This window comes from Kitasatospora sp. NEAU-CNBT7 (assembly GCF_057220535.1).
Genome location: NZ_JBXQQB010000023.1, coordinates 57672 through 115342 on the forward strand (window position 1 = coordinate 57672; position 57671 = coordinate 115342).

At 75.1% G+C, this 57671-nt stretch carries 42 protein-coding genes and 2 pseudogenes (1 of these 44 only partly in view); 18 read left to right on the plus strand and 26 right to left on the minus strand.

The genetic code is table 11. The features are described from left to right. From AC2TEW_RS26265 to AC2TEW_RS26295, 7 genes are all read right to left on the minus strand, one after another. Positions 1-11205, minus strand: the 5' portion of a protein-coding gene (locus AC2TEW_RS26265) for a non-ribosomal peptide synthetase (RefSeq protein WP_484625831.1). The gene continues 4044 nt to the left of window position 1, outside the view; 11205 of the gene's 15249 nt are visible here — the first part of the coding sequence; it begins with the start codon at positions 11203-11205; its stop codon lies beyond the left edge, outside the window. Beyond that, the gene (locus AC2TEW_RS26270) at positions 11202-13235 is read right to left on the minus strand and encodes an alpha-ketoacid dehydrogenase subunit alpha/beta (protein ID WP_484625832.1); all 2034 of its coding nucleotides are present in this window, start codon (positions 13233-13235) and stop codon (positions 11202-11204) included. Before AC2TEW_RS26270 ends, AC2TEW_RS26265 begins: the two co-directional genes overlap by 4 nt. Before the next feature lie 214 nt (positions 13236-13449). Further along, positions 13450-14067, minus strand: coding sequence for a ScbR family autoregulator-binding transcription factor (locus AC2TEW_RS26275; protein WP_484625833.1), 618 nt, complete (start codon positions 14065-14067; stop codon positions 13450-13452). Between the two features lie 36 nt (positions 14068-14103). After that, positions 14104-14919, minus strand: a complete 816-nt coding sequence (locus AC2TEW_RS26280) for an AfsR/SARP family transcriptional regulator (RefSeq protein WP_484625834.1) — start codon at positions 14917-14919, stop codon at positions 14104-14106. A 279-nt stretch (positions 14920-15198) separates the two neighbouring features. Then, on the minus strand, positions 15199-15399 hold the full coding sequence (locus AC2TEW_RS26285) for a hypothetical protein (RefSeq protein ID WP_484625835.1): 201 nt from the start codon (positions 15397-15399) through the stop codon (positions 15199-15201). A 6-nt stretch (positions 15400-15405) separates the two neighbouring features. Then, a complete protein-coding gene (locus AC2TEW_RS26290) occupies positions 15406-16617 on the minus strand; it encodes a cytochrome P450 (RefSeq protein ID WP_484625836.1) in 1212 nt (403 codons plus the stop codon). 61 nt (positions 16618-16678) lie between these two features. Next, positions 16679-17743, minus strand: a complete 1065-nt coding sequence (locus tag AC2TEW_RS26295; RefSeq protein ID WP_484625837.1) for an ornithine cyclodeaminase family protein — start codon at positions 17741-17743, stop codon at positions 16679-16681. 237 nt (positions 17744-17980) lie between these two features. On the opposite strand from AC2TEW_RS26295, the gene AC2TEW_RS26300 reads away from it, so the two are divergent. Genes AC2TEW_RS26300 through AC2TEW_RS26310 form a run of 3 tightly spaced genes read left to right on the plus strand, consistent with a single transcriptional unit; the run spans position 17981 to position 21140 of the window. After that, positions 17981-19633, plus strand: a complete 1653-nt coding sequence (locus tag AC2TEW_RS26300; protein WP_484625838.1) for a (2,3-dihydroxybenzoyl)adenylate synthase — start codon at positions 17981-17983, stop codon at positions 19631-19633. Between the two features lie 12 nt (positions 19634-19645). Beyond that, complete coding sequence (locus tag AC2TEW_RS26305) at positions 19646-20902, plus strand: DegT/DnrJ/EryC1/StrS family aminotransferase (RefSeq protein ID WP_484625839.1); 1257 nt, start codon at positions 19646-19648, stop codon at positions 20900-20902. Positions 20903-20954: 52 nt separating this feature from the next. After that, entirely contained in the window at positions 20955-21140 is a 186-nt protein-coding gene (locus AC2TEW_RS26310; protein WP_484625840.1) for a tautomerase family protein, read from the plus strand. A gap of 54 nt (positions 21141-21194) precedes the next feature. Here the strand turns inward: AC2TEW_RS26310 and AC2TEW_RS26315 are convergent, their stop codons facing one another. From AC2TEW_RS26315 to AC2TEW_RS26330, 4 genes and pseudogenes are all read right to left on the minus strand, one after another. Then, positions 21195-21947: a TetR/AcrR family transcriptional regulator gene (locus AC2TEW_RS26315; protein ID WP_484625841.1), complete on the minus strand. Its 753-nt coding sequence runs from the start codon at positions 21945-21947 to the stop codon at positions 21195-21197. A 95-nt stretch (positions 21948-22042) separates the two neighbouring features. After that, entirely contained in the window at positions 22043-23590 is a 1548-nt protein-coding gene (locus tag AC2TEW_RS26320; RefSeq protein ID WP_484625887.1) for an MFS transporter, read from the minus strand. A gap of 160 nt (positions 23591-23750) precedes the next feature. Then, positions 23751-24413 carry a ScbR family autoregulator-binding transcription factor gene (locus AC2TEW_RS26325; protein ID WP_484625842.1) on the minus strand — a complete coding sequence of 221 codons (663 nt, stop codon included), beginning with the start codon at positions 24411-24413 and terminating at the stop codon, positions 23751-23753. A gap of 665 nt (positions 24414-25078) precedes the next feature. After that, positions 25079-26236: pseudogene (locus tag AC2TEW_RS26330) on the minus strand (IS3 family transposase). A 375-nt stretch (positions 26237-26611) separates the two neighbouring features. Between AC2TEW_RS26330 and AC2TEW_RS26335 the strand changes: the two are divergent. Together AC2TEW_RS26335 and AC2TEW_RS26340 are read left to right on the plus strand one after the other, a co-directional pair. Beyond that, positions 26612-27868, plus strand: coding sequence for a hypothetical protein (locus tag AC2TEW_RS26335; RefSeq protein WP_484625843.1), 1257 nt, complete (start codon positions 26612-26614; stop codon positions 27866-27868). Between the two features lie 194 nt (positions 27869-28062). Then, a complete protein-coding gene (locus AC2TEW_RS26340; protein ID WP_484625844.1) occupies positions 28063-28917 on the plus strand; it encodes a hypothetical protein in 855 nt (284 codons plus the stop codon). 160 nt (positions 28918-29077) lie between these two features. Here AC2TEW_RS26340 and AC2TEW_RS26345 read toward each other — a convergent pair. Together AC2TEW_RS26345 and AC2TEW_RS26350 are read right to left on the minus strand one after the other, a co-directional pair. Next, positions 29078-30145 (minus strand): annotated as a pseudogene (locus tag AC2TEW_RS26345) (IS630 family transposase). A 91-nt stretch (positions 30146-30236) separates the two neighbouring features. Continuing rightward, a complete protein-coding gene (locus tag AC2TEW_RS26350) occupies positions 30237-30908 on the minus strand; it encodes a ScbR family autoregulator-binding transcription factor (RefSeq protein ID WP_484625845.1) in 672 nt (223 codons plus the stop codon). 156 nt (positions 30909-31064) lie between these two features. Between AC2TEW_RS26350 and AC2TEW_RS26355 the strand changes: the two genes are divergently transcribed. The 3 genes from AC2TEW_RS26355 (at position 31065) to AC2TEW_RS26365 (ending at position 34537) form a co-directional block, all read left to right on the plus strand. Beyond that, positions 31065-32075 carry a ScbA/BarX family gamma-butyrolactone biosynthesis protein gene (locus AC2TEW_RS26355; RefSeq protein WP_484625846.1) on the plus strand — a complete coding sequence of 337 codons (1011 nt, stop codon included), beginning with the start codon at positions 31065-31067 and terminating at the stop codon, positions 32073-32075. After that, complete coding sequence (locus AC2TEW_RS26360; RefSeq protein WP_484625847.1) at positions 32072-33082, plus strand: NAD-dependent epimerase/dehydratase family protein; 1011 nt, start codon at positions 32072-32074, stop codon at positions 33080-33082. Before AC2TEW_RS26355 ends, AC2TEW_RS26360 begins: the two co-directional genes overlap by 4 nt. A 150-nt stretch (positions 33083-33232) precedes the next feature. Further along, positions 33233-34537, plus strand: coding sequence for a transcriptional regulator (locus AC2TEW_RS26365; RefSeq protein ID WP_484625848.1), 1305 nt, complete (start codon positions 33233-33235; stop codon positions 34535-34537). A gap of 247 nt (positions 34538-34784) precedes the next feature. On the opposite strand, the gene AC2TEW_RS26370 is transcribed toward AC2TEW_RS26365, so the two are convergent. Continuing rightward, positions 34785-35558 carry an SDR family NAD(P)-dependent oxidoreductase gene (locus tag AC2TEW_RS26370; RefSeq protein WP_484625849.1) on the minus strand — a complete coding sequence of 258 codons (774 nt, stop codon included), beginning with the start codon at positions 35556-35558 and terminating at the stop codon, positions 34785-34787. Between the two features lie 168 nt (positions 35559-35726). Here AC2TEW_RS26370 and AC2TEW_RS26375 point away from each other — a divergent pair, with 168 nt between their 5' ends. Further along, positions 35727-36533, plus strand: coding sequence for a carbon-nitrogen family hydrolase (locus AC2TEW_RS26375; RefSeq protein WP_484625850.1), 807 nt, complete (start codon positions 35727-35729; stop codon positions 36531-36533). A 162-nt stretch (positions 36534-36695) separates the two neighbouring features. On the opposite strand, the gene AC2TEW_RS26380 is transcribed toward AC2TEW_RS26375, so the two are convergent. The 3 genes from AC2TEW_RS26380 to AC2TEW_RS26390 all read right to left on the minus strand — a co-directional run bounded on the left by AC2TEW_RS26380 (position 36696) and on the right by AC2TEW_RS26390 (position 40453). Further along, positions 36696-38297, minus strand: coding sequence for an ABC-F family ATP-binding cassette domain-containing protein (locus AC2TEW_RS26380; protein WP_484625851.1), 1602 nt, complete (start codon positions 38295-38297; stop codon positions 36696-36698). Positions 38298-38719: 422 nt separating this feature from the next. After that, the gene (locus AC2TEW_RS26385) at positions 38720-39568 is read right to left on the minus strand and encodes a class I SAM-dependent methyltransferase (protein ID WP_484625852.1); all 849 of its coding nucleotides are present in this window, start codon (positions 39566-39568) and stop codon (positions 38720-38722) included. 99 nt (positions 39569-39667) lie between these two features. Further along, positions 39668-40453, minus strand: a complete 786-nt coding sequence (locus AC2TEW_RS26390; protein ID WP_484625853.1) for a spermidine synthase — start codon at positions 40451-40453, stop codon at positions 39668-39670. Between the two features lie 287 nt (positions 40454-40740). On the opposite strand from AC2TEW_RS26390, the gene AC2TEW_RS26395 reads away from it, so the two are divergent. After that, positions 40741-41700 (plus strand): alpha/beta hydrolase, encoded by a 960-nt coding sequence (locus AC2TEW_RS26395; RefSeq protein ID WP_484625854.1) that lies wholly within the window; start codon positions 40741-40743, stop codon positions 41698-41700. Positions 41701-41745: 45 nt separating this feature from the next. Here AC2TEW_RS26395 and AC2TEW_RS26400 read toward each other — a convergent pair whose 3' ends face one another. The 8 genes from AC2TEW_RS26400 to AC2TEW_RS26435 form a co-directional block, all read right to left on the minus strand. Then, on the minus strand, positions 41746-42291 hold the full coding sequence (locus AC2TEW_RS26400) for a flavoprotein (RefSeq protein ID WP_484625855.1): 546 nt from the start codon (positions 42289-42291) through the stop codon (positions 41746-41748). Then, the gene (locus tag AC2TEW_RS26405) at positions 42288-42830 is read right to left on the minus strand and encodes a GNAT family N-acetyltransferase (protein WP_484625856.1); all 543 of its coding nucleotides are present in this window, start codon (positions 42828-42830) and stop codon (positions 42288-42290) included. Before AC2TEW_RS26405 ends, AC2TEW_RS26400 begins: the two co-directional genes overlap by 4 nt. 60 nt (positions 42831-42890) lie before the next feature. Further along, complete coding sequence (locus tag AC2TEW_RS26410) at positions 42891-44021, minus strand: AI-2E family transporter (protein ID WP_484625857.1); 1131 nt, start codon at positions 44019-44021, stop codon at positions 42891-42893. 129 nt (positions 44022-44150) lie between these two features. Further along, positions 44151-46496, minus strand: a complete 2346-nt coding sequence (locus AC2TEW_RS26415) for a SpoIIE family protein phosphatase (RefSeq protein ID WP_484625858.1) — start codon at positions 46494-46496, stop codon at positions 44151-44153. Between the two features lie 378 nt (positions 46497-46874). Continuing rightward, positions 46875-47978: a winged helix DNA-binding domain-containing protein gene (locus AC2TEW_RS26420; RefSeq protein ID WP_484625859.1), complete on the minus strand. Its 1104-nt coding sequence runs from the start codon at positions 47976-47978 to the stop codon at positions 46875-46877. After that, positions 47975-48679, minus strand: coding sequence for a glycerophosphodiester phosphodiesterase (locus AC2TEW_RS26425; RefSeq protein ID WP_484625860.1), 705 nt, complete (start codon positions 48677-48679; stop codon positions 47975-47977). Before AC2TEW_RS26425 ends, AC2TEW_RS26420 begins: the two co-directional genes overlap by 4 nt. A gap of 66 nt (positions 48680-48745) precedes the next feature. Then, a complete protein-coding gene (locus AC2TEW_RS26430) occupies positions 48746-49162 on the minus strand; it encodes a TOBE domain-containing protein (RefSeq protein ID WP_484625861.1) in 417 nt (138 codons plus the stop codon). Between the two features lie 112 nt (positions 49163-49274). Continuing rightward, the gene (locus tag AC2TEW_RS26435) at positions 49275-50471 is read right to left on the minus strand and encodes an ROK family transcriptional regulator (protein ID WP_484625862.1); all 1197 of its coding nucleotides are present in this window, start codon (positions 50469-50471) and stop codon (positions 49275-49277) included. Positions 50472-50586: 115 nt separating this feature from the next. Here AC2TEW_RS26435 and AC2TEW_RS26440 point away from each other — a divergent pair, with 115 nt between their 5' ends. The 3 genes from AC2TEW_RS26440 (at position 50587) to AC2TEW_RS26450 (ending at position 53641) form a co-directional block, all read left to right on the plus strand. Continuing rightward, positions 50587-51777: an MFS transporter gene (locus AC2TEW_RS26440; protein ID WP_484625863.1), complete on the plus strand. Its 1191-nt coding sequence runs from the start codon at positions 50587-50589 to the stop codon at positions 51775-51777. A gap of 61 nt (positions 51778-51838) precedes the next feature. Beyond that, positions 51839-52867, plus strand: coding sequence for a deoxyribonuclease IV (locus AC2TEW_RS26445; RefSeq protein ID WP_484625864.1), 1029 nt, complete (start codon positions 51839-51841; stop codon positions 52865-52867). Positions 52868-52876: 9 nt separating this feature from the next. Then, complete coding sequence (locus AC2TEW_RS26450) at positions 52877-53641, plus strand: TVP38/TMEM64 family protein (RefSeq protein WP_484625865.1); 765 nt, start codon at positions 52877-52879, stop codon at positions 53639-53641. Here AC2TEW_RS26450 and AC2TEW_RS26455 read toward each other — a convergent pair. Further along, on the minus strand, positions 53631-53990 hold the full coding sequence (locus AC2TEW_RS26455) for a YrdB family protein (RefSeq protein ID WP_484625866.1): 360 nt from the start codon (positions 53988-53990) through the stop codon (positions 53631-53633). The two genes, AC2TEW_RS26450 and AC2TEW_RS26455, sit on opposite strands and share 11 nt — an antisense overlap. 151 nt (positions 53991-54141) lie before the next feature. Here AC2TEW_RS26455 and AC2TEW_RS26460 point away from each other — a divergent pair, with 151 nt between their 5' ends. The 5 genes from AC2TEW_RS26460 (at position 54142) to AC2TEW_RS26480 (ending at position 57587) form a co-directional block, all read left to right on the plus strand. Continuing rightward, positions 54142-54687, plus strand: a complete 546-nt coding sequence (locus AC2TEW_RS26460; protein ID WP_484625867.1) for a MarR family winged helix-turn-helix transcriptional regulator — start codon at positions 54142-54144, stop codon at positions 54685-54687. Positions 54688-54830: 143 nt separating this feature from the next. Continuing rightward, the gene (locus tag AC2TEW_RS26465) at positions 54831-55370 is read left to right on the plus strand and encodes a hypothetical protein (protein WP_484625868.1); all 540 of its coding nucleotides are present in this window, start codon (positions 54831-54833) and stop codon (positions 55368-55370) included. A gap of 8 nt (positions 55371-55378) precedes the next feature. Then, the gene (locus AC2TEW_RS26470; RefSeq protein ID WP_484625869.1) at positions 55379-56248 is read left to right on the plus strand and encodes an NAD(P)H-binding protein; all 870 of its coding nucleotides are present in this window, start codon (positions 55379-55381) and stop codon (positions 56246-56248) included. A gap of 158 nt (positions 56249-56406) precedes the next feature. Further along, the gene (locus AC2TEW_RS26475) at positions 56407-56922 is read left to right on the plus strand and encodes a DinB family protein (protein WP_484625870.1); all 516 of its coding nucleotides are present in this window, start codon (positions 56407-56409) and stop codon (positions 56920-56922) included. Between the two features lie 269 nt (positions 56923-57191). Further along, positions 57192-57587: a cell division protein SepF gene (locus AC2TEW_RS26480; RefSeq protein ID WP_051811581.1), complete on the plus strand. Its 396-nt coding sequence runs from the start codon at positions 57192-57194 to the stop codon at positions 57585-57587. The last annotated feature ends 84 nt before the right edge of the window (positions 57588-57671 follow it).

Sequence of the window (57671 nt, forward strand, 5' to 3'; positions counted from 1 at the left end):
GAAGGCGTAGTCGGACTGCCCCTGGTTGCCGACCAGGCTGGCCAGCGAGGAGGCGAGGACGAAGAAGTCCAGCGGGTGGGCGGCGAACACGGCGTCCAGCGCGACGGCGCCCAGCGCCTTCGCCCGGCACACCTCCGCGATGGCCTCGGGGGTCTTGCCGCGCAGGAAGCCGTCGCGCAGCACCCCGGCGGTGTGGAAGATGCCGCGCAGCCGGGTCCCCGACCGCTCCAACCCGGCAGCGAGGGAGGCGAGTTGTCCGACGTCGGTCACGTCGCAGCGGTACTGCTCGACGGTCCCCGTGCCGCTCCCGCGCAGGTCGGCGAGCAGCTGCTCGTCCGGGGCCGAGCGGCCGACCAGGACCAGGTGGGCGGCCGGCGCGGCGGCCCGGACCGCGGCGGCGAGCTGCCGGCCCAGTCCGCCGGCGCCGCCGGTCACCAGGTAGGTGCCGTGCGGATCGAGCAGGTCGCCCGGGAGGCCGGAGGGCAGCGGCCCGCCGGTCCGCGGCAGCGGCATCAGGACCGCGCGCCGGCGGCGGGAGTCGGCGCCGAGCCGGATCCACTCCTCGCCCGCCGCGGGCTCGGTGGCGGCCTCGGCGAGCAGCTCCGCGGTCGCCGCCGCACCGGCGTCGAGGGTGGCCAGCCGCAGGCGCAGCCGTCCGGTCTCCCCCGCCGCGGTGCGCAGCAGGCTGTGCAGTGCGCGGACGGCGGGCGCCGGTTCGCCGTCCTGCTCCGCCTCGGTGACCAGCAGCACCAGGCTGCCGTCCAGGGCCCGGCTGCGGACCAGGCCGCGCAGCAGGCCGAAGATCCCGTCGACGACTCCGGAACCGAAGCCGGTCCAGGCCGGGCCGAGCCGGCCGGGGGTCAGCGGTTCGGTGCCGAAGCCGAGGCCGGGCAGGCCCCCGGTGAGGTCCACCAGGAGGGTGTCCGGGGTGCCGGTGCGGGCGGCGGTCTCCGCCAGCGCGGCGGTGTCGCCGGCCCGGGTGAGGGTGAGGTGGGCGGCCCGGTGCGCGGCCAGGGCGGGGGCGAACGCACCGTCGCCGACGGTCCACAGCGTGCCGGTCGGGCGGGTGGCGCCGGGCCGGGGGGCGTCCGCCCAGCCGAGCCGGTAGGCGGCCACCGGCGGCGCCGGCTGCCCGGAGCGCCCGGCCTCGGCGGGCCGCTCGGCGGCGGCAGGCTGCTCGGCGGCGGCGGACTGCCCGGCGGGGGCTGCGGTCTGCGGCACCGCCGCCCGATCGGGCGTCACGGCGGTGTCGCGGAGCTCGGTCCTGACCCGGAACCCCTCGACCTCGGCGAGCACCCGGCCCGAGGCGGGGTCGACCAGGCGGAGGTCGAAGACGTGGAGGCCGGAAGCCTCGTCGGCGCGGACCCGGCGGCTGTGCAGGTAGGCGGCGCCGGTCACCGGGCCGTGCACGGTCAGCCGGTCGATCGCCATCGGCCGGTAGCGGCGCCGGGCGCCGGGGTCCTCGGCCAGCAGCAGGAACGCCGCGCCCTGGCAGGCGCCGTCGAGCAGCGCCGGGTGCAGCACCTGCCGGCCGTCGCCGTCCTCGCCGGGCGGCAGCCGCAACTCGGCGGTGGTCTCCTCGCCGCTGCGCACGGCCCGGCGGACGGTGCGGTACAGCGGCCCGTACGCGAAGCCGTGGTCGGCGAAGACCCGATAGAAGGCCTCGGCGTCGGTACCGCCGCCGAGGTGCCGGTCGAGGTCGGCGATCCGGTACTGCAGGGACGGCTGCACCGGGTCGGTGGTGCGCGGCTCGGTCCAGCCTTCGGCGGCGGCCGCCGCGGGGCCGTGGTCGCCGCCCGCCTCGATCCGGAACCGCCGGCAGCCGTCGGCGTCGGGCTCGGCCAGCTCGGCGCGGACCGTCATCGGCAGACCCGCGGCGGGCGAGGGCCACACCAGGTCGCGGATCACCTGCCGGTACGGCGACCGGCCGGCGGTGAGCAGGGCCTCGTGGACCAGTTCGGGGTGGAAGGCCCCCGGCAGCAGCGGCACGCCGTCGACCACGTGGTCGGCCACCCAGCGGGAGGCCCGGCCGAGTTCGGCGGTCACGGTCCGGGCGCCGGGGATCCGTACGGTGTCGGCGAGCGGCAGGTCCACCGGGGTGCCGTCGGGCCGGTCCTGGCCGGCGGGGTCGGGCAGGGCGCAGCGGCGGCGGGCGAACGGGGTGGTCGGCAGGGCCACCCGGCGGCCCGGGGCGGCGTCGGGCAGCCGGCCCTCGGTCACCCAGGCGGTGGCCGCGGGGTCGGCGCTGACGGTGGTGTCGGCGGTCACCAGGTCCGGGTGGTGGTGTCCCTCGGCGAGGGCGGTGAGCGCGGCGCGCAGCGCCCGCGGGTCGGACCCGGTGACGGCGGCCCGGTGGGTCCAGGTCTCGCGGCCGGTCCGCAGCGTACGGGCGAGGTCGGCGGGGGTGGCCTCGCCGCCGAGCAGGGTCTCGGCGCCGGGGCCCGCGGCGAGCGCGTCGGCGAGCCGGGCGGCCAGGGTGCGCAGCCGCTCCGGGTCGGGGGCGGAGAGCGGCAGGACGACGGGGCCGTGCGGCCCGTCGGCCCGGTCGGCCGGCCGGTACTCCTCCAGCAGGACGTGGGCGTTGGAGCCGCCGGCGCCGAACGAGCTGACCGCGGCGCGGCGCGGCAGCGGCCGCCCGTCGGCGTCGTGGAGCCGCGGCCACGGCTCGGCGCGCTGCTGGACGATCAGCGGGGTGCCGTCCAGGTCGAGCTTCGGGTTGGCCCGTTCGGCGTGCAGGGTGGGGACCAGCCGGCCGTGGCGCAGCTGGAGGATGGCCTTGGTGAGGCCGGCCACTCCGGCCGCGGCCTCGCCGTGGCCGATGTTGGACTTGACCGAGCCGATCCGCAGTCCGGCGTCGGCGGTGGCGGGCCGGTCGCCGCCGAACGCCATTGCCAGGGCGCGCAGTTCGATGGGGTCGCCGAGTTCGGTGCCGGTGCCGTGGGCCTCCACGTAGCCGATCCCGGCGGGGTCGAGGCCGGCCCGTTCCAGGGTGGCGCCGATCAGCGCGGCCTGCGCGAGCGGGTTGGGCACGGTGTACCCGCCGGTCCCGCCGCCGTGGTTGAGGCCGGTGCCGCGGATCACGGCGTAGACGGTGTCGCCGTCGGCCTCGGCGAGGTCGAGGCGCTTGAGGACGACGGCGCCGACGCCCTCGCCCGGCACGAACCCGTCGCCGCCGGCGCCGAACGCCCGGGTCCGGTCGCCGCGGGAGGGCATGCCGAGCGCGCAGAGGCCGGCGAAGCGGTCCGGGTGCAGGTAGAGGTTGACGCCGCCGGCCAGGGCGAGGTCGGCCTCGCCGTCCTGGACGGCCCGGCAGGCGAGGTGGAGCGCGGTCAGCGAGGACGAGCACATGGTGTCGACCGTCATGCTGGGGCCGCTCAGGTCGAGGGCGTGCGAGACCCGGTTGGCGACCGAGGCGGCCGCGGTGACGGCGTACTCCGGGTTGTCGGCGCCGGCCAGCCGGGCCTGGTGCTGGGCGATCAGGTGGCTGTTGGCGGTGACGCCGGCGAAGACGCCGACCCGGGGGCCGCCGCCGGCGCCCGCCAAGGTGCGGCGGCTGTACCCGGCGGTCTCGAAGGCCTCCCAGGAGACCTCGAGGAAGAGCCGTTCCTGGGGGTCCATCACGGCGGCGTCGCGCGGGGTGATCCGGAACAGCTCCGGGTCGAAGCGGTCCCAGCCGTCGAGGAAGCAGCCCCAGCGGGCGTAGCCGCCGCCGGTGGTGCGGGCGGTGCGCCAGTCCCAGCGGTCGGCGGGGACCTCGGTGACGGGGGTACGGCCGCGGGAGAGCAGCTGCCAGAAGGCGTCGACGTCGTCGGCGCCGGGGTAGCGGCCGGCCAGCCCGATGACGGCGACGGCCGGGCGCCCGGGCCCGCCGGTGGCGGCGGCCGGGGCCTGCGGACGGGTCGGGCGGGCCGGGCGGGCCGGGCGGGCCGGGCGGGCCGCGACATCGGCGGTGGTGTCGCGGGTGGCGGTGGTGGCGGTGCCGGGGGTGTACGCGATGGCGTGCCCGGTGGTGGGGGGCGCCGCGAGCCAGCCTGCCAGCCTGCGCAGCGTCGGGTGCTCGAACAGCACCGTCGAGGGGATCTGCCGGTCGGCGAAGCGCTGCCGCAGGGCACCGGTGAACTCACCGTTGAGCAGGGAGTCCACGCCGATCCCGGGGAAGTCGGTGTCGTGGTCGATCAGGTCGCGGTGCTGGCCGGTCAGGTCGGCGACCAGGCCGGTCAGTTCGCTGAGCAGCTGCTCGGGGTCGGCCGCGTCGGCGGGTGCGGCGGGGACGGCCGGTGCGGCGGGGGCAACGGGGGCGGCCGGCCGGGCCCGGTCGTCGAGGGCGCGGGCCAGGTCGTCGACCGTCCGGTGCTCGAACAGGGCGGTGGCGGGGATCGGACCGAACTCCCGGGAGACGGCGGTGACCAGCTCCATGTTGAGCAGCGAGTCGATGCCCAGCTCCTGCCACGGCAGGTACCCGGGGACGGCGGCCTGCGGATCGCCGAGCAGGTCCCGGACGATCTCGCGCAGCCGGTCGCCGGTCCGGCCGTCGGCCGTGGGCGCGTCGGCGCCGGCCGCGGGCGCCGGGTCGTCCGCGGGCGCGGGAGCACGGCAGTCCAGCAGGGCGACGCAGCCGGGTGCGTCGCGCAGGTGGCGGACCCCGCCGAGCCGCCAGCCGCCCGCGTCGAGCAGCGCCCGCCAGCGGTCGGGGTCGAGCAGCGGGCCGTGCGGCAGCCGGTACTGCGCGTCGACGTAGCGCCACCAGCCGTCCGTCAGGCCGAAGGTGAGGGTGTAGACGGCGGCGGGCGCGGTGATCTCGACCAGCAGCAGTCGGCCGCCGGGGGCCAGCAGTTCGGCGACGTGCCGCAGGGTTCGGGTGAGGTCGCGGGTGGCGTGCAGCACGTTGCTGGCGACGACCAGGTCGTAGTGCCCGGGGGTGAACCCCTGGCCCTCGGGGCTCTTCTCGATGTCCAGCAGCCGGGGGTCGACCTGCTCGCCGAACCGGCGGCGGCCGTGCTGGAGGAAGGCCCGGGAGACGTCGGTGTAGGCGTACTCGGCGTCGGTGACGCCGTGGCGGGCCATCGCGGCCAGCGCGGCGGCGGTGGTCCCGCCGACGCCCGCGCCGATCTCCAGGACCCGCGGGCGGCGGCCCGCCCGGGCCAGCCGGGCGGCGGTGGCGGCCAGTTCCTCGGCGGCACTGCGGTTCACCGGGTCGAAGAGCCGGTTGCCGCTGTAGATCGCGGAGACCGCGCCCAGGTCGCCGCGCGGGAACAGTACGGCGGTGGCGGGCTGTTCGCCGCGCAGCACCGGGCCGTAGGCGGCGAGTGCCAGGTCGAGCAGGTCGAGGTGGCCGAGCAGGTCCGGGTGGTCGGCCAGCAGCGCGGCGCGGGCCGCCGTCAGCTCGGCGCCGGACGGGACCTCCGGGCCCTCGGTGCGCAGCAGGTCCAGGACCGCGGCGAGCAGGCGGTGGTGCTCGGGGACGACGCCCAGCAGGTCGGCGGCGGCCGCCGTGCCGGCCCGGGCGGTGGCGCGGTCGAGGCCCAGGTCGGCCATCCGGCGGGCGAGCGCGCCGCGGGCGTAGCGTTCCAGCCGGTGCGCCGGGTCGGCGGCGGGCCGGGTCAGGGCCCGCAGCGGCTCGGGGTCGCCGCCGACGGCGACGGTCTGCGGATCGGTGCCGGTCATGCCCGCTTCCAAGGCGGCCACCCCTGTCTCTGGTAGGAAGTCGGTCAGTCCGGGGTACTGCCGCCGGACGTGCGCCGCGTACTGCCGGGCGAGGCCGGTGCCCCGCCACAGGCCCCAGTCGAAGCTGCGGGCGAGCAGGCCGCCGTCGCCGTCGACGGCGGCCGCGTAGTGGTCGAGGAAGGCGTTGGCGGCGGCGTAGTTGAGGCCGCCGACGCTGCCGAAGAGGCCCGCGACGGAGGAGAACAGCACCAGCGCGGTGCCCGGCCGTCCGGCCAGGGCGCGGCGCAGCGTGAGGACGGCGGCCACCTTGGTGTCGAGCACGTGGTCGATGTCGGCCGGACCGAGGCCGGTCAGCAGCCCGTCGCTGACCGTACCGACGCTGTGCAGCACCCCGTCGGGCTCGCCGAAGGCGGTCCGGCACTCGTCCAGCGCGGCGGTCACCGCCCGCGGGTCGGTCACGTCACCGGCCAGGTAGCGGGCCCGCCCGCCGGCCGCCCGCAGGTCGTCCAGCAGTGTCCGGACCCGGTCGCTCTCGGCCGACCGGCCGACCAGCACCAGGGAGGCCCGGTAGGCGGTGGCGAGGTGGCGGGCCACCTCGGCCCCGATGCCGCCGGCGCCGCCGAACAGGACGTACGCGCCGCCCTCGCGGAAACCGCGGGCGCCGTCGGGGACCTCCCGCTCGGTGAACCCCTGGCGCAGCCGGCGCCGCTCCCGGACGGCGACCAGCGGGACGGTCCGGCCGCACGGCTCGGCCAGCGCGCCGCGCAGCACCTCGGCCGTTCCGGGGTCCCGGCCGTCGCGGCCGAGCGCGTCGGCCGGCAGGTCGACGGCGGCCGCGGTGACGCCCGTGAGCTCCAGCGGCAGGGTGCGCAGGGCACCGAGCAGCGCTCCCTGGAGCGCGGCGCCGGGGGCCGCGGACCCGCCGTCGGGTGCGGCGAGGCCGGTGGTCAGCAGCCGTACCCCGGTCGGTGCGGTCCGGACCGCCAGCTCCTGGGCCGTCGTCAGCAGCGCGGTCAGCCAGCCGCGCAGGGCGGCCGTGCCGGAGCCGTCCTCGGTCCACCGGGCGCCGCCGACCAGCAGGGTCACCGTGAGCGGCGCTCCGGCGGCGGCGTGCACGGCGGCGGCGAGCCGGTCGCGGTCGAGGCCGTCGGGGCCCACCGGTACCGGGGTGACCGGTCCACCCGCCGGGCCGTCGGCGGCCAGCTGGGCGGCGAGGTCGGCGGTGTGCCGGTCGTGCAGCAGGACGACGGCGGTGTGCTCGGCCGCCACCGCGTCGACGGCGGCCGGCTCCTCCGCCCAGACCGGCGCCAGCAGACGCAGCGACCCGTGCTCGGCCCGGGTGGCCGGGATGGCCGGGATGGCCGGGATGGCCGGGGTCGCCCGGGTGGCCGGGGTGGCCGCGGCCGCCGGGCCGTCGGCGGGGAGTGCGACCAGCCGCAGGCCGCCGACCCGCAGCACGACCCGCCCGTCGGTGATGGCGTGCAGGTCGACCAGGGTCTGGGCGGGGCTGTCCTCGACGAGGTGCAGCACCAGTTCGGCGTGGTCCGGCACCTCGCCGGTCCAGGCGATCCGGCCGACGGCGGCGGCCATCCGGGGGCGGCCCGGTTCGGTCAGCGCGCAGGCGGCCTGCAGGGCGGCGTCCAGCCAGCCGACCCGGCGGGTGGGCGCGTCGCCCGGCGGCGGTGTCATCCGGGCGACCGCCCAGTCGCCCGAGCGTCGCAGGTCACCGACGGCGGCGTAGGCGGGGCCGACCTCGATGCCGTTGCGGCGCAGGATCGCGGGCAGGTCGACGGGGACGGCGTCGGCGAGCGCCCGGCGGTCGGGCACCAGGCAGTCGGGGGTGTCGGGGTCGGCCGCGGCCCTGGCGTGGACGTGCCCGTCGTGGGCGAGGGTGAGCACCGTGCGGCCGTGGCCGTCGTCGGTGGTGCGCTCCAGCCGCACCCCGTCCTCGAACGGGACCGGGCGCAGGAACCGTACGCCGCGCAGGGCGACCGGTCCGCCGCCGGCCAGGGCGTCGATCAGCAGCGCGCCGGGGGCGACCGCGCGGCCGCCCACCGTGTGCTGCGCCAGGGGGTGTCCGGCGGGCAGCTCCGTGACCTCGGGCCCGGCGGGAGCGGCGGCGGCCGGGGCGGCGGGGGCCACGGCGGCGGCGGGGGCCTGCGGGTCCGTCCGCCGGTCCCCGCGCAGCCAGTACGGCTTGCGGTCGAACGGGTAGGGCACCAGTGGGATCCGCCGGGGCGGCGTGCCGTCGGTCCACAGCGCGGCCCAGTCCGCGGCGGCGCCGGACAGCCAGGCCAGCAGGGGTCGCCGGGCCGGTCCGTCCATCTGGTCCAAGGCGGCGGGGTGATCGGCGGTGGCCGTCGCCGGGTGGGGTTCCCCGGCGGCGAGGGCGCGGGCGGCGGCGGCCAGCGTGGTGAGGTCGGGGACGACCAGCAGGGCCCGTTCGGCCAGCGCCCGGCGGCCGCTCTGCAGCGACCAGGCGAGCTGCCGCAGGTCGGCCGGCTCCCGGGTGACGCGGTCGGCCAGGTCACCGGCCAGCCGGGCGAGCGACCCGGCGGTGGCGGCGGACAGCGGGACGGCGAGCGGCCCGGCGGGCGCTCCCCCGGTGGCGCCGTCGAGCACCGGTGCCTCCTCCAGGACGGCATGGGCGTTGCTCCCGCCGAAGCCGAACGCGCTGACGGCGGCACGGCGGGGCGCGGCACCGGGCAGGCGGGGCCAGTCGACCGCCCGGTCGGCGACGGTGAGCGGGGTGCCGGCCAGGTCGATGTGCGGGTTGAGCTCACCGAAGTTCGGGGTGCCGGGGATGACGCCGTGGCGCAGCACCTGCACGGCCTTGACCAGCCCGGCCAGGCCCGAGGCGCCTTCCAGGTGCCCGATGTTGGCCTTGGCGGAGCCCACCCACAGCCGTCCCCGGGGGCCGGCCGCGGCGGTGGGCGGGCCCTGCGGGTCGCCCTCCAGGACCTCGCGGACGGCGTCCAGTTCGATCGGGTCGCCGAGCGGGGTGCCGGTGCCGTGGGCCTCCAGGAAGCCGAGGTCGGCCGCGCTCAGCCCGGCCCGGTCCAGTGCGGTGCGGATCAGGGCGGACTGGGCCCGCGGGTTGGGTGCGGTGAGGGCGGCGGCGCGGCCGCCGTGGTTGACCGCGGTGGCCCGCAGCACGGCGAGGACGGGATCGCCGTCCGCGACGGCCCGGCCGAGCCGCTTGAGGACCACCCAGCCCGCGCCCTCGCCGCGGACGAAGCCGTCCGCCGAGCGGTCGAACACCAGGCTGGTGCCGTTCGGGGAGAGCATGCCGGCCCGCTGGAAGGCGTGGTGGTTGAAGCCGTTGCTCAGCAGGTTGGCGGCGCCGGCCAGGGCGATCTCGCAGTCCCCGGCGCGGATCGCGGCCTCGGCGAGCGAGAGCGCGGTCAGGGCGCCGGAGCAGGCGGTGTCGACGGTGATGCTCGGCCCGGTGAAGTCGTAGGTGTGCGAGATGCGGTTGGCGAGGAAGGCCGGGAAGGTGCCCACGGTGGCGTAGCCGTCGGCCGCGCCGTTCTCCACCAGCTGCTCGCGGTAGTCGTAGCTGCAGGCGGCGGCGAACACGCCGACCGGGGTGCCGGCCAGGTCGTCGGGGTTGAGGGCGGCGTGCTCGAGGGCCTGCCAGCTCAGTTCGAGCAGGGTGCGCTGCTGCGGGTCCATGGCGGCGGCCTGACGCGGGGTCACGGCGAAGAACGGGGCGTCGAACAGGTCGATCCGGTCCAGCAGACCGGCCCGCAGCCCCTCGGGTACGGACCCGGCGAACCGGTCGGCGGGAACCGGCCCGATCCGGCAGCCGTTGTCGGCCAGCAGGGTCCAGAAGCCGTCCACGTCGTCCGCGCCCGGAACCCTGCAGGCCAGTCCGATCACGGCGATGTCGTCGTCGGACGGCTCCGACCCGGCCGGCCCCGCCCGCAGCGCCTGGACCTGCTGTTCCTCCTGGAGCTGCTCGGGCCGGTCCAGGTCCAGGTCCAGGTCCGGGTCCGGGCCCAGGTCCGGCGCGGCCTCGGGCAGCCGGCCGGCCAGGGCCCGCAGGGTCGGGTACCGCCAGATGGCGGTGGCGGGCAGCGCGGTGCCGAACGCCCGGCCGGTATCCCGGACCAGGCGCAGCGCCTTGGTCGAGTCGAAGCCCTGCTCCCCGAGCGGGAGGTCGGGGTCCACCGGCTCGCCGGCCACCGCGGTGGCCAGCTCGACCAGCCGTTCCAGGGCGGCGCGCGGCGCCCGGTCGGCGACCGCTCCGCCGCGGTGCGCGGTGGGCTGCCGGTCGTCATCGGCGGCCCCGGCCCGGGCCAGCTCGTCCCGTACGGCCTCCAGGTACCGGGCGGCCTCCTGCCCGTTGAACACGGTGTGGTCGAAGGCCAGCACCAGGCGGCGGACCGTCTTCGCACCGCCGTCGGACGGTGCGCCGAGGAAGAGCGTGGCGGCGGCGGGCGGGACGACCACCGGGACGGCGAAGGTCGCGCCGCCGTCGCCGAGGTGGGAGAGCATCAGTGTCACCCGGCCGTCGGCCTGGGACTCGCCGTTCAGTGCCCGTTCGACGGCGTCGGTGTACCGCTCGCCGAACCGGGCGCCGTCCAGCCGGTCCGCCTGCCGTACCACCCCGATCGTCAGGTCGCCGTCGTCGGTGGCGCAGGCGATGCCCAGGTCGACGTGGTCGAAGATGCGCAGGCGGTCGTCGGGGAGGCGGCGGGTGCGCAGCGCGGGGAAGCCGGCCGCGGCCCGGGCCGCCAGCTGCGCGAAGACCTGGAAGGCGGTGGTGAACCCGGTGCCGTGGGTACGGCTGTGGGCGTGCAGCGCGTCCGTCAGGACCCGCTCGGGGAGTTCGGTGGCGACCACGGCGGGCACCACGTCCCCGGCGCCCGCCCGCAGCGCCCGGTTCAGCTCCCGCTGGCGCGGGCTCACCGGCACGTCGGTGTAGTCGGCGGCGGTGACCGGCACCGCGGCGGCGGGGGCCGGAGCGGCGGGGACCGGAGCGGCGGGGACCGGAGCGGCGGCGGGGACCGGAACGGCGGCGGGGGCCGGCGCGCCGGTGCGGCCGTCCGCGACGAACCGTTCCAGGTCGGCCGGCAGCAGGCTGCGGCCCCTGGCGGGGACGGTGGGCAGGATCGCCTCGTCCAGGCCGAGCCGGCGGGCGTGCGCCCGGGTCCTCGGCGGGATGCGGACGGTGCCGGGCGGGATGCTGCCGGGCAGTCCGGCGGCGGACGCGCCCAGCGCCGGTCCGGCCTCGGTGGCCGGGCCACCCGCCGCGGGGGCCTGGGGCCCGCCCTCGGCGGTGACCGGTTCGATCTCGGCGACGGCTCCGCCGATCGGCAGCCGGGTACCCTCCTCGACCAGCCAGCTGCGCAGCCGGCCGGCCACCGGCGACTCGATCTCGACGGCGGCCTTGTCGTGCTCCATCTCGTACAGCAGCTCGTCCTTGGCCACCAGGTCGCCGGGCTGCTTCAGCAGCCGCAGGATCAGGACCTCGACGATCCCCTCCCCCAGGCGCGGGACGGTCAGCGTGGTGGTCGGGGTCTTCTTCTCGCTCATGCCAGCACCGATCGGACGGCCGCGACCACGTCGTCCGCCGCGGGCAGCACGGCGCTCTCCAGGTCGGGGTGGAAGGGAATGTGGACATCCGGCCGGGCGACCAGCCGGGGCGGCGCCAGCAGGGAGTAGAACTCGTCGTCACCGGCGAGGAGTTCGGCGAGGACGCTGGCCCCGAAGCTGCTGGTGCGGTTGTCCTCCTGGACGACGACCAGCCGACCGGTGCGCCGGACCGAGGCGGCGACCGCCGCGCGGTCCAGCGGGGTCAGCCAGCGCAGGTCGATCACCTCGGCCTCGGTGCCCTCGGCGGCCAGCCGGCCGGCCGCGTCGAGGGCCAGTTCGGTCCCGTTGCCCCAGGTGGCGACGGTCACGTCGGTGCCGCCGCGGAGCAGCCGGGCACCGCGGGCGGGCGCCGGGGCCGGCTGGGGCGGGTACGGGCGGCGCATCAGGTGTTTGGGCAGCAGGATCAGCGTGGGGTCGGGGGCCTCGAAGGACTCCAGGAAGACCGCTTCGGTGTCCTCCGGGGTGGACGGCACCACCACGCGCAGCCCCGGCAGGTGGGTGAACAGGCTCTCGTTGCTCTGGCTGTGCCAGATCCCGCCGCCGGGCAGGTAGCCGCCCCAGGGTGCGTAGATGACGACCGGGCAGCGCCAGCTGGAGGCGGTCCGCCAGCGCAGGGTGGTCAGCTGGGACGCGATCTGGTTCCAGGCCGGGCCGGCGAAGTCGACGAACTGGAGCTCGACCACCGGGCGCATGCCGACCGCGGCGAGGCCGACGGCGGCGCCGACGATGGTCGCCTCGGCCAGTGGCGAGTTGGTCATCCGCGGTCCGGCGAGCTCGCCGAGGCCCTTGGTGAAGCCGAAGACGCCGCCCTTGGGGTCCTCGATGTCCTCGCCGAACAGGACCAGTTCGGGGTGGTCGTGCAGTCCGGTGCGCAGCGCCCGGTTCACCGCCTCGACCATCGTGCCGCCGCTCGGGCGGGTGTCGGCCGGGGCGGCGGGCTGCTCGGCGGGCCCGGCGAACAGGTGCTCCAGGACGGCCGTGCGGTCGCCGGTGGGCTCGGCGGCGACGCGGTCGAAGATCTGCTCGACCTCGTCGGCGAGGCGGGCCCGGACCTGGTCGGCCCAGCCGGCGGCGACCGTGCCCTCGGCCTCCAGGCGGCGGGTGAAGAGGTCCACCGGGTCGGCCATGGCGGCGAGTTCGGCCGCGGAGCGGTAGAGGCGCTGGTCGTCGGAGGAGGTGTGGGAGTCGAGCCGGTCCAGCCGGCACCAGAGCACGGCCGGGCCCCGGCCGGCCCGGATGCCGGGCAGCACCTCGGCGGCGGCGGCGTGCACGGCGTCCGGGTCGGAGCCGTCGACCACGGTGGTGACGGCCTCCGGCAGCAGGCCGAGGCGCTGCGGGGAGAGTGCCTCGGTCGGGGTGCTGATGCCGTACCGGTTGTCGGAGACCAGGAACAGGACCGGGAGGCTGCGTTCCACGGCGAAGGCGAGCGCCTCGAAGAATTCGCCCTGCCGGGTCGAGGCGTCGCCGATGGAGCAGACGACGACCTTTCCCTCGTTCCGCAGATCGGACGCCCAGGCGGCGCCGGCGGCCGGGAGGCACTGGCTCCCGGTGGGGCTGGCGAGCGAGAAGACATTTCCCGGCCGGTGGCTGAAATGGGAACTCATGTTGCGTCCCGCGGAATGCGATCCGGCTTTCGCCATGAGGTCCCTGGCCTGCCCCTCGGCGTCCATGCCGCGGGCCAGCATCAGGGTCCGGTCACGGTAGTGCGGGAAGATCAGGTCCCGGGGTTCCAGCAGCTCGCAGACGGCGGCGAGGGCCTCGTGGCCGGCCGAGGAGATGTGGAACCAGGCCTGGCCCTGGCGCAGGACGATCCCGGAACGCCGGTCGCATTCCCGGGACAGCATCATCTGCTCCAGGAACGCCCGGCGGCGTTCCCGGGGAATTCCGGTCCGGGATCGGCCCGCCTGCGCGGGCGCGTCCTGGGAATTCTTGGCCTTCTTCGTCTTCGCAACCGGAGCAGCGTCGGGCACGGCATGTCTCCACGGTCTTCAGGATTCCAACCCGGCTTGGGTACAAAGGAATTCTGGCGGCGCCACGGACAATGGACCATCGCTCGTGCTGAGGTGATTCCGGCTGGTCCTTTCGGACCGGTCCGGGCGGGTGGACGGCGGCCGGCCCCGCCGAAGGGGGGAGCGGCCGCCGCGGCATCCCCCGAAAGGACCAGCGCGCGGGGGTGTCCCCCGCTCAGGGGGGAGCCGTCCGGAGGGCGGCCCTGGTCGCGGGCGTCACCAGTGCGGGCAGCGCGAGCGTCCACAGCGCGCTGACCCGGGCGGCGAGTTCGTCGTCCGCCATGGGGGTGGCCGCCAGCACCTCGATCCCGGCCACGGCCGCGGCCAGCAGGGTCTGCGGGCCGGTGCGCCCGGCGTCGGCGGTGAGTTCCCCGGCGGCGCGGGCCTGGTCGAGCAGCGCCCAGGAGGTGGTCAGCCACACCTGGAAGAAGTCGGCGTGCCCGCCCTCCCGGCCGTGCAGTTCGCGGCTCAGGCGGAAGTTGGCGCGCAGGCCGGGGTCCTCGCGCAGGCTGCGGGCGAGCCAGTGGGTGGAGTCGATCAGGGTCTGCAACGGTGAGCCGTTGTTGCGCGCGGCGAGCGCGTCGACCGAGTCGGCGAGCAGGGTGCGGCCGTACTCCCCGACGGCGTCGGCCAGTTCGCTCTTGGAGCCGAAGTGGAAGTACAGCGCCCCCTTGGTGACCCGGGCCGCGCCGGTGATCTGGGCCAGCGTCGCGTTGGCGTAGCCGTTGCGGTCGAACAGCTCGGCCGCGGCCGACACCAGCCTGCGGCGGGTGGTCACCGACCTCTCCTGCATGTCTCTCCCCTCCCCTTCGTCGGTGTCCGGTGCCGCTCAGCCCGCGTGGGCGAGCCGCCCCCAGGACGGCTGCGGGGCCTCCCGTTCGGGCCCGGCCGCCAGGATCGACTGCTGGAGCCGGCGCAGCCCGGGCGAGGGCTCCAGGCCGAGTTCGCGCACCAGCGTCATGCGCAGCCGCTGGTAGACGGCGAGGGCGTCGCCGCGGCGGCCGGAGTGGTGCAGCGCGATCATCAGCTGGCGGTGCAGCGACTCGTGCATCCGGTAGCGGCCCGCGAGCACGGTGAGTTCGCCGAGCAGTTCACGGTGGCGGCCGAGCCGCAGTTCGGCCTCGATCCGCTGGTCGAGGGCGCACAGCCGGGCCTCCTCGAGGCGGCGGATCTCCATGTCGAGCAGGGAGCCGGCCCGGACGTCGGCGAACGCGGAGCCCTTCCACAGGCCGAGTGCGTCGTGCAGCCGGCGGGCGGCGCCGGGGAAGTCCTCCTGGGCCATCGCCCGGTAGCCGTCGGCCGCGCGCCGCTCGAACTCGTGGGCGTCGCTGACTCCCCCTCTGGTGTCGAGGTGGTAGCCGCCGGGGACGGTGGCCAGCACCCGCTTGGCGTCGTACGGGTCGCCGGCCCGCCGCAGCGCCTGCGCGATCAGCTCGCGCAGTTGCAGGACGTAGGTCTGCAGGGTGTTGCGGGCGGAGCGCGGCGGGCTGCCGTCCCAGAGCTCCTCGATCAGCAGCGCCACCGGCACCGTCCGGTCGGCGTGCAGGGCGAGGACCGCCAGCAGATGCCGTGGCTTGGGGGCCGTCGGGGCGATGGACACCCCGGATTCCCGTACGTCGAGCGATCCCAGCACATCGATGTCCACGGTGTCTCCCCTGGTCGCTGCCCCGGATGGGCACGGGACGGCACCGGCGCCGCCCCCGCAATTAAAAACAGACTATACGGTTTGCTAGTAGAAGACCAGTCGGTCTGTTTTTGTTTCGGGGAACGGCCGGGGCACGGCCGGGGCACGGCGAAGGCCCGCATCCCGGGTGGGGATGCGGGCCTTCGGGACCGGTCCGGCTCCCGGGTGGGGAGCCGGACCCGGCGCACGGAACACGTGTCCTGGTGGGTCACGCACCGGTCCGACGGGGCGGTCGGCGGGTCAGGACTGCCGGTGCCGCCGGGGTGTGCGGTCCGCGGCCTCGCCGCGGTCGGCCCGGTCGCGGACCGGCTGCCGGCGTTCGCGCCGGCCGCGGACCCGCCCGGTGGGACGGGCCCGGTAGACCTGCGCCAGGACGTGCCAGGGCGAGCACAGCAGTGCGTCGTCCACCTCGGACGGCCCGTCGGGCGGGAGGGCGGCCACGGCCGGTCAGCCGCGACGCACGGTCAGCGGGAGCGAACGGGCGCCGAACAGCCCCTCGCGGTGGAAGTCGTACTCCGCGCCGGGCGTGATCCGGATGTCGGCGAACCGGGCGAGCAGCGCCTCCAGCGCGATCCGGCCCTCCAGCCGGGCGAGCGGCCCGCCGAGGCAGTAGTGGATGCCGTGCCCGAAGGCCAGCTGCGGGTTGGGGCTGCGGCGGTGGTCGAAGCGCTCCGGGTCCGGGACGTGCCGCTCGTCGTGGTTGGCCGACAGCAGCGAGGCCATCACCATCCGGTCCGCGGGGATCACCACCCCGCCGACGGTGACCTCGCGGGTGGTCACCCGGGCCGCCACCGTGATCGGCGGGCGCATCCGGAGCACCTCCTCCACCACCGCGGGGATCAGTCCGGGATCGCTCCGCAGCTCGGCCGCGACCTGCGGGTTCTCCTCCAGGCACAGCACGGTGTTGCCGAGCAGCATCGAGGTGGAGACATGGCCGGCCATCAGCAGCAGCGCACCGAACTCGACGATCTGCCGGTCCGTCAGCCGCTCCCCGTCCAGCTCGGCCGCGGCCAGCCGGGTCAGCAGGTCGTCCTGCGGGGCGCGGCGGCGCTCCTCCACGTGCCGCTGGAGGTAGGCGTGCATCTCCTGCAGCGGCTGCTTGACCAGCCGCTCGTAGTCGTCCCCGGCCTCGTCGCCGAACTGCATCTCCACCGCGTCGTCGACCTGCACCGACAGCATCCGGTCCGACCAGCTGCGGAACAGCTCCCGGTCCTGCGGCGGCACCCCGAGCAGCTCGGCGATCACGATCACCGGCAGCGGGTAGGCGAAGTCGCCGACCACGTCGAAGGTGCCGCCCTGCACCGCGTCGAGCAGCTGCCCGGCGAGCTCGGTCACCCGCGGCTCCAGCTCGGCGACGGTGCGCGGGGTGAACGCCTGGCTGACCAGGCTGCGCAGCCTGCGGTGCAGCGGCGGGTCGATGACGGAGAGGATCTCCTCGCTCAGCGCGCTGGAGTCCGGCCGCAGCCGGCCGAGGTCCGAGGAGAAGACGGCGGGATCGGAGGTGACCGCCAGCACGTCGGCGTGGCGGTAGACGTGGAACACCCCGTACCGGTCCTCGTGGACCGGGTGGTGGTCGCGCATCTCGCGCAGCCAGGCGAACATCGCCGGGCCGCCGTCGGCCAGGGAGGGCGGGGCGGGAACGGTCTGCTGGTCCATCATGGCTCCTTCGGCGCGGGCAAGGGTGCGGGCCGCCCGGGCCGGGCGGCCCGCCCGCGCCCGGTCAGGTGTGGTCGGCGGCTACGGCGGCGGGCGCCAGCGCGTACGGGTCGAGGGCGTCGGCGGGGTGGTGTTCGATCTGCAGCCGCAGGCCCAGGTCGTGCTCGGCGGCCATCTCCAGCAGGACCTCCATCGCCAGGTGGTCCTCCAGGGCGAAACCGGTCGAGTCGAAGACCGTCGTCCGGCCGCGCAGGTCGCGGGCGAGCGAGGGGTCCGCGCACAGCTCGCCGAGGCTGAGCCCGATCTCGTCCCGCGCCAGCTGCTGGCACTCGCCCTCGTGGCGGGCCTGCTCCGGGTGGTCGGGGCTGACGTAGGCGCGCCGCAGCAGGTCCAGCGGCAGCTCGGTCTTGCCGACCAGGTCGGCGCCGATGGCGTTGACGTGCAGGTGCGGGCGGGTGACGGTGTGCGCGGGCAGCACCGGGGGGCCGTCCACCGCGACGGTCGTCGCCGTGCAGATGATGTCGGCCGACGCGGCGATCAGGTCGGGCCCGGCCACCCGGACGTCGAGGCCGAGGAAGGCGACCCGGTCGGCGAGGCTCGCGGCGTGCACCGGATCGGTGTCGTGCACCAGCACCCGCTCGAGGGGGAACACCCGTGTGAGCGCGTGCAGTTGGGTGACGGCCTGGGCGCCGGCGCCGATCAGGCCCACCACCCGGCTGTCCGGCGCGGCCAGCAGCCGGCTGGCCACCGCGGACGCCGCGCCGGTGCGGATCGCGGTGAGCAGCACCCCGTCGATCAGCGCGGTCAGCGACCCGGTGGTGTCGTCGAACCGGGCGACCGTGCCCAGGATGGTCGGCAGCCCGAACCGGCCGGGGTTGCCCGGGCTGTAGCCGACCGTCTTCAAGGTGATGCTGTCGCCCGGTTCGCGGTGCGGCATCCACTCCCAGATGCCGGGGACCGGCTCGGCCCGGACGAAGCCGCCGCGCTGCGGCGACAGCGCCCGCCGGCCTCTGCCGACCTCGGCCAGTCCCTCGGCCAGCCGGTCGATCACCCGGTCCATCACCGCGTCCCGGCCGACTCTCTCCACCACCTGTGCCACGTCACGTTCGCTCAGGACCCAGGTCTTCATCCGACGCTCCCAGAGTTCGATCGCCGGCCGTCGGGATCGGCCGGGGGCTGAGCGCACCAGCGTGGCCGGGGGCCTTGACACGGGCCTGATGGGGCTGACGGGGCCCCGGGGGCGCCCCGTGCGCCCGTCAGCTGGATCAGCCCGCTGTCAACGCGCCCGCCGAGACTGTCCGGCGCCCGCACCGCGCCCGCACCGAGGGCGCCGGGGACCCTGCCGGGCCCGACGGAAGGACGACCGATGCTGGATGGATGCGTGCCCTGGCCGCCGGAGGTGGCCGAGCGGTACCGCGCCGCCGGGTACTGGCGCGGCGAGACCCTGGGGTCGCTGCTGCGCGGCTGGGCCGAACGGTACGGCGACCGGGTCGCCCTGGTGGGCGCCGACGGCGTCCGGGTGACGTACCGCGAACTGGACGCCTGGTGCGACCGGTTGGCGGCCGGGTTCGCCGAGCGCGGGATCGGCCCGCGGGAGCGGGTCCTGGTGCAGCTGCCGAACACCCCGGCGTTCGTGGCCGTGTGCTTCGCACTGTTCCGGGCGGGTGCGCTGCCGGTGTTCGCGCTCCCCTCGTACCGCGGCAACGAGCTGCGGCACCTGGCCGAACTGTCCGGTGCCGTGGCCTTGGTGGTCCCGGACCTGGTCAGAGGCTTCGACCACCGGGAGCTGGCCCGGGAGCTGCGGGCCGAGGTGCCGCGGATCGCCCAGGTCTTCGTCGCGGGCGACCCGGGTGCGGGAGGCGACGGCTTCACGGCCCTGTCCGACCTGGAGCGTGCCCCGGCCGTGCTCCCCGAACCGGACGCCGGTGACGTCGCGTTCTTCCTGCTCTCCGGCGGGACCACCGCACTGCCGAAGATGATCCCGCGCACCCACGACGACTACGCCTACCAGAGCCGGATCACCGCCGACCTGTGCGGACTGGGCCCGGACACGGTCTACCTGGCGGTGCTGCCGGTCGAGTTCAACTTCCCCTGGGGCTGCCCCGGCGTGATCGGGGTGCTGGGCACCGGCGGCCGGGTGGTGTTCGCCGAGGAGCCCACCCCCGAGGTGTGCTTCCCGCTGATCGAGCGCGAGCGGGTCACCATGACCTCGGTCATCCCGACCATCGTCCACCTGTGGCTCGACGCCGCCGGGCGCACCGGCAGCGACCTCTCCAGCCTGGACGTCCTGCAGGTCGGCAGCTCGAAGCTGCACGACGAGGTGGCCGCCCGGATCGGGCCCGGGCTCGGGGTCCGCCTGCAGCAGGTCTTCGGCATGGCCGAGGGGCTGCTGACCTTCACCCGCTTCGACGACCCGCGCCCGGTCGTGCTCACCACCCAGGGCCGCGCGGTCTCCCCGGCCGACGAGATCCGGGTGGTCGGCACCGACGGGCGGGACGTCCCGGACGGGGAGACCGGCGAGCTGCTGACCCGCGGCCCGTACACCCTGCGGGGGTACTACCGGGCGCCGGAGCACAACGCCACGGCGTTCACCGAGGACGGCTTCTACCGCAGCGGCGACCTGGTCCGGCGGACCGCGGACGGCGGGATCGTGGTCGCGGGCCGGGTCAAGGACGTGGTGATCAGGGGCGGCGACAAGGTCTCCGCCACCGAGGTCGAGGGCCATCTGACCGCCCATCCGGCGGTCCAGCAGGCGGCCGTCGTCCCGATGCCGGACGCCCTGCTGGGCGAGAAGACCTGCGCCTTCGTGGTGCCGGCGGCCGGCGGACCGGCCCCGACCCTGCCGCAGCTGCGCAGGCTGCTGCGTTCGCGCGGACTGGCCGACTTCAAGCTGCCGGACCGGGTGGAGGTGGTCGACGGCTTCCCGCTGACCGGCCTCAACAAGGTGGACAAGAAGGTCCTGGCGGCACGGGCGGCCGACCTGGTCCGCTCCGGTGCGGCAGCCGCGGACGCGGGCTGAGGGAGGAGTGCGATGAACAGCGCAGCGCACTACCTGGTGCCGTTCCAGCGCCGCGGCAGCATCGTCGGCCAGGCCGACCTGGCGGCGCTGGCGGACGTGGTGCACTCACCGGACCCGCTGTCGGCGGGCGTGTGGCGCGAACGCTTCGAGCAGCGGTTCGCCGACCTGACCGGCGCCCGGCACGCCCTCTCGGTGACCAGCGGGACGGTCGCCCTGGAGCTGGCCGTCCGGCTGCTCGACCTCGCCCCCGGGGACGAGGTGATCGCCACCCCGCAGACCTTCCAGGCGACCGTGCAGCCGCTGCTGGACCACGAGGTCACGGTGCGGTTCTGCGACGTCGACCCGGACACCCTGAACATGGACCCCGCGGTGCTGGAGGGCCTGATCACGGCCCGCACCCGGGCGATCCTGCTGGTGCACTACGGTGGTCTGCCCGCCGACATGACCCGGGTGCTGGCGCTGGCCCGGCGCGCCGGCATCGTGGTGGTGGAGGACTGCGCCCACGCGCTCGGGGCCGCCCACCGCGGCGTCAGCCCCGGTGCGCTGGGCGACATCGGCTGCTTCAGCTTCCACTCCACCAAGAACATCACCACCCTCGGCGAGGGCGGGATGATCACCCTGAACCGGGCCGACTGGGCCGAGCGGGTCGAACGGCTGCGCGGCAACGAGGTGGACGGGGTGTTCGTCCCGGTCACCGACCGCGCCGGCGAGGAGCCGGCCCTGCTGCCGTGGATGCGGTTCTCCGCCGACGTGTACCGCCGGGCGGCCGTCGGCATCCGCGGCGCGGGCACCAACGCCACCCTGTCGGAGGCGGCCGCCGCCGTCGGGCTGGTGCAGCTGGACGCACTGGAGCGGTTCACCGAGCGCCGCCGCTGGATCGCGGGCCGGCTGGACGCCGCCGTCCGCGGGTTCCCCGGCACCCGCCTCCAGCGGGTACCGGAGGGCAGCAGCCACGCCTACCACCTGTACACCTTCTTCCTCACGGCCGGACGCGAGGCGCGGGAGCGCTTCGTCCGGGCGCTGGACCGAAGAGGCGTGGAGGTCCAGCTGCGCTACTTCCCGCTCCACCTGCTGCCCGAGTGGCGGCTGCGCGGCCACGGCCCGGGCGAGTGCCCGCAGGCCGAACGGGTCTGGTTCGACGAACAGGTCAACCTGCCCTGCCATCCGGGCCTGACCGACGACCAGGTGGACCACCTGGTCGACTCGGTCGGCCACGCCCTGCGGGAGGCCCTGATCGGCACCGGCGGCCGCCGGCTCGCCGTGCGCTGACCGCGTACCACGCCCCCTTCCCCGACCCGACCGACCAGAGAGGCGCAGCACCGTGCCGTTCATCGATGTGAAGATCTACGACCGCCGGCTCGACGAGCGCAGTGAGCGGGAGCTCATCGAGCGGATCACCCAGGCCGTGGTGGACGTCTTCGACGAGTCCATCCGGGCCCAGACCTGGGTGGCGCTCACCGGCGTCGCCCCCCGGCAGTGGGGCATCGGCGGTGTCCCCGGCAGCTGACCGGCGCCGCCCGGCCGGGCAGGTACGCGGCCGGGCCGGCAGTCAGGCGGGCAGTCAGGCGGGCAGCCCGGCGCACATCCCGGCGAGCAGCCAGTCGAGGGCGCGGTCGAAGTCACGGTCGCGCAGTTCGCCGATGCTGACCCCGGAGTGGCGCTCCATCATGCCGCCGCCGGCCTCGATGCCGGGTGCCTCGGCCACGCTGCCGGCGACCTCCTCCAGGAACTCGTCGGCGGTGCGGCCCGACTCGCGCCCGTACTCCAGCCAGCGGCTCTCCATCGAGGTGAAGCCGTAGACGTACTGGAAGACGGCCGACAGCGCGGCGGGCCGCTCCTGCTCGGGCAGCGGGGAGCGGGCCACCACCTCCTGGGCGCAGGCGGAGAACCGCATGCTCTGCGGCCCGATGTTGAGGTACTCGCCGTACGAGCGGATCGCCCACGGGTGGGCCACCATGGTGCGGCGCCAGGCGGCGGCCAGGGCCCGCAGGTCGCTCTGCCACGGCCGGCCGGCGGTGAGGTCGGGGAGGTCTATCTCCCCGGCCACCGCATCGAGGGCCAGCTCCATCAGGTCGTCCTTGTTGGCGACGTACCAGTAGACGGACATCGGGGTGACGTTCAGTTCGGCGGCCAGCAGCCGCATGGAGAACTGGGCGTCACCCTCCGCGTCGAGCAGCCGCACGGCGGTGGCGACGATCTTCTCCCGGTCGAGGTTGCCCGCGCCGGACCCGCTCTCGGCGGCCCGGCGGCCGCGGGCCGGCCGCGGGGTGAGCCATACGCTCTTCCTCGGTTGCGAGGCTCGCTTGGCGGCCACGTTCGTCCTCCTGGTGTCGTCCTCGGGCGGCAGGTGCTGCAGCAAAGGTACGCGGCCGGGTGCGGGAGTCCCCGCACCCGGCCGCCGGTGACGGATCAGGCGGACGCCGCCGCCGGCTCGCGGCCGTTGTCCGCGTCCTGGGCGGCCGCCTCGGCCAGGGCCGCCCGGTGTAGCAGCAGACCCGCGACCAGACCGCCGGCGAAGACGGCAGCGGCGCCGATCAGCTGGCTGGCGCTGACCCCGTCCGCGAAGGCGTCCCGGACCCGGGCCTGGAGGTCCGCGGTCGGGGCGGCGGCCAGCGCCTCGTGCAGGGAGCCGGCCGTGCCCGCGCCGAGGGCGGCGGGGAGCAGCGCGGCGAACCGGGAGTTGAGCACCGCACCGAGGACCGCGACGCCGAGGCCGCCGCCGAACTCGGTGATGGTGCCCTGGACGCCCGCCCCGACGCCGGCCTTCTCCGGCGGGATGGCGCCCATGATGGCGTTGGCCATGGCCGGCATCGCCAGGGCGATGCCGCAGCCCATCAGCAGCAGGCCGACCAGCATGCCGCCGTAGCCGTGGCCCCGGCCGCCCACCGTGGCGACCGCACCGAGGCCGCCGGCCAGCAGGGTCATCCCGGCGGCGATGGTCCCGGCGGAGCCCAGCTTGGGAAGCACCTTCGCCCCCACCCCCAGCAGGTTGAGCGCCACGATGGTCAGGGCCAGCGGGGCCATCCGCAGGCCGGCGGCCAGCGGGCTGTAGCCGAGCACCAGTTGCAGGTGCTGGGTCAGCAGGAACAGCGAGCCCGCCATCCCGAACGCGACCAGGATGCCGCCGGCCACCGCGCCGTTGAACCGCCGGTTGCGGAAGAAGCCCATGTCGAGCATGGGGAACGGCACGTGCAGCTCCCACCGGACGAACCCGGCCAGCGCGAGCAGTCCGACCACGGCGGGGACCAGCACGCCGGCCGAGGTCCAGCCGTGCTCGGGGCCGGAGATGATCGCGTAGACCACGCCGACCATGCCGACGGTGGACAGCACGGCGCCGACCAGGTCCGGCCGCTTGCCCAGCGGGTTCTTGGTCTCCGGCACCAGCCTGGCGACCGCCAGCCCGCCGATCACCGCGACCGGGACGTTGATCAGGAAGATCGAGCCCCACCAGTAGTGGGCGAGCAGGACGCCGCCGAGCAGCGGGCCGCCGGCGAAGCCGAGCGAGCTGACGGCGCCCCACAGGCCGATCGCCTTCGGCAGTTCGTCGCCCTCGAAGACCTGCATGATCACCGCCAGCGTGGTGGTCATCAGCAGGGCCCCGCCGATGCCCATCCCGGCGCGGGCGGCGATCAGCTGGCCGGAGGAGTGGCTGAACGCGGCGGCCAGCGAGCCGAGCCCGAACAGCACCAGGCCGGTGATCAGCGCCCGCTTGCGGCCGTAGCGGTCGCTCAGGCTGCCCGCGGTGAGCAGCAGCCCGGACTGGACCAGCGCATAGGCGTTGATCATCCATTGGATGTCGGCGGTGCTGGCGCCGAGGTCCTCGGTGAGCGAGGGGATCGCGAGGTTCAGGATCGTGTTGTCCAGCAGGACGACGAGCTGCGCGAGGCAGATGACGCCGAGGATCACCCAGCGCCTCGGGTTGCGGGCCACGGCCGGGGCGGCCGCGCTCTGTGTGATGTGCAAGGGGCCCCCAAAGGACGAGTGCGAGGATGTGCTCTACAGCGTAGAGCACAGTTATACGTTGTACAAGTGAACTGCGTGACAGGCCGTCCGACCACGCCGGATGCGGGGTGCGGGACGGCCCGCGGGAGCCCGGTGGCGGGCGGCGGACCGCCGGTCAGCCGGCCCGGGACGGCCGGGCGGATGCCGGCGGTCCGCCGAACCCGGCCGGCCCGCTGTCCAGTTGGCCGCGCTCCACCGGACCGGCGGCCAGCCGGGGCAGCAGCAGGTCCCAGAAGCCGGCGAGCAGATCGGGGCCGAGCCAGGCCGGGTCGAACCGGGCCAGCACCTCGGACCCGAGGACCACCGCGGCCACCGCGGCGGCGGCATCGGAGGGCGTCACGGCCGAGGTCAGCGAGCCGTCGAGGCGGGCCCGATCCACCAACCGCACGACACTCCGGTGCCACTGCGCCGGCAGACCGCTGCCGGCCCCCCGGGCCGCATCGCCGCCCAGCCGGAACCCGGCCCGCACCACGACGTCCTCCCGCAGCCGCCGGGTGAGCACGTGCGTGGCGTCCACCAGCACCTGGAGGGCGGAGATCCCGGGCCGCGCGGAGTCGTCGACCGCCGCCCGCACCCGGTCCACCGCCTCGGTCTCGACCGCGACGGCGAGCGCCTCCTTGCTCTCGAAGTGGAAGTGCAGGGCGCCGTTGCTGACACCGGCACTTCTACTGATCGCGGTCAACGAGGCCACCGCGAAGCCCTGCCGGTCGAAGGCCTCGGCCGCCGACAGCACCAGCCGGCTGCGGGTGCGGACGGCACGTTCCTGTTTGGGCGTCAAGAGAGCTCCTGGCATGGGCCTTCGGGCGGGCGCAGGGCGCCACCCGGAGTCGGGGCGGCTCGGTGCGCCCCGCGCAGCGTGAGGGGAACCGGGCGGCGGCGGACCGAGGTACGGCCACCCGGGGACAGCCCCGCACACACCCGGGCTGAACGGCCGACCGGCGCCCCGGGCAGGCCGCGGGGCCTGGCGGGCACCACGATACAAACCGCCGGACCCGCTTGCCAAGTCAAAGCAGACCGATCGCCTTGTTTTCTGGCCGCACCCCTCCCGGACGACCCCCACCGTCCCGGCGCCGGGCACGTGCGGGAGGGGGACGATCGGGAGCGCGCCCCGAGGGCGCGAGCTAGTAGTGCTTTGTTAGGTCGGGGCTGGGATGGGGCGGGCTGGTGGCTGATGGCAGGTCAGGCATGGGCCGTTCCAGCTGGTCCGAGCGTCGCAGCGGAGCGAACACCTCAACCGCGAACGCCTCCAACTCATTGCGCAAAGAGCCCAGCGCATCCGGAGTCATGCCTGCAGAGAATCGTCAAAACCCGCCCGAGACCAGAGCCCGCGCAGCACCTATCAAAGCACTACTAGGCGCAATGCCAGTGACTTAGGTTGTGCCTACTCTGGCGATCGCGATGACTGTGGGGCGAGCTTTGCCCTATTTCGTGGACACTTGGTTCCTATGCCACCAATCTCACCGTATCGATGGCTGATGACTCCTGCTCGAACTCGACGGGGCTGCGTAGCCGAGTGCGGAATGGCGGCGCCGGCGGTTGTACTTGGCCAGCCAGGAAAACATCTCGCTTCGGGCCTGGGACCGGGTCAGCCACCGCGAGCCGTAGAGGAGTTCGCGCTTGAGCGTGGCGAAGAACGACTCCGCCATGGCGTTGTCGTAGCTCGACCCCACCCGACCCATCGACCGCCGCATCCCGTGCGCGCGGCAGACCTCGGCGAAGGCCGCCGACGTATATTGCACCCCGCGGTCCGAGTGGAACACCACACCGCGCACGTTCCCGCCCCGGACACCGACCGCCGAGCGCACGGCGTCGACCACCAGACCGGACCGCATGCACTCGGCCGGCGACCAGCCGACCACCCCGCCGCGAGTGCATGTCGATCACCGTCGCCAGGTACATCCACGACCCGCCGACCGGCAGGTACGCGATGCCGCCGCACCAACGCACGTCCGGCGCGGCCGCGCGGAAGTCCCGCCCGACCAGGTCCGGGGCCGGCGGCACGCTCCGGTCCGCGATCGTCGTGCGGACCGTACGCCGCAGGTGCCGACCGGCCAGCCCGCGCTCGCGCATCAGCCCGGCGACCCGCTCGTGGTTGATCGGACCGTGCCGTTCCCGCAGCTCTCGGGTGATCCGCGGGACGCCGTACGCGCCGTACGACTCGCCGTGGATCTCCTCGATCCGCGCACCCAGGTCGTCGCCGGCCGACCTTCGCCTGGCCCGAGCGGCCGCCGCGGCGATCCACCGAAAGAAACCGGACGCCGAGACGCCCAGCACCCGGCACAGCCGCTGCACTCCGTACAGGTCGCGATGGTCGGAGATGAACCGCCAGCGGCCGGTCATCGGCCCATCTCCTCGGCAAAACACTGGGCAGCCTTCCGCAGGATCTCCTTCTCCAGCTCCAGCTCACGGACCTGCCTACGCAGTCGACGCAGTTCCTCGCGCTCTGCCGGGGTCAACGGGCCCCCACCGCCCGCGCCCAACGCCGCAGCTTCCGCGCGTGACACCCAGTTCCCGCGCCACCGACGAGACCCGGCGCCCGCTGGATTCCACCAGCGCCACCGCGTCCCGCTTGAACTCCCCCGAGTACCCCGCAGTACCCATGAGGACATCCTCTCCACAGACCCCAAGATCCGCTTCTCAGAAGTGTCCACACCACAGGGTAAAGCCCACTCCGGGGCAAAGCCCCTGATCAGGAGTGTCCGTCAAAGCGGATCAAGCCCAGGCTGGACCTGCATCCCGAGCACGTGCAGCCCCCCCCGCCCCAGGGGAGGGGCCTCGCGGTGGCGGGACCGGAGTGTCGGTGACGTACTGTTGAGTGTTCGGCATGGCCGCTCAGGACCGAGCCTTCTTCACGGTGGCACAGTGACCTTGAGTGTCTATCAGCTCGCCGACTAGGATCGCCCGTCGCTCTTCGTGAGTCGCACTTAGCATGCACGGCGGCCGCTGGCCGTCTGATCTCGGGCTTGAGGGGGGACAGTGCAGAACAGTGGTGTGACGGCAGGGGCCACCGTGCCACCCGTCAATTTCGCCATCCACCAAGTGCGGACGGGAGGCACGGGCGGCGCCCGCGACGACTTCGAGGCAATGATCGGCCAGCTCGCACTCGCGCTCACCCCTGGTGTCCGCATCATCGCGGCGAATCCGGGGGACTGGGGCATCGACGCCTTCGCGGGCGACCTCGACGGTGCCGTCACCGTCTGGCAGGCGAAGTACTTCTTCCCGGCCACCGCTGGGGACAGCCATCGGCGCCAGATCCGCGAATCCTTCAACTCGGCCGTGAAGGCTGCGCAAGAGCAGGGCCACACCGTCCAGCGGTGGGTGCTGTGCGTTCCGTCGAACATGGACGGGCCGACAGCGAAGTGGTGGGACGACTGGACGCGGCGCAACGAGCAGGCCCATGGCCTCGTGATTGAACTCTGGGACGAGACGGCCCTGCGTGCGAGGCTGCTGAGGCCGGAAGCCGACCATGTGCGGAGGCACTACTACGATCCGTTCGCCGGGAGTCCTTCCCCAGGCCTATCGGACCGCAAGCCGATGCGTTCGGTGGCACAGATGGTCCGGCGGTACGGCTGGCTCGGCATCCTGCCGGCCCTCGCGGTCGGCGCGGCGACGACTCTGTGGCCGAATGCCGGCGGAGACGTTTACATCCAGGGCCGGCTCGATCCGGCCTGTTCCGGATACCACACGCTACAGGCACCCGGAGAGGCGTTCGCGCAAGCCAGACAGACCAACTGGGCGGCCTGGGATGGCGCCACGCTGGTGACGTCAGCCCAGGCGAAGCCAGTGATAGTGGTCACCGCCCAGACATCGTCTCACGAGTCGGTCCTCCTCCTGGGCGTGCGGGTGAATGTCGTCAAACGCGTGCCACTGCCGAAGCAGGGCATTGTTCTCGGGCAGGGCGGTTGCGGGGAAGTCCAGGACGAGCGCCCGTTCGACGTCGACCTCGACCCGACGCCTCCGAAGGTCGTGGCGGTCAAGGGGACAAGGCCCCTCACACAGTTCCCGTTCCGGATCGAAGCGGCGGACCCGGAGGTGTTCGTCCTCAACCTCGCCGACACGTCGAACGAGTGCTGGTTCACGATCGAGCTGGACTGGGTGAAACAGGGCGAGCCGACCACCACGGTCATCGATGACCGCGGGAAGCCGTTCCACGTCATGGGTGCCGGTGGGTGGCCCCGCTACATTCCCGGAGGCGGCCCCACGGCTGTCGATGGCCTCGTCCGGAGCGGGTGAGCGCCGTTCCGTCTCCCCACTGCCAGCCCGCGTGCCGTGGCATTCGCGCCCAAGACCCTCGCACGAGGCGCTGCACATCGGCGGTCCGTAGTTCGAGTCGTCGTGCCGATCCCGGCTGAGGCGGCCGGGGCCGCGCCATTAGGATCAGTCGTCTCCAGCATTGGCTGCGAGACGTGACCAAAGGGGGGCGGGCAGTGTCCAGCGGAGGTGCTGATCCGCGGCGGGTCTATTACGTGCGTCGCCGTGCGCCGCAGCGCGGTGAAGCGCTGGCAGCATTTGCCGGCGCGGTGGTTGTCGTAGCTGTGTTGGGATTGGTGTCCTCGCGTGAAAGGGGGACCGCGAAGGATTCACCTGGCACCAGTGGTGACGCTCCGGGCTGGTTTTGGATCGTTATTACCGTCGTGTTGTGCCTGGTGGCTGTAGCGGCGGTGGGGTTCCTAATTGCTGGCGTGCGCCGTGAGCAGGCCGTGCTGAGGGAAACCGAGGAGGCTGCGGAGCGGCAGCGGAGGCTTGATGAGGAGCGACTGGCGGATCTGAAGACCGTCACGGCTTTGGCGACGCTCCTTGAGCTGAACCAGCACCAGATCGACGAGTACCACCGAATCGCGACTGGCCAGGCGGACAGGTCCTTCCGCTCGTCCCAGAGAGCGATGGGGCTCGGCTTGACGGTCATCGTGGCGTGCTTCGTGGCGGGGCTGTATGTCCCGAGCGCGGAGGCTCGGGTGTTCATCGGGGCGATGGCGGCGGTGGGCACGGCCCTTGCCGGATACCTGAGCCGGACCTACCTTCACGTCTACGCGCAGACGTTGGGCCAGATGAACCGCTACTTCGACCAGCCAGTGCTGACCGGGTACTACCTGACTGCGGAACGTCTGGCGACCGATCTCGCAGACTCCCCGGAGGGCGAGATGCGGCGAAAGATCATCGACCAGGTCTTGCAGGCCAGCGCGGCCATGCAGGGGGCGCCCCCGCCCGTGGAGCCCCCGGCTCCCGCCCAGTTCGTTCCGCGTCGACGTCGACCAGCTGCCGAGCCGACGCCTGGTAGCTGAACGTTGGTGCCAGCCGCATGGAGGGCACCGCCACGTCCGATGGCAGCGGCCTGGCAGACTAAATGGTGAACCGGTCAGCCAGGGATGCGGCTAGGACCGGTGGTCGCCCCGGCTGGTCCCCCGCGCCGCCCGTGCCGCGAGTTTCGGGGAGCGTCCGGAGCTAGTGTCCAGCGCCGGAGATCCGCCGGCAGAATCGGGCAAGGGAGTCGAGGATCTCGTCGGCGGTTTGGTCCACGTGAACGGTGTGGGGCCCTAGTTCCAGTTCTTGGCCCAGGTGCGGATGTCGCGTTCGAGAGACTGGACGTTCGTGTGGGATCCGCGGCGGATCATCTGGTCGGCAAGGAAGCCGAACCAGCGTTCGACCTGGTTGATCCGGGAGGATCCGGTCGGGGTGAAGTGCACGCATGTGAAATCTGGGGTGCTGCGACAGCCCGGCCCGGGTCGCCGGGGTCTTGTGGGTCCCGTAGTTGTCGCAGATCAGTTGGATGTCCAGGCCGTCGGGAACTTCCTGGTCGATCTTGACGAGGAACTTCCTGAACTCCACCGCGCGGTGCCAGCGGTGCAGAGAGGTGATGACCTTCCGCTGCCGGTGTCGAAGGCGGCGAACAGGGTGGTCAGGCCGTTGCGGACGTAGTCGTGGGTGCGGCGCTGGGGCATGCCGGGCATCACCGGCAGCACCGGCTGTGACCGGTTCAGGGCCTGGATCTGCGACTTCTCGTCGACGGACAGCACCACAGCCCCCTCGGGAGGGTCCAAGTAGAGCCCGACCACGTCGTGGACCTTCTCGACGAAGAACGGGTCGGTCGAGAGCTTGAACGTGCCGGCCAGGTGGGGCTTGAGCTGGAACCTCCGCCAGATCCGCCCCACCGTGGATTTCGACAGGCCGCTGCGGGCCGCCATCGAGCTCCGCGACCAGTGCCTCGCGTTCCTCGGGATCTCCTCCAGCGTCGCCACGACCACCGCTTCGACCTCGTCCACCGCGATGCTCGGGGGCCGGCCCCGGACTTGGCTCGTCCACCAGCCCGTCCAACCGCTCGCCGAGGAACCGTCGCCGCCACTTGCGGACCGTGTCCGCGGCGATCCCCAACTCCCGCGCGACACCGACGATCGATGGCACTTCGAGGCCGTCGCACGCCAACACGATCCGCGACCTCAATGCGAGCGCCTGGGCCGACGTCGCCCGACGGGCTCACCGCGCCAGCAGCGCCCGCTCCCCGTCGAACAACATCAGCGGCTCCAACGCGGGACCGCGACGACGCACCGGCACATCCGAAGAATCACTCACGCAGGATCTAACGACGGATCTCCGGCGCAGGACACTAGGCGACGTCCGGGGCCGCCTCCGCCGGCTGCGCCGCCACAGCGGCGGCGGCCACCTTCTCGATCCGCGCCTCGCTGACGTCGATCCAGGTGAGCATGGACGGCGCGACGATCGTGGGCAGGACGTGGTTCCACATCACCGAGATCCGCCGGCCGAGGTCCCGGCGGTCCGACATGACCCGCGAGACGGCCTGCAGACCGGTGAAGCAGCCCACGATGAAGTCGCCGGTCTCCTTGGGGTCGACGTGCGGGAGCACCTCGCCGCGCTCCTTGCCCTCGGCCAGCAGCCGCGCACAGATGTCACCCCAGGCACCGAACGGGTTGGCGTCGGAGAAGTCCACCGCGCCCTGGTCCAGGGAGAGCCGGGTGCCCGCGCGCAGGATCGGGTCGTGCACCAGGCCGTGGGCGACCAGCATGGTCAGGTCGACCAGCTCCTGCGCCTTGGAGCCCGACTCCGGGACCGCCACCTGCATGGTCTGCTCGGCCAGGACGCCCCGGGCGAGGTCCTCCTTGGAGGTGAAATGGAAGTACATCGCCCCCTTGGTGACCGACGCCCGGGCCAGGATCTCGGCGACCGAGGCGGCCTCGAAGCCGTACTCGTCGAAGACCGCTGCGGCCGCGCGCACGATCGCGTTGCGGGTGCGGACGGCCCGCTCCTGCCTCACTGCCATGGGGACTCTCCTGTCGTACGTCCGCCCCCTGAGGGCGATCCGGTCGGCCAGCCTAGTGACCTTCACATCCGGCTACCAAAAGAACCGGTTGGTATGTATCTTACTCGACAGGGGTGGAGCTGCCGCCCCCAAGACACTGACATTCATGGGGGATTCGTGTCTGTTGTAACGCTTCCGCGCGACATCATGCAGCCCACCGAGGTTCCGGCCCGGCGCGCGATACCGGGCAGCCGCCGCCCGGCAGCCGAGGAAATCCGCCTGACCAGCACGGTTCCCAGGGAACTGGTGCACCGGGCGGCCGTGGCCGAGGTCTTCCTCACCGGCTGGAGCCGCACCGCCGACAACCGGTTCGCGCTGACCGGCCAGTGGCCGCGGGCGCACAGCTACTTCACCCCGGTCAGCCGGCACTACGATCCGCTGCTCACGGCCGAAACAGTCCGACAGGTCGGTACTCTGCTCGCCCACGCCGAGTTCGGCGTCCCGCTGGGCGCCCAGTTCCTGATGTGGGGCCTGCACCACAGCGTCCGGCCCGGCCGGGCCGCGGTCGGCGCCGCACCCGCCGACCTCGAACTGGACGTGATCTGCTCCGACATCCGGCGCCGGGGCAGCCGTCTGCTGGGCATGCGCTACGAGGTCACCTTCTACTGCGGCGGCCAGGTGATCGCCTCCGGCGGCGCCTCCTTCGACTGCACCAGCCCGGAGGTCTACCGGCGGGTGCGCGGCGAGCGCCGTACCGCCGCGGCCCTGCGCCCGCTGCCGGCCGCCCTGGCGCCGGCCGTGGTCGGCAGGTTCCTGGAGAGCGACGTGGTCCTCTCCCCCACCGCCGGGCCGCTGCGCTGGCAGCTGTGCGCCGACGACCGGCACCCCATCCTGTTCGACCACCCGGTGGACCACGTCCCGGGTATGGTGCTGGTCGAGGCCGCCCGCCAGGCCGCCCAGGCGACCGACCCTGCAGAACCGTTTCTGCCGATCCGGATGAAGAGCGAGTTCCACCGCTACTGCGAACTCGACCGCCCGTGCTGGATCGACGCCGAGCCGCTCGCCCCGAACGGGTCCGGCGAGCGCACGGTCCGGGTCACCGGCCTCCAGGACGGCGCCCTGGTCTTCAGCTGCGTCCTCGGCGCCCCCGGCACGCCCGGAACCGGCACCCCCGGCTCCGCCCGGTGACGCCCTCGCCCGGCACCGCCCCCCGGATCCTGATCACCGGCGCCGGCGGCTTCATCGGACGGCACGTCGCCGCCGCCGCCCGCACCGTCCCCGGCGCCCGGCTGACCCTGATGCAGCATCGATCCCCGCTCCAGGAACCGCACTCCGGCACCCCGCACCTCCGCGCCGCTCACCTCCGCGCCGCACACGTCCGCGCCGACCTCACCGATCCGGCCACCCTGGACGGCATCTGCGACGGCATCGACATCGTGCTGCACTGCGCCGCCCGGATCTCCGGGCCCGCCGAGGCGGTCGAGGCCGTCAACGAGCACGGCACCCGCGCCCTGGTCGAGGCGGCGCAGCGGCACGGCGTGCGCCGCCTCGTCCAGGTCAGCACGGCGTCCGTGTACGGCCGCGGCACCTTCCGCGACGCCGGGCCCGAGAGCCTGACGGTCGCACCGGGCTCCCCCGCCAGCCGCAGCCGCGCCGCAGCCGAGCGGATCGTCCTCGACGCCGGTGGCACGGTCCTGCGCCCGCACCTGGTGTTCGGTACGGGGGACCGCTGGGTGGTCCCCGGACTGGCCCGGCTCCACGGGCGGCTGGCCGCGTCCGTCGACGGCTGGCGGGCCCGGATGTCGGTGGTCGACGTGGCCGACCTGGCCCGCGCCGCGGTCGCCGCCGCCACCGTGCCGGCCGGGCTCCCGGGCGTCTGGCACGCCAACCACCCCGTCCCGGTGACCGGCGCCGAACTGTTCGACGCCCTGGTCCGGACCGTCGGCCTGCCGCCGGCCGCCGAGGACGTCCCGGCCGCCGAGGCCCGCAGACGGCTCGCGGAGGAGCCCGCCCTCCTGCATCACCTCGCCATGCTCACCACCGACCACTGGTTCGCCAGTGACCGCCTGTGGCGGGAGTCCGGCTGCCCGGAAGGTACCGGGTTCGCCGACTCCCTGGCCCGCCACGCCCCGTGGTACCGCGAACAGCTCGGGCTCACCCGGGCGGACGGACAGCCGTCGACGACCTCGCAGTAGCCGCCCCCGCCCGGATTCCCGGGCCGACGCGCCAAGGCCCCGGTGTGCACCCACCGGGGCCTTTCGCTGTCGCCGCGCGCCCGCACGCCGCCGGACGAACCGCACACCGGCCGCACCGGACGCACCGCACACACCGAACACCCCGAACAGATGGACCACCCACCGATGCACCCGCGCACCTCGGCCTCATCCCCGTCCTCAGCCGCATCCGCCCCCGGCACCGTCGCCCCCGTACCCGCCGATGCGCCGCAGCTCGCACCCCCCGCGGCCCAGTGGCTGTCGACCACCACGGGCCGGATCAGCCGCGACGGTCACTCCTGGATGCAGGCCGTGCACTGGGCCCTGGAGGCCCGTCTGCACCCGCGCCTCGGCGCAACGACGCTCCGGCTGGCTGTCCTGCTCAAGGATCTGACGCCGTGCCGGCCGGGTGTCGCCTATCTGATGCGCCGTCTCGCGCTGGGTGAGCGCATGGTCCAGTACCACCTGGCGGCGCTGCGCGAGTGCGGCCTGCTGGCCTATCTCGTCAAGGGCGGCCGGATCCGTGGACTGGGCTGCCGGGCCTCGGAGTTCGCCCGCTGCATCCCGCTCGCCTTCGACCGGGCGCTGGGCCTGCGGACCCGCGGTTCCGGGCCCTGCCGCCGCCCGGTCGGCATCGCCGAGCACGGCCGCCGGCGGATCGCCGCACTGTCCCGCAAGGCGGCCCGGACCCGGCGCCGTGGACGGCCGGCCGGACGCCGCCATTGCACCCCAATGCGGGTGGGTACTTCTCATACGATCTCTGCGGACCGTACTACTCACCCCTCCGAGGGGAATCGGGTGACCACGGCGGCAGGTTCGACGGCACGCCCGGAGCGCGGCCGCCGGCCGAACACCGTCCGCCGCCGCTTCGCGCTGGCCGCCGAGCTGGTCCGGATCGTGCCGTGGCTGCACCGCGCCCCGGTCGCCAGGGTGGCCTGGCTCGCCCGGTCCGTCGCGGACGCGGGCTGGAGCGCGGACGAGGTCCGGGCCTGGCTGTGCCTCAGGGACGCGCCCCGGGACATCCGGCGCCCGGCCGCCCTGCTCGCGTACCGGCTGCGCGGCGCGACGGAGATCTGGGCGACGCCGCGTCAGCGTGCCGCCGCGCTGGAGGCGGACCGCGACAGCGCCCGCTCCGCGGCGGCCCGCCACCGCACGTACCACCACCACGGCGGCCCGGGTGACGACGGCCCGTCGCCGGCGGTCCGGGTGCTGCTCGCCGAGGGCATCCGGCAGGGGCTCGCGGCCCTGCGCGCCCGCGAGCAGGAGTACGCGGCGCGGGTGGTGCCCGGGCACCGCGACCGCCCCCGGCGCAGGCCGGTGCTGCGCGAGCCGGAGGCGGTGTTCGCCGCCGCGGCGCCGGTGGCGGCGCACGCCTCGCCGATCGAGGTCTACCGCCGGCTGGCGGCCGGCCGACGCCCGGGCCCGCGCCGTGGCTGACCGGACCGCCGGCCCGGCACCCGATGCCGTGTCGCGCGCCGGGGCCTGTCCGGCGGGTCCCGCCGGGCGCGCGGCGACGGACCATCGTCCACCGGCCTCCGGCGGGGACGTGCCCCGGACCGGACGCACCCCAGGGTCGCCCGAGCAGGTCCGGTACGAGGCCGACTCCGGCGCGCGCCCGGGCGGGCGCCCGGCGCCGCGCCCCGATCCGACGAGGCCTGCCGGACAGCCTCTGGAGGACCGCGCTCTAGAGGATCGTGAATCCGCCGTCGACGGCCAGCGTGGCCCCCGTGACGTAGGAGGCGCGCTCGCTGCACAGCCAGGCGGCCGCCTCGGCGATCTCCTCGGGTTCGGCGGTCCGCGGCTGCGGGGTGGCGCGGTGCAGCATCTCCTCGGCGCCCGGGTTCTGCGCGAACCAGTCGGCCACCATCTCGCTGCGGGTGGTCCCGGGCGCGATCGCGTTGACCCGGATGCCCTGGCCGCCGTACTCCGCGGCGGCGGCCTTGGTCAGGCCGATCACGGCGTGCTTGGACACCACGTACGGCGCGGCGACCGGGGTGGCGACCAGGCCGCCGGTGCTGCTGGTGTTGACGATCGCCCCGCCGGTGCCGCTCGCCAGCATCGCGGCGATCTCCGGGCGCAGGCAGTTGAACACCCCGCGGACGTTGGTGTCCATGATCTCGTCGTAGACCTGGTCGTCCATCAGGTGCAGCGGTGTCCGGCCGACGCCGTGGCCCGCGTTGTTGAACGCCGCGTCGAGCCGCCCGAACCGCTCCACCGCGAACTCCACCGCGTGCACCGCGTCCTGGGAGCGCGTCACATCGGCCGTCACGTACTCGGCGCGGGCGCCCTGCGCACGCAGCTCGTCCACCAGGGCGGCCAGCCGCTCCTCGCGGCGGGCGGTGAGCACCACCGCCGCGCCCTCCCGTGCGAAGACCCGGGCCGCGGCGGCGCCGATGCCGCTGCTCGCACCCGTGATCAGTACCGTTCTGCCGGACAGGAATCCGTGTTCATCAGCCATTCGCCGAGTCTTTCATCCGTTGATCGCATGCATGGGCGCAGGTCCGGACCGGCGCCCGGCCGGGGACCGCCGGTGTCCGGCCACGAGGCCCGCTCCCCGAAGTCAACTCCCCGCTCCCGTAACCGCCTTACCGGCGGCCCGGACCGACTACCCCTGAACGGTGGCACCATGCGCATCTCCCTGCTCCAGCTCGACGTCGACCCCGCCGAGCCCCTCCCCGACCGGCGCCGACGCGTCGCGGACCTGGTCCGCGGCCTGCCGGACTCCGACCTCGTCGTCCTGCCGGAACTCTGGACGGTCGGCGCGTTCTCCTTCGACGACTTCGCCGCGGGCGCCGAGCCGCTCGACGGTCCGACCCGCCGGATGCTGGCCGCCGCCGCGGCCGAGGCCGGCAGCTGGGTCCATGCCGGGTCGATCGTGGAACGCGACGACCGGGGCCGGCTCCACAACACCGCACTGCTGCTGGGCCCGGACGGGCAGCTGCAGCGCACCTACCGCAAGATCCACCGGTTCGGCTTCGACAGCGGCGAGGCGGTGCTGATGCAGGCGGGCAGCGAGATCGTCACCGCGCCCGCCGGGCCGACCACGCTCGGCCTGGCCACCTGCTACGACCTGCGCTTCCCCGAGCAGTTCCGGCTCCTGGTCGACGCGGGCGCCGAACTCCTGGTGCTGTGCGCGGGCTGGCCCGCGGCCCGGCTCGGCCACTGGTCGGTGCTGGCCCGGGCCCGCGCCGTCGAGTCGCAGGCGTACGTCCTCGCCTGCGGGACGGCCGGCACCCACGCCGGGGTGGAGATGGCGGGGCACAGCCTGGTGGTCGACCCGCGCGGTGAGGTGGTCGCCGAGGCGGGGGCCGCCGAGCAGGTCCTCACCGTGGACATCGACCCCGCGCTGGTCCGGACCGTCCGGGCCGACTTCCCCGCCCTTCGCGACCGGGTCCTCGCCCTGCCGCTGCCCGCTCCCCTGCCGACGGCCTGAGGCCGCGGGGCCCCGGGCCACGGGGTACCGGACCGCGGGGTACCGGGAAGCGGGCCCCGGGCCGCGGGGTCCCGGACGGCGGGGTCCCGGATCCGGCCCGCCGGTCCGGTCGCGTGTCCGTGGGACGGACGGGCACGCGACCGGACGGGCCGGCCGGCGGCGTCACAGCGGATCGATGTCCGCGGTGTCGCCGTCGACGCGGATCCACCGGGTGATCCCGAGGTCCCGCAGGAAGGAGACGTCGTGGCTGACCACGATGAGCGCCCCCTGGTAGGCCCGGAGCGCCTGCGTCAGCTGGCGGACACTGGCGAGGTCCAGGTTGTTGGTGGGCTCGTCCAGCAGGAGCAGCTGCGGCGGCGGCTCGGCGAGCAGCAGCGCGGCGAGCGTCGCCCGGAACCGTTCCCCGCCGGAGAGCGTGCCGACCTCCTGGTCGGCCCGGCGGCCGCGGAACAGGAAGCGGGCCAGCCGGGCCCGGATGGCGTTGTCGGTGGCCTCGGGGGCGAACCTGCCGACGTTCTGGGCCACCGTCAGCCGCTCGTCGAGCAGGTCGAGGCGCTGCGGCAGGTAGCGCATCGGGACGCCGACCCTGACCTCCCCGGCGACCGCGGGCAGTTCGCCGGTGATGGTCCGCAGCAGCGTGCTCTTGCCCGCGCCGTTGCGGCCCACCAGGGCGATCCGCTCGGCTCCGCGCACCTCCAGGTGGGCGCGGGTGCCGTAGCGGAGCTCCACCTCGGAGAGCGTGAGCACCGTCTTCCCGGCCGGGACCGAGGTCTCCGGCAGGTCGACCCGGATCTCGCGGTCGTCGCGCACCGCCTCCTCGGCCTCGGTCAGCCGGTCCTTGGCGTCCTCGAGCCGCTCCAGGTGCATGTTGCGGTGCTTGCCGGCGGCCACCTGTGCCTGCCGCTTGCGCTCCTTCATCACCACCTTGGGCTCGCGCTTGGTCTCGTACATCTTGTTGCCGTAGCGCACCCGCCGGTCCAACTTGATCCGGGCGTCGGCCAGTTCGCGCTTCTGCTTGCGGACGTCGGACTCGGCCACCCGCACCATCCGCTCGGCCGCCTCCTGTTCCACGGCGAGGACCCGCTCGTACTCGGCGAAGTTGCCGCCGAACCAGCGCACCTCGCCGTCCCGCAGGTCCGCGATCTGGTCCACCAGGTCGAGCAGTTCGCGGTCGTGACTGACGATCACCATCGACCCCTTCCAGGCGGCGACCGCGTCGTAGAGCCTGCGGCGGGCCTCCAGGTCGAGGTTGTTGGTCGGCTCGTCGAGGAACAGCACGTCGGGACGGCGCAGGAACTGCGCGGCGAGGCACAGCAGGACCGACTCCCCGCCGGAGAGTTCGCCGATCCGGCGCTCCAGCGGTACCTGGGTGAGCCCGAGGCGGTCGAGCGTCGCCCGCGCGCGCTCCTCCACGTCCCAGTCGTCGCCGACCACGGTGAAGAGTTCCTCGCGGGTGTCGCCGGCCTCGATCGCGTTCAGTGCGCGGCGGATCCCGGCGATGCCGAGCTGTTCCTCGACCCGGACCTCGGCGTCGAGGACCACGGTCTGCGGGAGGTAGCCCAGCTCGCCGGTGACCTTGACCGAGCCGCTCGCCGGGGTGAGTTCGCCGGCCATCAGCCGCAGCAGGGTGGACTTCCCGGAGCCGTTGACGCCGATCAGGCCGGTCCGGCCGGACCCGACGACCAGGGAGAAGTCGTCGAAGACGGGGGTTCCGTCCGGCCAGGCGAAGCTGAGCTCGGAGCAGACGACGGACGTGTTGGCCATGGACATGGAGCCTCCTGAGGAGTCATGGGCCCCGGCTCGGCGGGGCGGCGATCACGGAGCGACATCGCCGGTCCCCGGTGGTTCCACGGGGGGAGCGGCTGTCGTACGGCGGGCCCTGACGGCCCGTCGGCGGGAGCGCGGCGCGCACCAACGCGGGTGCGGCGTGACATGACCTCAGAAGAGCAACGGCCTTCTCCAATGAACGGCGGCAGTTCTTCTACAGCGTATACCTATCTCCGCGGATCCGCTCCCCCGATTTCCGGCTCCGCCCGGATCCGCCGCCGCGACACGTCCCGCGCGGCCCCGTGGGACGGGCTCCGATCATGGCCTCGACCTGCGCAGACGCAGATCGGCGCGGGCAGCACCGAAGCTGCCCGCGCCGACCGTGTCCGCCCGGGGACACCGCCCGGAATGTCCTCCGGCTACGGCTGCCCGGTCGGGCCCGCGAACTCCAGGGCGGTGACCGACGGACGGAAGGCGGACAGCGGCGGGACCCTCAGCGCGAACGGCAGCAGGGCGCCCACCGCCCCGCGGCCGCCGACCGGCCGGACGTCCCGCACCATGGCCACCGCCGCACTGGCGGTACGCAGCTTCGCCCGCTCGTCCGCGTCCATCGCCCACGGCATCGGGGGCGCCTGGTAACTGCCGGTCCGCAGCCGGCCGCGGACCGACAGCGCGCCGAACCACCGCGGCACGGCGTCGAGCAGGAAGGTCGCGCCGGGGAAGGCCTCCGCGCAGCCCGCGATCAGGGCCTTCACCTGCGGCGGCCGGAGGTACATCAGCAGGCCCTGGGCGGTGATCAGCACCTCCCGGCCGCGGTCCACCTGCTCGGCCCACCGCAGGTCGGTGGCGTCGGCGGCGAGGTAGCGCTGGCGCGGGCCGGGCGGCAGCAGCCGCTCGCGCAGTTCCACCGCCTCGGGCAGGTCGACGGTGAGCCACTGGGCGCGGCCGTTGTCGACCCGCCAGTACTGGGTCTCCAGCCCCTCCCCCAGGCAGACCACCGTGCCGCGCGGCTCCCGGGCCAGGAAGTCCGCCACCTCGCGGTCGAAGCAGGACGCCCGCAGCGCCTGCAGCTGGGCCTGGACGGCGCTGGTGCCGAACTGCTCGGCGAACGGGTAGTCGATCCGGTCGACCAGTTCGACGGCCTTCGGGTCGTGCAGGATCCGGTCGGGCCGCCGGGCCTCGACCGCGCGCTGGTAGAGGGTCCACAGCGCGGTCCGTGGCACGTCCGCCAGGTCGGCCTTGACCCTCGTCGGCTGATCGTCCGTCATGTCCCCGCTCCTCCACCCGTCCGGTACCCCGGCATTCTGACATCCGCGCGGGCGCCCGGCCGTGCACCGACCGGGCGCGGCGTCCGCCGCCGGGCCGGGTCAGCCCACGCTGAAGGCGCCGTCGGGCGGCGGCGGCGAGTCCTCGGCACGGGCGTCGGTGACCGGGCGGGCGCCGCGGACGAGCCCGGCAAGCTCGTCCCCGTCGGCGAGCCGGGCGGGGAACGGGTCGGCGGCCACCCGCCGGCTCAGCTCCCGGACCGGCAGGTCGCCGGTGGAGCCGGCCAGCAGGATGTTGCCGTAGCGGCGCCCGCGCAGCACGGCCGGCTCGGCGATCAGACAGGTGTGAGGGAAGACCCGGCGCAGGGTCGCCGCCTGCGCCCGGGCGAAGGCCAGCGGCGGGCCGTCGGCGAGGTTGGCCACGTAGCAGCCGCCGGGGCGCAGGGCGGCGGCGGCCAGTTCCAGGAACTCCACGGTGGTGAGGTGGGCCGGGGTGCGGGAGCCGTGGAAGACGTCGGCGACCAGCAGGTCCGCGGCGGCCGCGGGTGCCTCGGCGAGGGCGGCCCGGGCGTCGCCGACGGTGACCTCGATGCCCTCCGGCCAGGGCAGCAGGTCGGCGACGAAGCGCACCAGCGGCCCGTCCACCTCGACCACCCGCTGGCGGGAGCCGGGCCGGGTCGCGGCGAGGTAGCGGGGCAGGGTGAGCGCGCCGCCGCCCAGGTGCAGGGCGGTCAGGGGCCGGCCCGCCGGGGCGACGGCGTCGGCGAGGTGGGCGAGGCGGCGGACGTACTCGAACTCCAGGTGGGTCGGGTCCGTCAGGTCGACGTACGACTGCGGGGTGCCGTCGAGGGTGAGCAGCCAGCCGCCGTCCCGGTCGAGGTCGGGCATGAGTTTGGCGGTGCCGAGGCCGACCGCCCGTTCTCCCGGGCGGGGTTCGGGGGCCGGCGCGGGGCCGCTCACGCGGCGGTCGCCGGGGCTCGGCGGGGCAGGTCACGGCGGGTCCCCGCGGCGGCTGGTCTCGGCATGACGGCAGCATAGGCCCCGGCGGCCCGGCCGCCGCCACGCACCGGGCTACCGACCGGTATGGTCGTGCCCGCCAGGCCTTGTCAAACACGGTCTGGGCTGGTGGTCCCCCGTCACGGCAGGTCGAGGCAGAGATTATGGGTGCGGCAGACGTGGAGTTCCGAGAAGACATCCTGGGTACCCCGTACGAGGCGGCCGAGCTGCCGCTGACCGCCGACGAGGAGGGGCCGGTCTCGGCGACCCTGGTCCGGCGGCCGGTGCCCGGGGCCACCCGCGCGGTGCTCTACCTGCACGGGTACACCGACTACTTCTTCCAGACCAACCTCGCCGACCACTTCGTCGCGGCCGGGTTCTCGTTCTACGCCCTGGACCTGCGCAAGTACGGCCGCTCGCTGCGGCCGCATCAGTCCCCGAACTTCGTCCGCGACCTGACCGCGTACGACGAGGAGCTGGACGAGGCGGTCCGGATCATCCGCGAGCAGGACGGCCACACCCGGCTGCTGGTCAACGGCCACTCCACCGGGGGTCTGGCGGCCGCCCTGTGGGCCTCCCGGCGGGCCGGGCGGGGCCTGGTCGACGGGCTGTTCCTGAACAGTCCGTTCCTGTCGATGCCGGCCGCGCCCGCGGTCCGCACCCTGGGCGCTCCCGCCCTCGAGGCGCTCGGCCGGTTCGCCGCCACCCGCAAGCTGCCGGCCCCGCTCAACCCGCACTACGTGCACAGCCTGCACCGCGACCACCGCGGCAGCTGGGACTTCGACCTCACCCTGAAGCCCGCCGAGGGCTTCCCGCTGTACGCGGGCTGGCTGGCCGCCGTCCAGCGCGGCCACCGCCAGGTCCGGCACGGGCTGCAGATCGACTGCCCGGTGCTGCTGATGGCCTCGACGGCGTCCACCGTGACCAGCAAGTGGGACCCGGCGCTGCTGCACACCGACGCCGTGCTGCGCGCCGACGACATCGCCGCCCTGGCGCCGCGGCTCGGCCGCCACGTCACCACCGTGCGGATCGAGGGCGGCATGCACGACCTGGTGCTGTCCGCGCCGGCCGCCCGGGAGCAGGTCTTCGCCGAGCTGGACCGCTGGCTCGACGCGTACTTCCCGGCCGCGCAGGGCTGAGCCGCCGCGGCCGGGCGCCGCGGTCGGACCGTGCGGGCGCCGCGGTCAGGCGCCGCGGTGGGCCCGCAGGACCGGGCGCAGCAGGGTGAGCGGCTCGGTCCAGTCGAAGGCGAACCCCGCGGTCTCCTTGCCGGTGACCGGCGGCTGGGTCCCGATCAGCACGCCCATCGAGCGCAGGGTGTCCAGCGCGGCCCGGTAGGCCGGGTGGGCGGCCTGGGCAGTGTTGAGGCAGGGCTGGACGGCGACGGGCGTGCCGAGACCGGGTGCCTCGCAGAGGATGCCGAGGGCGAGGGTGTCGGAGATGCCCGCGGCCCACTTGTTGACGGTGTTGAAGGTGGCCGGGGCGAGGGCGACGGCGTCGGCGGGCGGCAGCGGCCTGGGGTCGCCGGGCCGGCGCCACGCCGAGCGGACCGGGTGGCCGGTGAGCTCCTGGACGGCCTGCGGGTCGATGAAGGCGAGCGCGGGCGGTGTGGCGACCACGCCGACCTGCCAGCCTTCGCGCTGGGCGGCGCCGATCAGGGTGCCGACGCCCTCGGCCACCCCGGCCGCGCAGACCACCACGTACAGGAAGGGCGCCCGGCCGGCGGTCATGCGCGGCCCCGGGCGGATCGCCATTCGTCGGCGAGCAGGCCGAAGTACACCTCGTCGATGAACTCGCCGTACACCCAGGCGGAGGCGCGCAGCGTGCCCTCCTCGGCGAAGCCGGCGCGGCGGGCGGCGCCGCGCATGGCGGCGTTGTCGGCCAGGGTCTCGATGGCCAGCCGGTGCAGGCCGCGCACGGCGAAGCCGTACTCGCACAGCACCCGGACGACGTCGGTGCCCAGGCCCCGGCCGCGGAAGGCGGGGCGCAGCGACAGGCCGAGGTGGCCGACCCGGTTGTGCAGGTCGATGCCCCAGAGGTTGGCCTCGCCGGCGAGTTCGCCGGTGGCGGCCTCGACCACGGAGAACGCCGCGGAGGTGTCGGTCGGTGCGGCCGGGCCGAACGGAGAGTGCGGGCCGGCCGCGACCGGCCGCCAGGGCTTCGCGCTGTCGCGGGAGCGGTTCAGCACGTCGTCGTAGAGGTCGGCGTGCAGGATCGGGACGTCGGCCTCGGTGCGGGCCCGGAGGGTGACCTTCTCGCCTTGCATCATGGGGCCAGTGGTACCGAAGGCCGCGGCACGGCCGCAAGCGAATTGCCGGGCCCGGCCGGATCAGCCCCGGTCGGGGCCGGGCGGGCCGGCGCCGCGCCGGCGGGTGCCGGCGGTGCCGCGCAGCACGGACACCACCCCGAGGGCGGCCGCGCTCAGCGGGACCGCCAGCAGGGCGCCGATGATGCCGGCGACGCCGGAGCCGGCCACCACGGCGATCATGATGGTGGCCGGGTGGAGTTCGACGGTGCGGCTCTGGATGACGGGCTGGAGGATGTTCCCCTCGATCGCCTGGACGGCGAGCACCACGCCGAGCACCCACAGCGCGGTGCCGAGGCCCTCGTCGGCCAGGGCGACCAGGACGGCGGCGGAGCCGGACAGGAAGGCCCCGATGAACGGGATGTACGCGCCGAGGAAGACCAGGGCGCCGAGGCCGGCCGCGCCGGGGACCCCGAGGGCCACCAGGCCGATGGTGATGAAGGTGGCGTCGATCAGCGCGATCAGGGTGGTGCCGCGCATGAAGCCGGCCATCGCCTCGAAGGCCTGCCGGCCGCAGGCGATGACCGTCTCGGCGGCCTGGCCGGGCAGGTAGGAGCGGACCAGGTCGGGGCTGCGGTGGCCGTCGCGCAGGAAGAAGAAGACCAGCGCCAGGCCGAGGACGCCGCCGGTGGCGACCTGGGTGGCCAGGCCGAGGCCGGAGACGACACCGTCGGCGAGCGAGCCGACCAGCCGGCTGCCGGAGCCGGAGGCCTGCTCGAGGGCGTGCTGGATCTTGTCGCCGAACGGGCCGAGCCAGGAGGCGATCCGCGCGCCCGCGTCCTGGAGCGCGGTGGCGATCTGCGGGGCGCTGTGCACCAGCGAGTTGACCAGCAGGGCGAGCACGCCGAGGACGCCGATCACCAGGACCACGCAGGTCAGGCCGGCGGCCGCGGCCCGGCCGAGGCCGTGGCGCACCAGCCAGGGCACCACGGGGTAGAGCAGGGCGGTGGCCAGCAGGGCGAGCAGCAGCGGGACGGTGGCGGCACGCAGCGCGACGAACGCGTAGACCACCAGGCCCGCCACCCCGATGAACAGGATCACCGCGGCGGACCAGGCGGCGGTGGCCCGGACCGCGGGCGGCAGCCAGCGGTACGGGCGGCGGTCGTCCCGGGCCGGGCCGCCCGCCGGGGCGGGGGGCGGGGGCTCCGCCGACATGGGCACCTCCGCGTTGGCCGGCCAGTCCCGATCGACCGATCTCAGCAGATGATCAGCCGGTATGCCGGAATTGATCCGTTCCGTGGCGCGTCCGGCGCGATCGGGTGCCGCCCCTCGGGGCGGGGCCGGTCAGGCGGGTGGCGGCAGCGGCTGCTCGGTCCAGACGGTCTTGCCGTCGGCGGTGTACCGGGTGCCCCAGCTGCGGGCCAGCTGGGCGGCGATGAACAGGCCGCGGCCGCCCTCGTCCACGGTCCTGGCGTGCCGCAGGCGGGGTGCGGTCGCCCCGGCGTCGTGGACCTCGCAGCTGAGCGCCCGGTCCTTGATCAGCCGCAGCGACAGCGGCGGATCGCCGTACCGGACGGCGTTGGTGACCAGCTCGCTGACGATCAGCTCGGCGGCGTACCCGGTCTCCTCGTCCACGCCCCAGCGGGCGAGCCGGTCGCGGGCGTGGGCGCGGGCGATGGCGGGGGCCGTGCGGTCGGCGGGCAGCGGCCAGCTGGCGACCAGCCCCGGGTCGACGGCGTGGGTCCGGGCGAGCAGCAGGATCGCGTCACCGGCCGGGTCGGCGCCCTGCCCGGGGCCGCCCAGCAGACCGTAGAGCGCCCGGTCGCACTGGTCCTGGAGCGGGGCGGCCGGGTCGTCCAGGACCCGGCGCAGCGCCTCGGGACCGGCGGCTGCCGGGCCGTCCGCCAGCAGGGCCGGGGTGTACAGGGCGAGGACGCTGCCGTCGGCCAGGGTGACGACGGCGGTCGGGAAGGGTTCCTCGTCGGTGCTGCCCAGCGACGGCCCGCCGCTCACCTCGGCCACCGTGGTCGCGCCGTCCGGGGAGACCAGGACCGGCGCCGGGTGGCCGGCGCTGGCGATGGTGCAGGTGCGGGTGACCGGGTCGTAGACGGCGTACACGCAGGTGGCGGAGAGCGGCTCGCGGTGCAGCGGGTCGCCGGGCGGCAGGCCGGCCCGTTCGGCCGCCAGGTGGACGGTGGTGTCGTTGAGCCGGGCGAGCAGTTCGTCGGGTTCCAGGTCCTGGGCGGCCAGGGTGTGGATGACGGTGCGCAGCTCCCCCATGGTGGTGGCGGTGTGGATGCCGCTGCCGGAGACGTTCCCGACCACCAGGGCGGTCCGGGCGCCCGGCAGCGCGATGGTGTCGAACCAGCCTCCGCCGCCCCCGCCGGGCACGTGCAGGTGGGCCGACTCGACGGTGGCCCGCACGGTGGGGTCGGTGGGCAGCAGGCGCCGCTGCAGGGTGGCGGCGATGGTGTGCTCGCGGGCGAAGCGGCGGGCGTTGTCGATGCACAGCGCGGTGTGCGCGGCCAGGTCGAGGGCGAGGTCGACGTCCTGCTGCTCGAACGGCGGGAGGGCGACCCGGTACAGGCTGAGCAGGCCGAGGACGGTGCCGCGCAGCACCAGCGGCACGGAGATGAGGCTGTGGGCGCCGGACGCCCGGATCGCCTCGCCCCGGTGCGGGTCGATGTCCAGCCACGGTGTGTCGGGGCCGAGCGGGAGCACCCGGGGCTGCAGGTCGGCCACGCTCTGCGCGTACGGGCTCGGCCAGGGCAGGGTGCGGACGTCGCCCACCGGGTAGGCCGGGGCGTCGTCGATGCCGGCCCGGACCTGGTAGGCGGCGCGGCGCAGCGGCACGTCCTGGCCGAGCGGGCCGAGCGGGGGGTCGTCGCCGCGGACCACGGCGTCCACCACCTCGACCACGACGAGGTCGGCGAAGTCCGGGACCACGGCGTCGGCCAGCTCCTGGCAGGTGATCACGGTGTCCAGGGTCCGGCCGACCCGTTCACGGACCGTGCCGAGGGTCCGGACCCGGATCCGGGAGGCCTCGCGTTCGGTGACGTCCACGGCGGTCACCGCCGCGCCCAGCACCTCGCCGTCCGGCCCCTCCAGGCGGAACGCGGTGACGTCGGCCGAGCGGATCCGCCCGGGGGCGGACTCGGGCCGGACGCGGACCAGGAGTCCCTGCACGGGCTGCCCGTCGGCCAGCAGGCGGCGCAGCATCCGCGCCAGCGCGTCGGCGTCCTCGAGGTCGTACGCCTCGGTGAGCAGGCGGCCGATCATCCGCTCCTCGGGGACGCCGCGCAGGTTCCGGGTGGCGGTGTTGACCCGGACGATCCGCAGGTCCGTGTCGAGCAGGTGCAGCCCGACCGGGGAGCGGGTGAACAGTGCGTCCAGCAGTGCCTCGCGCAGCCCGTCCCCGGCGGTGGTGCCCTCGGGGATCCGGCTGACGGCCCAGGCCAGGCCGCCGCCGGGGGCCGGCGTCGGCCGCACCCGCAGGTCGACGGTGACGTGGTGGCCGTCGCGGTGCCGGAGCACCGCCCTGGCCGGTCGCGGCTGCCCGTCGGCGCCGCCGGCCGGCTCCGCCGCCAGCACGGTGGCCGGCCGGCCCAGCACCTCGCCCGCCGGGTACCCCAGCAGTTCCTCCGCCCGCCGGCTCCACCTGGCCAGCGTGCCGACGGCGTCGACGACCATCAGCGGATCATGCGGATCATCATGTGCCACGTCACCACCTCTACCACCTAGCTTGCCCGACCCGGCCGCCCCCGGGCGCGGGCGGCGCCCGCTCCTGCGGACGGCCCTACGGGCCCGCGGGAGGCCCCTCGAGGTGCCGCCCCCGCGCCGGAGCCACGGCCGCGGGCCGGGCGCGGCGGGTGCGCAGAACGCCCACCCCGGCCCCCGCCGGACAGCGCACCCGACCGGGGAAAAGGACGGTACGGGCAGCCCGCGGGAGGCCCCTCGAGGTGCCGTACCGACGTCGGAGCCACGGCCGCGGGCCGGGCGCGGCGGGTGCGCAGAACACCCACCCCGGCCCCCGCCGGGCAGCGGACCCGACCTCGGAGGACGGCCCGCTCAGCCGTCCTGTTCGACCGCCACCCGGGCGCCGGGGTCGCCGCCGAAGGCCAGTACCCGTGCGCCCTCCCGCTCGATGCCGGCCAGGTCGGCCCGGCCGAGCCGGGTGAAGGCGCGGACCCGGAGCACCCCGTCGTCCCCGGTCCGCCAGGACCCGGCGACCAGCCCGTCCACCAGGACGGAGCCGAGCACGATGCCGTTCTGCGTCATGATCCGCGGGCGGTACTCCTCGGGGAGCACCCGGGTGCGGTCCGCGTGCGAGAGCAGCAGGTTGTCGAAGGGGGCGAGCAGCCGGACGGGCGCGGGCACCGAGGCGTCCGGGCGGGGCGCGTCCGGCAGGTCGTAGAGGGTCCGTCCGGCCCGGTCGCGGAAGGTGACCAGCTGCGGGGCGAGCCGCCTCAGGACGGCGGCGAGTCCGGTCAGTCCGCACCACTTCTGCACGTCGGCCGCGCCGGCCGGCCCGAACGCGGCCAGGTAGCGCAGCACCATCGCGTCGAGCACGGGCGCGGGGTCCAGCGGGCGGCCGAGCCAGTGTTCGGCGGTGGTGTGCGCGGCCGGTCCGCCGCGCCCCCACAGCCCGCGCGGCGGGACCTGGACCAGCGGCAGCCGGCAGCGGGCGGCCTGGGCGAGCGCGGCCGGGTCGGCCCCCGGGTCGTGCCCGGCCAGTTCCGCGCCGAGGTGCTGGAAGGTCAACGGCTTCGCCTCGACCAGGGCGCGGGCGCGGGCCGCCACCCGGTCCAGGTCGACGCCGGGCAGCCGCTTCCCCCAGTTGGAGCCGAAGGCCCGGTCGAGGACGGGCTGCAGCAGCGGGCGCAGCGTCAGGCAGTCGTCGGCGGTGACCAGGTGGATGGTGCCGCGCTGGAGGGCGATCCGGACCACCCGCCGGTCCTCGATCGGCGCGCTGAGCTGCTCGGGCCGCAGTCCCTCGATCCGGGACAGCAGGCCGAGGTACGGCGGCTCGGGCGCCGCCTGGGCCTGCAGGCCGACCAGGTGGCGGATCATCGCGAGCGGGTCGGCGGCGGAGCGTTCGAGCAGGTGCTGACGGGCCAGCAGGGCGCGGCCGAGCTCCCGGGGGGTGGGTTCCCCGGGTGCCGCGGCACTCACCGGGCGCCGGCCGCGCGGTCGATCACCGAGCGCAGCAGGGCGGGCCGGTTGGAGGTGATGGAGTCGACCCCGGCCCGCAGCATCCGGCGCATGGTGCGGCGCAGGTCGACGGTCCAGGTGGAGACGGTGAGGCCGGCGGCGTGGGCGGCGGCGGTGAACGCCTCGTCGACCAGGCCGAACGGCGGGTTGATCGCGTGCGGGCGAAGGTCCGTGAGCAGGGCGCTGACCGGCAGGGTGGGCTGCTTCCAGGTCAGTGCCACCTCCGCGGCGGGGGCGAGTTCGCGGATGGCGAGCATGGCGGTGACCGGTCCGCAGAAGGCCACCCGGTCCTCGGCGCCGAACGCGGTGACGGCCTCCCAGGTGGCGGCCGCGGGGCCGGCCGTGTCGAGGTCGATCAGCAGGCGCCCGGCCGGTATCCCGTCGGTGGCCTTCAGCACCTCGGTGAGGGTCGGCACCCGCAGGCCGGGGCTGCCGAGGTCGGCGAGCTGGTCCAGGGTGAGGCGGGCGACGGCGCGCGGGTCGCCCCAGTAGCGTTCCAGGGTCGGGTCGTGCAGCAGGACGGGGACGCCGTCACGGGTGAGCTGGACGTCGACCTCGACGGCGTCGGCCCCGGCGGCGAAGGCGGACAGCACCGAGGGGACGGTGTTCTCGCGGTGGCGGTAGGGGTCGCCGCGGTGGGCGACGGCGAGCACGCGGCTCATGGCGGGGCCTTCCTCGGGGCTCGGGCGGGGTGTCGTTCGGGGCCGGGTCGGGGCGGTCCGAGACCCTCAGGCGCGTTCGATGACGACGTTGGTCGACTTGATCACCGCGGTGGCGGGGGCGCCGGGCACCAGGCCGAGCTCCTCCGCGGAGTCCCGGCTGATCAGCGAGACCACCCGGAACGGTCCGGCCTGGATCTCCACCTGGGCGGCGACGTCGCCGAGCACCACCTGGGTGACGATGCCGGGGAAGCGGTTGCGGGCCGAGGACGGGCGGCCCTCGGCCGCGGCGTTCTCGGGTTCGGCCAGCTCGCGGGCGAACGCGGCGAGCTGCGCGCCGGGGACGATCCGGTGGCCGTGCTCGTCGCGCTCGGCACCGACCCGGCCCGCGTCCACCCAGCGGCGCATGGTGTCGGCGCTGACGCCGAGCATGGCGGCGGCCTCGCCGATGCGGTACGAGTGGACCGGCCGGTGGGGCTGGGCCATGGTGCGCTCCTGCGGTGATCGGAAGGCTGTCGCCGCCATCCTGCCCTACCGGGGGCCGGCCGGGCGACGCACCGTCACCTCGCGGGTCGCCCGCCCGCCGTCCGGGCGGGCCTCACTCGCCGCCGAACAGGTCCCGGCGCGCCGCGTCACCGGCCGTCAGCAGCGCACCGGCCAGCACCGCGCCGCCTCCTGCCGTCCCCGCCCGCACCTCGGTGGAGAACGGCGACAGCCGGGCGAGGCGCCGCTCGACCCGGGCCGCCAGGTCGGCGCCGCCGGCCCGGCCCAGTTCGCCGCCGAGCACCACGCACCCGGGGTCGAGGACCACGCAGATCGCGGCGGCGCCGATCGCGATCCGCTCGGCCAGCTCGTCCAGGAAGGCCGTCTCCCCGGCGGCGACGGCGTCCCGGAGCAGGAGTTCGGCGCGCCGCACCGGCCCGGCGGCGTCCGGTACCGGCAGCCCGTGGCGCTGCGCCAGTTCGGCCACCGCGACGCTGCCGACCAGCGAGTGGAAGCCGCCCTCGCAGCCGGTGGCGCTGGGCAGCGCGGTGGTGCCGGGGACCGGCAGGAAGCAGATCTCGCCGGTGCCGCCGGAGGCGCCGCGGCGCAGCCGGCCGTCCAGTACCACGGCGGCGCCGACGCTGTGGCCGAGCCAGACCAGCGCGAAGGTGTCGCGGTCGCGGGCGGCGCCGAGCCGGTGTTCGGCGATCCCGGCCAGGTTGACCTCGTTCTCCAGGGTCACCTCGGCGCCGTCCAGTGCGGGGCCGCCGGCGCCGGCCCGCAGCGCGGACAGCAGTTCGGTGTGCCAGCGCGGCAGGTTGCCCGAGTTGTTGAGCGCTCCGGTGGCGGGGTCGACCAGGCCGGGGGCGCCGACCGCGACGGTGTGCAGCCGCTCGGCGCCGGCCTCGGCGGCGGCCGCCAGCAGGGCCCGTACGGTGCGGGCGGCGAAGTCCTCCTCGCCGGGGCCGGCCGGGATCTCGGCGGTGGCCAGGGTCCGGCCGGTGAGGTCGGCGACGGCCAGCGTGACGCCGGTCGCGCGGACGTCGATGGCGGCCAGGTGGGCCCGGTCGGCGACCAGGGCGTACAGCCGGGCGTTGGGGCCGCGCCGGAGCTGGGCGCTCTCGCCCGCGAGCGCCACCAGGTCGGCCCGCTGGAGGCGTTCCAGCAGGTCGGCGACGGTGGGCCGGGACAGGCCGGTGAGGCTGCGCAGCTCCGACGCGGTGAGCGGTCCCCGCTCCAGCAGGAGGTCGAGGGCCAGCCGGTCGTTGATGGCGCGGGCGGTGCTCGGGGTGGCCGTACGCGCGGTGGTCATGAAGCTGCATCCTTCCAGAGGTTTCTATCAGGGTCCCTTCCTGATAATTTATCGGTGCGCCGGCGGGCCCGGCGGCACCGTGGGAAGGCAGCCGGACCGGGGAGGGCCAGGGAACATGGGGCAGCAACTGAAGGACGTCCGCCGGGCCAGGGTGAGCATCGCCCTGGTCTTCGCCGTGCACGGCGCCGTCACCGGCACCTTCGTCACCCGCATCCCGTGGATCCAGGACCACCTGGACCTCAGCCCCGGCCGGCTCGGCCTCGCCCTGGTGCTGCCCGCGGTCGGCGCCTCGCTGGCGATGCCGCTGGCCGGGCGGGTCGTGCACCGGTACGGCGCCCGGGCCGCCGTCCGCGGCCTGCTCACCCTGTGGTGCCTGTCGCTGGCCGTCCCCGCGCTCGCCCCCGACCTGCCCGCCCTGTGCCTCGCCCTGTTCCTGTACGGGGCGACGGCCGGGATGGCCGACGTGGCGATGAACGCCCAGGGGGTCGAGGTGGAGGAGCGGCTCGGCCGGTCGATCATGTCCGGCCTGCACGGCATGTGGAGCCTCGGCGGACTGGCCGCCTCCGCCTTCGGGGTGCTGGCGGCGCACCGGCAGACCGACGCCCGGCTGGAGTTCGCCGTCACCGCGCTGGTCCTGGCGGCGCTGGCCCAGCCGGTCTGCGCGGGCCTGCTGGACGTCCGGCCGCACGCCGACGAACAGGCGCCGCCGAGGTTCGCACTGCCCCCGCGGGCCGCGCTGACGATCGGACTGGTCGGCTTCTGCGCGGTGTTCGCCGAGGGCGCCTCGATGGACTGGAGCGGCGTCTACCTGCGGGACGTCACCGGCTCCTCCGCCGGGACGGCCGCGGCCTGCTACTCGGCGTTCGCCGGCACCATGGCCGCCGCCCGGCTGGCCGGCGACGCCGTGATCCGGCGGCTCGGCCCGGTCCGCACGGTCCGCCTCGGCGGCGCCCTCGCGGCCGCCGGCGGCCTGCTGGTGGTCCTCGCCGACACCCCGTACCTCGCCATCCCGGGGTTCGGCCTGATCGGGATCGGCATCGCCGTGGTGGTCCCGCTCGCCTTCGCGGCCGCCGGCCGGGCCGGCGGCAACCCCAGCCAGGCCATCGCGGGCGTGGCCACCATCACCTACACCTCCGGCCTGGTCGCCCCCGCGATCGTCGGCGGCATCGCCCAGGCCAGCTCGCTGACCGTCTCGTTCGCCGTGGTGACCGCCCTGTGCGCCGCCCTGGTCGCGAGCGCCCCGGCGCTGCGGCAGCGCCCGGCGGCGGAGCCCGAACCGGCGGCCGACCTCCAACAGGTCGGCTGAACCACGACCGGCGGCCGCCCGCGATTCCCGCCGGCGCCGCCCGCCGTGCGATGCTCCCCCGATGAGCAGCGCAGCCGCCCCCCGCAACCCGATCGGCGCCCATGTCCCCGTCGCCGGGCGCGGCCTGGCCGGGACCGGCCTGGCGTACGCCGCGAAGGTGGGCGCCGAGGCGGTGCAGGTGTTCGTCGCCAATCCGCGCGGGTGGGCCACCCCGGCCGGGAACCCGGCCCAGGACGAGGCGTTCCGCACGGCCTGCGCCGAGCAGGGCGTCCCCGCGTACGTGCACGCGCCCTACCTGATCAACTTCGGCTCCGGTTCGGCCGACACCCGGGAGCGTTCCGCCGACTCGCTGCGGCACTCACTGCAGCGCGGGCACGCGATCGGCGCGCTGGGCGTGGTGGTGCACACCGGCTCGGCCCTGTGCGAAGGCGGCCGGCCGGCCGCCCTGGCCCAGGTCCGCGCGGACGTGCTGCCGCTGCTCGACGAGCTGGACCGGCGCGGGGCGGACGCCCCCTGGCTGCTGCTGGAGCCCACCGCCGGTCAGGGCAGCTCGCTCTGCTCGCGGATGGCGGACCTCGCCCCGTACCTCGAGGCGCTGGAGCACCACCCACGGGTCGGCGTCTGCCTCGACACCTGCCACGCCTTCGCGGCCGGGCACGACCTGGCGGAGCCCGGCGGCGTCGCCGCGATGCTGGACGAGCTGGAGGCGGCGGCCGGGCCCGGACGGCTGCGGCTGATCCACGCCAACGACTCGATGGACGTCGTCGGCGCCCGCAAGGACCGGCACCAGAACATCGGCGCGGGCCACATCGGGGCCGAGGCGTTCCGCGCGCTGATGGCCCACCCGGCGACGGCCGGCGTCCCGCTGGTCATCGAGACCCCGGACGGCCGCCACGACCCCGACCGGGTCGAGGGCGTCCGGCACGCCGCCGACATCGCCCGCCTCAAGGAGCTGCGCACCGAGGAGCGGCGGAGCGAGGAGCGGCGGGGCGACGAGCGGCGGGGCGACGGGCGGCGGGGCGACGGCGTACCGAGCCGCACGGTGCGCAGTGGCGACCTTCGTGGGCCCGCGGCCCGGACCGCTGGCTAGGCTCGTCCCGTGCCCAAGCTCCCCGGCCTCCCCAGGCTCCCCGCCCTCCCGCCACTCGACCGCGCCGTCCGGCTGCGGCTCGCGCTGCTGGTGGCCATCCTGGCCGCGCTGGCGGGCTCGCTGCTGCTCTGGGACCCGGCCGCGGTCCTGGCCGGCGCCACCGGCCCCTGGCGGCTGCCGGTCGCCGTCGTGGTGTACGCCGTCGGCACCCTCGCGTTCGTCCCCAAGCCCGCGCTGAACGCCGCGGCCGGGCTGCTGCTCGGTGTGGGCGAGGGCCTGGCGATGGCGATCGCCGCCACCACCCTCGGCGGCGTGCTGGCGTTCTGGCTCGGCCGGGCGCTCGGCCGGGACGCGCTGCGCCCGTTCCTGCGGACCAAGGTGCTGGCCTCGCTGGACCGCCGGCTGACCGAGCAGGGCTTCCGCAGCGTCCTGCTGCTGCGGATCGTCCCCGGGGTGCCGTTCCAGGCGGCGAACTTCGGCTGCGCGGTCTCCGGGGTCCGGTTCTGGCCGTACACCTGGGCCACCGCGCTCGGGGTGGCCCCGGGCACCGCGGCGTACGTGGTGGCGGGGGCCAGCGCCGGTTCACCAGGATCCCCGGCGTTCCTGATCTCCAGCGCGCTGATCGTGCTGATGTGCGTACTCACCGTGGTGACCCTGTGGCGGGCCCGGGCGGCCGCCCGCGCCTCGGCCGCCCGGGACGCCGCGCACCACCCGGCCACGGCGTCCGCCGAGGCCCCGGCCGCCGCGGCCGTCCCGGAGGGCGCTACCGCCTGATCGACGGGTGCCACTCGCCGAGCGCCCACAGCACCGCCGTGTTGGCCGCCATCACCACGCCCAGGATCAGCGCCCAGGCCGGCCGGCCGGTGAACGCCAGGGCCGCCACCGCGCCGCCGAACACCAGCACCTGGGTCAGGTACCAGGCCGGCGCCGACCGGACGGTCGCCTTCGGCGCGGCGTACCGGCCCCACAGCAGCGCGGCCGCCAGCGGCAGCGCCACCGCCAGCAGGACCCGCACCGCCGGCGGCGCGTCCACCCCGTAGCCACCCATGCCCAGCGCAACCAGCGCGGCCAGCTCCAGCAGCAGCCGGAGCGCCAGATTGCTTCCCCGCAGTACCGCACGCACAGCGCCTGCCCCCGTCCCCGGCCGCCACGGCCGGAACGCGGGCCATCCTAGGAGGTGCGCGCGGGGCGCACCACGGGTGACGGGCCGCCGGCTCTCGTGGTGCGCCCTGCGCGCTTGACCGACCAACTGGTTAGCTGCCATATTACTTTCCATGAGCAAGGGTACCCCGGACGCGCCGGGCACACCGGGCACTCCCGAGGAGGAGTCGCCGACCCTCGACCAGGCCCGCCGCCAGCTGCGGCACTACGGCCTGGACGCGGACCCGCAGGCGGTCCTGGTCGCGGTCCGGCTGATGTCGGCCGGGGCCCGGCTGGGCCAGGCGGCCGAGACGCACTTCGCCCGGTACGGGCTGTCCACCGGACGCTACCGGCTGCTGGCCGACCTGGAGGACAGCGGCGGCGAGAAGTCGCCCTCCCGCCTGGCGGCCGGCCTCGGGGTGTCCCGGGCGACGGTGACCGGGCTGGTGGACGCGCTGGAGCGGGACGGGCTGGTGGTCCGGCGCCCCTCCGCCGAGGACGGCCGCGGCGCCGTGGTGGTGCTGACCGCCCGCGGGGCGCAGCGGCTGCGCGACCTGGCGCCCGACCACTTCGACCGGCTCCAGGCGATGGTCGGCGAGCTCACCCACGAGGAGCGCGCGGTCTTCCTGGACCTGCTGGCCCGGATCACCCGCGGCATCGGCGCACTGACCGAGCCGTAACGGGACCCCGGCCGCACCGCACCCACCGGCCGGAGCCCGGACCCCTGAGCCCTGCACGCCCATATAGTTAGGCACCTAATGACCTTGCCCGCTCGACCCGGCCGCACCTCGAGCGGCACCCCGAGAACACCCGGAGGAACCCCATGGGAGACCGCAGAGACACCCCACGCCGCCGGCGGCCGGCGCCGCCCTTCCGGCTCCGGCGCGAGGTGCTGGTCGGCTACGCCGCGCCCGCGCTGAGCGCCGGCGCCGGCGGCATGATCAGCGGACAGCCGGACCTGGCCCTGGCCGCCTGGACCTCGATCGCCGGCACCTCGGCCCTGACCACGGCCCTGACCGGCGGCTGGCTGAACCGCCGCGGGCCGGATCGCCGCAGGCCGGACCGCCGCTGGGCCCGGACCGTGCCACGGCCCCTGCTGGCAGCAGGCTCCGCCCTGGTCGCGGGCGCCGTCGCCGCCCTCGCCGCCCAGCTGGCGACCGGCCCGTTCGACGCCTGGACCACCGCGCACCTCGCCCCCTGGGCGGGCCGCCTCCCGCTGGACCTGCCGATCGCGGCGGCCCCGGCGGCAGCCATCGTCAGCTGGCGCTGGCGCACCGCCCAGCGGTCCCGGACCACCCCGGGCCCGACGGCACCCCCGCTCTCCCCGACCGGGGAGTTCACGACCCGAGAGGACCACCGATGATCGTCGTCATGGGAGCCACCGGATCCACCGGCGGCGCACTGCTGCACCGCCTCACCACCCTGGGCGTCCCGGTGCGCGCCCTGACCCGCGAGCCCGCTCGGCTGCGGGCCCGCCTCGGCTCCCCCGCCGGCGGCCCGCCCGCCGCCGGCGTCGGGATCCGCGCGGCGGACGCCGCCGATCCCGCGACGCTGCGGGCCGCCTTCGACGGCGCCGACCAGCTGTTCCTGACCATGGCCAACAGTCCGGCCCAGGCCGCCCTGGAGGGCAACGCCGTCGCGGCCGCCGCCCGCAGCGGCATCCGGCACGTGGTCAAGCTCTCCGCACCGGGCGTCGGCGCCGACTCCCCCGTCGCGGTCTCCCGCTGGCACCACGCCGTCGAACAGCAGTTGCTCGCCTCCGGCCTGCCGCACACCCTGCTGCGCCCGTACGCCTTCATGCAGAAGCTGCTGCTGCTCGGCCCGCAGATCGCGGCGGGCGGTGCGCTGTACGGGGCGATGGCCGACGCTCCCTGCAACTACGTGGACTGCCGGGACATCGCCGACGTGGCCGCCGCCGTGCTCACCCGCCCGGAACTGGCGGGGCGGACGTACACCCTGACCGGGGACCGCACCTACAGCCACCCCGAACTGGCCCACCTGCTGAGCACCTTGCTCGGCCACCCGGTGCGCCACCTCGACCTGGGCGCCGAGGGACTGCGCCGCCACCTGATCGAACGCGCCGGGATGCCGGGCTGGCTGGCCGCACATGTCGCGGAGATCCAGCAGCTGGCCGTCGACCGGCCGGAGGCGCCCACCACCACGGTCGCCCGGATACTCGGCCGGCCGCCGCGGAGCCTGGAGGCCTTCCTGCGCGAGCACCTCGGGGCGTTCCGGCCGTGACCCGCCCGGGAGGGCCGGCGGGAGTTCCCGGCGGCGCCGGCCGAACCGGACCTCGAGGGCCCCGGAAACCCGGCACCCGGGCATGCGCACGGGGTGCCGGGAAGGCCGTCCGGTAAAACTGCTGGCCGGTCCGGGGAGCGGCGAGCATCATGACGGGCATGACGACCATTTCCCGGATCGACCCCCCATTCTCCGCCGACGAGAGCGCGATGCTGCACTCCTGGCTCGACTACCACCGCGCCACCCTCGCCCTGAAATGCGAGGGCCTGACCGACGATCAGCTGCGCGAGCGTTCCGTGGAACCGTCCGCACTCTCGCTGCTCGGCCTGGTCCGGCACATGGCGGAGGTCGAACGGCACTGGTTCCAGGCCGTGCTCGACGGCGTCGACCTCGGCGAGCACGGCCTGTACTGGACCAAGGAGGACCCGGACGGCGACTTCGACAACGTGGCCACCGGCGACGTGGCCGCCGACTTCGCCGCCTGGCGGGAGCAGGTCGAGCTGGCCCGGCGGTCGGCGGCCGGCGTACCGCTCGACACCGTGGGCAAAGGCCTGCGCCGGGGCGAGGAAGTGACGCTCCGGTGGATCCTGGTCCACATGATCGAGGAGTACGCCCGGCACAACGGGCACGCCGATCTGCTCCGCGAGCGGATCGACGGCGCCACCGGCGAGTGAACCCGTTACATGATTGTTGACAGATAGTCAACCAAGGCCTGACGCACACCGATATGGTCTACGCGCGCAACCACCCGGGGACCTGGGGCGTCGCATGGATCATCCGGACAATCACGGATTTCCCGCTCGCCACAACCCGTCCGGCGGTCGCGAGCGGGCACCAGACCGGTGATCAATGCGATACTCGGACAGTTCCAACAAGTGGATGACGTGTCAAGAAGGCACGGAAACCCGGGGGACGCGTACGGGACGGGACAGGGAGGCGCGGCATGGGAGCACTTCGCGACGAGCACCACAACGGGTGGCTGATGCCCTCCGGGAACTACCCGGCCGCGGTGTACGAGGAACCGTGGGACTCCGAGGAGACCCTGCAGAACGCGGTGCCCGCACCCGCCAAGATCGTCTCGCTGCGCCCGACCGGCTTCGAGTCCGCCCGCACCGTCGGCGAGCACATCCGGGCCTCGGTCCCGGTCGTGATGGACCTGACCGAGATGAGCGAGGCCGAGGCCAAGCGCATGGTCGACTTCGCCTCCGGTCTGATCTTCGGCACCCGGGGCGGGATCGAGCGGATCGCCCGCCGGGTGTTCCTGCTCACACCGGCGGAGGTCGAGGTGACAGTGATCGACCGCCCGCTCGACGACACCGGGTTCTACAACCAGAGCTGACCACGCCCCGAGCGGTACCACCGGGGACGGCACCCGCCGTCCCCGGTTTTTTGCTGCCCGGAGCCGGAGCCGGCCGAGTCGGCC

What these genes read in the sequence shown, in the direction of transcription:
- AC2TEW_RS26430 (WP_484625861.1), bottom strand. Translation starts at nt 49,162, where the DNA reads ATGGCCCAGCCCCACCGGCCGGTCCACTCGTACCGCATCGGCGAGGCC.
- AC2TEW_RS26480 (WP_051811581.1), top strand. Translation starts at nt 57,192, where the DNA reads ATGGGAGCACTTCGCGACGAGCACCACAACGGGTGGCTGATGCCCTCC.
- AC2TEW_RS26445 (WP_484625864.1), top strand. Translation starts at nt 51,839, where the DNA reads ATGAGCAGCGCAGCCGCCCCCCGCAACCCGATCGGCGCCCATGTCCCC.
- AC2TEW_RS26415 (WP_484625858.1), bottom strand. Translation starts at nt 46,496, where the DNA reads ATGGTCGTCGACGCCGTCGGCACGCTGGCCAGGTGGAGCCGGCGGGCG.
- AC2TEW_RS26290 (WP_484625836.1), bottom strand. Translation starts at nt 16,617, where the DNA reads ATGATGGACCAGCAGACCGTTCCCGCCCCGCCCTCCCTGGCCGACGGC.
- AC2TEW_RS26410 (WP_484625857.1), bottom strand. Translation starts at nt 44,021, where the DNA reads ATGTCGGCGGAGCCCCCGCCCCCCGCCCCGGCGGGCGGCCCGGCCCGG.
- AC2TEW_RS26350 (WP_484625845.1), bottom strand. Translation starts at nt 30,908, where the DNA reads ATGGCAGTGAGGCAGGAGCGGGCCGTCCGCACCCGCAACGCGATCGTG.
- AC2TEW_RS26275 (WP_484625833.1), bottom strand. Translation starts at nt 14,067, where the DNA reads ATGCAGGAGAGGTCGGTGACCACCCGCCGCAGGCTGGTGTCGGCCGCG.
- AC2TEW_RS26300 (WP_484625838.1), top strand. Translation starts at nt 17,981, where the DNA reads ATGCTGGATGGATGCGTGCCCTGGCCGCCGGAGGTGGCCGAGCGGTAC.
- AC2TEW_RS26295 (WP_484625837.1), bottom strand. Translation starts at nt 17,743, where the DNA reads ATGAAGACCTGGGTCCTGAGCGAACGTGACGTGGCACAGGTGGTGGAG.
- AC2TEW_RS26425 (WP_484625860.1), bottom strand. Translation starts at nt 48,679, where the DNA reads ATGAGCCGCGTGCTCGCCGTCGCCCACCGCGGCGACCCCTACCGCCAC.
- AC2TEW_RS26435 (WP_484625862.1), bottom strand. Translation starts at nt 50,471, where the DNA reads ATGACCACCGCGCGTACGGCCACCCCGAGCACCGCCCGCGCCATCAAC.
- AC2TEW_RS26400 (WP_484625855.1), bottom strand. Translation starts at nt 42,291, where the DNA reads ATGACCGCCGGCCGGGCGCCCTTCCTGTACGTGGTGGTCTGCGCGGCC.
- AC2TEW_RS26390 (WP_484625853.1), bottom strand. Translation starts at nt 40,453, where the DNA reads ATGCCCGACCTCGACCGGGACGGCGGCTGGCTGCTCACCCTCGACGGC.
- AC2TEW_RS26375 (WP_484625850.1), top strand. Translation starts at nt 35,727, where the DNA reads ATGCGCATCTCCCTGCTCCAGCTCGACGTCGACCCCGCCGAGCCCCTC.
- AC2TEW_RS26470 (WP_484625869.1), top strand. Translation starts at nt 55,379, where the DNA reads ATGGGAGCCACCGGATCCACCGGCGGCGCACTGCTGCACCGCCTCACC.
- AC2TEW_RS26365 (WP_484625848.1), top strand. Translation starts at nt 33,233, where the DNA reads ATGGACCACCCACCGATGCACCCGCGCACCTCGGCCTCATCCCCGTCC.
- AC2TEW_RS26440 (WP_484625863.1), top strand. Translation starts at nt 50,587, where the DNA reads ATGGGGCAGCAACTGAAGGACGTCCGCCGGGCCAGGGTGAGCATCGCC.
- AC2TEW_RS26460 (WP_484625867.1), top strand. Translation starts at nt 54,142, where the DNA reads ATGAGCAAGGGTACCCCGGACGCGCCGGGCACACCGGGCACTCCCGAG.
- AC2TEW_RS26465 (WP_484625868.1), top strand. Translation starts at nt 54,831, where the DNA reads ATGGGAGACCGCAGAGACACCCCACGCCGCCGGCGGCCGGCGCCGCCC.
- AC2TEW_RS26305 (WP_484625839.1), top strand. Translation starts at nt 19,646, where the DNA reads ATGAACAGCGCAGCGCACTACCTGGTGCCGTTCCAGCGCCGCGGCAGC.
- AC2TEW_RS26475 (WP_484625870.1), top strand. Translation starts at nt 56,407, where the DNA reads ATGACGACCATTTCCCGGATCGACCCCCCATTCTCCGCCGACGAGAGC.
- AC2TEW_RS26405 (WP_484625856.1), bottom strand. Translation starts at nt 42,830, where the DNA reads ATGATGCAAGGCGAGAAGGTCACCCTCCGGGCCCGCACCGAGGCCGAC.
- AC2TEW_RS26380 (WP_484625851.1), bottom strand. Translation starts at nt 38,297, where the DNA reads ATGGCCAACACGTCCGTCGTCTGCTCCGAGCTCAGCTTCGCCTGGCCG.
- AC2TEW_RS26385 (WP_484625852.1), bottom strand. Translation starts at nt 39,568, where the DNA reads ATGACGGACGATCAGCCGACGAGGGTCAAGGCCGACCTGGCGGACGTG.
- AC2TEW_RS26370 (WP_484625849.1), bottom strand. Translation starts at nt 35,558, where the DNA reads ATGGCTGATGAACACGGATTCCTGTCCGGCAGAACGGTACTGATCACG.